This window comes from Dyadobacter sp. HNCC25DJ185, from assembly GCF_056895195.1.
The window spans coordinates 634,385-692,055 of sequence record NZ_JBXHAR010000004.1; the positions used below are offsets into that span (position 1 = coordinate 634,385).

Genomic DNA, 57,671 nt, shown 5'->3' on the forward strand with positions numbered 1-57,671 from the left:
GTTCAACTATGGGGACCCCGGTCCGCAGGGCATCCGGAACCTGATTTCGTGGCTTCATCGTTCCGGAAAATTGAAATTTGTGTTCTTAATCGGCAAGTCCGTTGACCCTCAAAAGGCGCGAAAACAAGCCGATGCAAGGGAAATGGATATGATACCTAATGCCGGATGGCCGGGATCCGATATTGCGTTGACCGTGAATCCCCGGGATTCCTCACAAACTCCGATTGTGCCGATCGGGCGGCTCAGTGCACTGACTTCCCAACATGTTTACGATTATCTGCTCAAAGTGAAGGCAATGGAATCCGAACCTGCTTCCGCACCGTGGCGTAAACATATCCTGCATTTGAGTGGAGGACGGTCCCGTGACGAGTTAGCGCTCTTTAAAGATTATATGGAGTCTTTCGGCCAAAAAATCGCGGGTTCCGCTTTGGGGGTTTCAATTCAAACCATATCAAAAGAAACCGACGATCCCGTGGAACAGGTTTTAGCCGACATCCCCATCAATGAAGGGGTTTCGCTCGTGACACTATTTGGCCATTCCAGCCTGGATGTGACGGATATAGACATGGGTTATGCCAGCGATCCAAAAAGAATGTACAACAACCATCCGCGTTACCCAGCTGTTATCGTGAATGGCTGTGCTTCGGGAAGTGTATTTTATTCCGATAAAACGCTTAGCGGCGATTGGGTATTCGCTCCTAAGAGTGGTGCTGTGCTCTTTTTGGCACATACCTTCAATGGGGTATCAACTTCGCTGAAACGCTACACCGATATTTTTTACGAAGTCATTTCCGATAGTTCATTCACAAGTCGGCCCTTTGGCAGCATTCAGCTGGAGGCTATCAAACGAAATATGCTGCGCGGTCCCAACATTTATGATCGCATGACGATGCAACAAATGAACCTGCATGGCGACCCGGCGATCCGGATTTTCCCTGCTAGACTTCCCGACTATCTGATCGATTCAACATCAATTGGTTTTTTTGACAAATCCGGAAAAGCCTTGACCCCAGCCAGCGACAGCATGCTGGTCAGGCTAAACCTGCTCAATAATGGCAGGTTTCGGAGAGAAAATTATCATTTCCGCATCAGGAGAATGCTGGATTCGGCCATTTTGGATCAACTTGATTCCATCTTAGCTGCGCCGACTATTGGAGATACCCTGGTTTTTGTTTTTCCAAATCAGCCGAAAGCGGATGACAGGGAAATCTGGAAATTTACGGTTGATCCGGATAACAAGCTGCCCGAGGAAAATGAGACGAACAACGAAGTATCCATACACATGTCCGATGCCCCAAACTCGCTGTTTGTCCCGGACTATGTCCCGCCTGTTTTACTGGTAACTTTGGATGGCAGGCAACTGGTCAACAATGACTTAGCTTCTGCCTGGCCTGTCATTGAAATTGATTTATTTGACGAAAACATGCTAGCAGGTGACACTTCTTCAATCATCATCTGGCTGAGGCAGCAGTGTCCCGGCTGTCACGAACGGAGAATTTACCTGAACAAAGCAGCCATTAAAAATCTGTCTTCCGGGCATGTAGTGATGTCTCTGGGTCTGCCTGCAAAACTTGAAAACGGTTCTTATCTGCTTAGTGTCCATGCCCGGGATTTGTCTGGAAACCATGCACCGGTATATCAAATTACTTTCAGGGTGAATGATCAAAATTTAATTACCCGTGCGGGCATTTCGCCTAACCCATCGGACAGCCGCTTTAAACTAACCATGCAACTGGACGGAGCGTTTCCTGTAGACCACGTGGGATTTTCCTTGTTTGATATTTCCGGCCGGGAAGTCTTCCGGGATACTTTCGAACTGCATCCGGGGCTGAATGAACGGACATGGAACCCAGGCACGTTACCTTCAGGAAGCTATTTGTACCGGATTTCGTTGCCGGCAAACGCCCCGCCCCTTGCTTCTGAGGTCGAAAAGGCTCTACAGGGAACATTAATATGGGTTCGGTGAAGATTTTCTTTCGGCAAAAACTTCTTATTTTTGTCAATTATATAAAATACATTCCCCTTGAAAGAATACGGTAGTAACGTACAAAAACTTGCTGAGCACATCGTAAAGATGGAGGACAAGGCAAAACGCAACCTCTACGCGCACATTCTGGTTGAGCTCATGCGGCAGATACATCCCAACATGAGGGATAATCAGGATTATACTAATAAACTGTGGGACGACCTGTACATTATTTCCGGATTTCAATTGGACGTGGACAGCCCATTCCCGCCCCCATCCAAAGAAGCACTGGGCAAAAAACCGCTTAAAGTAGGTTATAACCAGCAAAACCTGATGTACCGTCACTATGGCCGGAATATCGACTTGCTATTAGAAAAGGCCGTTCAAACTGAAAATAAGGAAGACAGGCTGGCGTTTGTTTCTTACATTTTCCGACTGATGCGCTCTTTCTTTAATGCCTGGAACAAGGATAATCCAGAGGACAGTGTACTACTGGGTCAGTTGGAACAATTGAGCAAAGGCGCATTAAAAGAAGAAATTGACTATATCCGTCAAAACGGCCCTGTGGATGCGGCACCTAAAGACCGTAACAACAACAGTAGCCAGGAACGCAGCCGTGGTAATCACGTTGGAGGAGGCGGCTTTAAGGCGCAATCCAGCCACAATGTTGAACGGCAGGGAAACAACAACCAGGGCAATCCTAACCGTAACAGGCCCAATAACAAATTCTCGGGCCGGAACAACAACGGCAATAACCGCAATAACCGTAAAAAACCTGGAGGAATGTAGTCCCGGTTTGTCCAGTCCAGTCAATTGCCCAAAACCCATATATGGCTTCATTTAAAATCACCGGGGACAAACGTCTCAAGGGAGAAATCGTACCACAAGGCGCTAAAAACGAAGCGTTACAAATTATCTGTGCGGTGCTTCTTACCAGAGAGCCTGTTACCATTCATAACATTCCGAATATCCGTGACGTCAATCAGCTGATCAATCTTTTGGGAGACCTGGGTGTACGCCGCACACGCTTAAGCGATACTTCAATCCGGTTCGAAGCCAGCGAAATCAATCTGGATTACCTGGAATCAGATTCTTTCAGGCAAAAGGCCGCCGCACTTCGCGGCTCTGTGATGTTGCTTGGGCCCATGCTGGCCCGTTTTCGAAAAGGCAGGATACCTCGTCCAGGCGGCGATAAAATTGGCCGGAGGAGACTTGACACCCATTTTCTCGGATTTGAGAAACTGGGAGCTACATTCAGTTATGATGAAGAAGACGGAGGTTTTTACAGAGTTGATGCAGCTAATCTGAAAGGCACCTACATGCTTTTGGATGAAGCTTCGGTTACCGGAACCGCTAATGTGTTAATGGCCGCCGTGATGGCCGAAGGAACTACTACCATTTACAATGCCGCCTGCGAACCATACCTCCAGCAATTATGCAAGATGCTGAACAGAATGGGCGCTAAAATTTCCGGAATCGCTTCCAATCTTCTGGTCGTAGAAGGGGTAAGCGAATTGCGGGGCACCGATCACACCATGCTTCCTGATATGATCGAGATCGGCAGTTTCATCGGTCTGGCCGCCATGACCCAATCCGAAATCACCATCAAAGATTGCCAGATACCCCAATTGGGTATTATTCCAGATGTTTTTCAAAGACTTGGCATCAAAATGGAATTTCGCGGGGATGATATTTTCATTCCCGCACAAGAACATTACCGGATCGAAAACTACCTCGACGGGTCCACGCTCTCCGTCGCTGATGCACCCTGGCCGGGTTTTACTCCTGATTTGCTCAGTATCATATTGGTAACCGCAACCCAGGCGCAGGGAACTGTTCTGGTACACCAGAAAATGTTCGAGAGCAGGTTATTTTTCGTTGATAAACTCATTGAAATGGGGGCGCAAATCATCCTTTGCGATCCGCATCGCGCTACCGTTATTGGACATAACCGCGAAACGCAACTTCGCGGTATCCGCATGACCTCACCTGATATCCGCGCGGGTGTTGCATTACTCATCGCAGCCATGTCGGCTCGTGGCGTGAGTATTATTGATAACATAGAACAGATCGACCGCGGCTATCAAAATATCGATACGCGTTTGAATGCCATCGGTGCGGAGATTGTTAGATTGTAGTTTTTAAAAATGGAGAGGGGGCGAAACGCAAATGCATTTCGCCCCCTCTCCATTTTTAAGCCCGGCTACTTCTTATAAACACACAAGCTATTATCTGCCTTCACAAAGTATGATTTATAGTTCGTCGCTTTGGTGTCCATGCAGCCTTTCAAATCGAGCAGTTCCACCTTTCTGAATTCCACAGGATGGCTTTCGCTTTGCAATGAAATGGAGCCGTGGTCAAGCAGCTTGCCTGCAATCATCATTGAAGGATCATTTCCACTCACATTTCCTCCGCCAAGCTGTGGTTGATTGTATTCCAAAACCATTTCTCCGTTCACGTAATGTTGAATCAGCGAGTCCCCGAGTACCAATACCTCGGCTTTCACCCATTGGTCCCCGTTATAAGTTTTGGATTTGGAGTTGATACAATGCTGGGTGATTAATTTCCCGTCCATTACCACATTGGTTCCAGGTGTGCAAAGGTTACAGGTCGTGCGCACTTTATCGTTCCCGCCTAACAATTGCACTTCAATGGAAGCTGGGAAATCCTGGTCTTTTCCCATTGTCGCGGCGGGCTGTCCATGGACCATGATTCCGCTGTTACGCCACGCCCAGCCCTCGCCTTTGGGGGCCTGCTCACCTACAAAGCGGTATTCCACAGAAATGCGGTAATATGAAAAGTCTCCTTTGTAAAAAATATGACCATATTTTTGCTTGAAATCATCGTATTTATCGTAACGGACCACCATCTTTCCATCTTCAACCCTGAACGTATTATTATAGTTATCATTCAGGTCATACCCCCGGATTTTGATATCCCATCCATCCAGGTTCTTTCCGTTAAAAAGCTGTTTCCATTCTTGCTTATCTGCATTTTTTTGTCCCATCACCGCCATGCAAACCAGGCTGAACAGGAGTACCAATTGTAATTTCATGGATTAAGGCTTCGTTTAATTTGTAAAATGTGGTCGGATTTTGGTGATTTACATCATCCAAATCAATATCAAAGTAAATATACGAACGCGCCTCATTCATGAGCTTAAAAACCAAAGAGAAAATCGCCATATTCTGGTTTAGACGGGATTTGAGATTGCACGATAATGCAGGATTATACTATGCATTACGTTCGGGCTATCCCGTTGTACCGCTTTTTATTTTTGATCGCAATATTCTGGAAGATCTCCAAAACAAAAAAGACGACAGAGTAACCTTCATTTTTAATACTATTGAAAATATCCGGAAGGAATTGAAGAAACTAAAGTCCGATATAATGGTGGAATATGGTTTCCCCGAAAAAATCTGGAAAAAGCTGAGTGACGAATACACAATAGCAGAAGTTTATACCAATACCGATTACGAGCCTTACGCCACCGAACGGGAGAAGAAGATTTATCGGATCGTCAAAGAGAAGGGTACTGTTTTCAAAAGTGTCAAAGACCAGGTCATTTTTGAGAAAAAGGAAATACTGACTGTTCAGGAGAGGCCTTATACCGTTTTTACACCATATAGCAGGGCCTGGAAAGAGAAACTCAACGACTTTTATTTATCATCTTACCCCACCCAGAAATATTTCAGAAATCTTTTAAAATGGGAAGGGCCGACAATTCCCTCATTGACAGAAATGGGTTTTGAACGTTCGGATTACGATTTCCCACCTGATACGGTGCAAACCGATATCCTGAAAAATTATCAAGACGAAAGGGATTTTCCTGCGCTTGAGGCTACCAGCCGGATAGGCGTTCATTTAAGATTTGGCACAACCAGCATCCGCGAACTTGCAAGGAAAGCAAAAGAGAACAGCGAGGTTTTTCTGAATGAGCTGATCTGGCGGGATTTTTACCAGCAGATTCTTTGGAACTTTCCTGAAGTTGGTCAAGGGAAAGCTTTTCGCAGCGCTTATGATAACATAAAATGGCGCTATGATAAGGATGATTTCAAAAAATGGTGTGAAGGCAAAACAGGTTATCCTCTGGTTGACGCCGGAATGCGGCAACTCAATGCCATTGGCTTTATGCATAACCGTGTAAGAATGGTCACGGCAAGCTTCTTATCTAAGCATTTGTTGATTGACTGGCGTTGGGGAGAAGCCTATTTCGCCGAAAAACTGCTGGATTACGATCTCGCCGCTAACAACGGCGGCTGGCAATGGGCGGCTGGCTCAGGCACGGACGCTGCGCCCTACTTCCGTATTTTTAACCCTATTGCCCAAGCAGAGCGATTCGATCCTCAACAGGAATATATTAAAAAGTGGGTCCCGGAATTGGGCACAAACGAATATCCAGAACCTATGATCGATCATAAAATGGCACGGGAACGATGCCTGAATGCTTACAAACAAGGATTGGATAAGGGCTGAAAGACTTACTTACCACCTGCGATCACTGTGGCCATGTCTTCTGGTTTCAGATACATATTGGCCATTGCCATGACATCCATACTTTTAACAGCGTGGATGTTATCGATGTAATGGTCATAAAAACCACCCGGAAGGCCGTCCAGTAAAAGTACTTTCTGACGGTCGGCGACCTCGAATGCCGTATTAAGTGACCCGGCAAACTCACCAGCCATGAAGTTTTTAACTGTTTTCAGCTCCTCTTCGCCAACAGGTTCGGTTTGGAGTTTATAAATTTCCTTTTTGATTTCGTCAATTGTCTGTTGGGTAAATTCCTTCTTCACATCCGTCCCGATCATAAAATAACCTTCGTTGCGAAGTGTCACGAGGTGTGAGGAAATCCCATAGGTAAGTCCTTTTTCCTCCCGGATATTTTTCATCAGCCTCGATCCGAAATATCCGCCCAGAATTTCATTGGTTACCAGCATTCTGAAATAATCAGGATGGTGTCGGTTGAACAGGATGCGACCCATACGAATGGAGGATTGTACAGCTTCGGGTTTTTCTACAACCGCTTCGGTGTTCTGATAAGCGGCAACAGGAATAAATGTTGCTTTGACCGAACCCGCGGTAAACTGATTTTTTCCAAGCGCGTCATTCACACTTTGAATATCCTGTTCTCCAACCTGCCCTGCCAGCACAATGGTGAACTTTCCGTTTTTTATAAATTGGTTATAATGATTCAGAATGGCCTCAATAGACAAATTGGAAATGTTTGCTTCATCCTGGCTTTGCCCGTATGGATGTTCGAGGCCAAACAGTTTAGCCCTGAATTCGGTAGTAGCCAGATACGCATTTTTCTCTCTGTTGACTTTCAGATTCTGGATGGTGATATTCCTCAGTTCCTCCAATTCCTTTTCAGGAAAAGTAGCACTCTGAATCAACTGACCTACCAGGGATAAAACTTCCGGTAAGAATCGGGAGAGGCAATAAACGACGATTCCTATACGATCCGAAGTATGCGTCATTTCAGTGAATGCACCCAGTCTGTCAAATGCCTCGCTTATTTCTTGTGAGGACATTTCCGCCGTTCCTTCGGACAACATTTTGATCGCAAAATAGGATGCCCCAATACGTTCTTCATACCAGCTTCCGGCTTCAAAAATACATTCAAGCCGGATAACAGGCTGCTCGCCGATATTAATAACGTGCAAGGCAATACCGTTATCGAGTTGGTAAGATTTAGGCTCAGGTAAATTGACAGAATGGATAACCTTGAAATCAGGTGCTATGGTACGGTCCAGTGACATGCGAAGTGCTAAGTATAAAAAAACGAATGACGTTGCAATAACGCCATTCGCTCCGAAAAAATAAATTTCTTGATTCAGTTAGTTTTCAGTATCACTAACATCCAGTTTTTCAGCTTTGTTTAAGCTCAGCGAAAGCGTGATCCGGAGTGTCTGGGCGATAGGGCTTCCCTGTGTTACCGGGAAGAGATAAGCGAAATCAACGGAATATTTATCCATAAACCTTGCTCCTGCACCGGCTGTAAAGAACCTGCGGTCGCCTTTGTTTTTGTTTTCACCATAGTAACCTGTTCTTAATGCGAAAATATTGTTATACCAGTATTCGAGACCGGCCGCAATAGCTACTTCCTGCATTTCCTCTTTAAATCCGTCGGGTGCGTCAGAGAACGATCCGAATACGCCTTTGAGATAGGGTTTCTGGTTAATATTGGTAACACCGTCTGGCGTTGGTACCATGAGCTTGTTGGCGTCAATAATGAAGTTAAAACGATTTCTGCCGTCTCCTGTAAACGATAAGCCAGCGCCTAGTTTCAGGTTGGTTGGTATAAAATTTTCGGTATCTGTTCCGGACCCGTAATTGATCTTACCTCCCAGATTTGAAAGTACAGCTCCGAGGGACCAAGTAAATTCGCCACCAGTCTCTTCGTTTTTGATCTGTTTGCGATAATAAGCACTGATGTCACCTGCGGCAACGCGTGCAGGGCTCAGCGAAACACCATTGATCACCGCAGTTCCTGCAAGATTGGACGAGATATATTTCAAAGTTAGCCCCATCGAAAAATTCCTTCCCAACTGGCGCGAGTAAGTTCCGTTTAATGCCAGCTCCCTCGAATTAAAATACCCCATCTGAGTTCCTACCGCATCCCGTAAGTCCAGCTCTCCGTTATTGAAGTAATTTGCCGAAAAAGCGACCGCCTGCTTATCCCCCAATTTTTTGTATGCAGTTAAATATCCCAGCCACATATCGTCCACCAGATTTCGCAGCCAGGGTGTGTAAGAGGCTGAAACACCAAAATCTCGGGTATTGTAAGGAAGCTTTGCAGCATTCCAATAGGTTGAGTTAGCATCCGGGCTTAATGCGACACCTGCTTCTCCCATCCCTGCACTGCGTGCATCAGGCGCAAACGTTAAAAAAGAAAGTGGTGAGGCTGGAATTCTGGGTGGTGTGCTCTGGGCCAAAAGTGTGCCTGAAGATAAGATAAATAGTGAGGATAATGTACCAAAAAAAAGTCTCATAGAAATTGGATTTGCGATAGGAAGTGCTTTGAATCAGCTTCTTTAAAGGGTCAAAAATACGATGAAAGATAGTTATTACTAAAAAAATGATAAGTTTTATTATATCAAGGAGAGCGTACCAGCTTTCCCGATTGTTGGTCAATACTATTATCCTTTAATGACCGGATTACCAATTGATATACAAGCATTGTATGCGGCAAGACCCAGTTTCTCAATTGCGCTGCACTGACAGATTCTCTCAGAGTAGCCTCACTGTTGTAATATTGCCAACGAAAATTTGCCAGGCGTTGACCGGTTGCAAGTGAAATATGAAGATCAACTTCTACATCCTCACTTACCCTGCTATGGCTGAGCTCAAAAGAAAGATCCTGGTCAAAAGGATTAGGGTAAACATTGAGCTTGTTAATAGCGATACCACTTGCTGCTTCCACTAGAAAACCGAACGCTATTTCTGAAAAGTTAGTATAAGTGTCCCATACTTTTACACGGACTATGTATTTACCGGTCGGTAGGTTCTCCAGTGGATATCTGATCATGCCGGACCGATAATCATCTGTGTTTGCCGTAAAATAATCGTTCAAAACGATGGTCAGCGTATCATTCAGTGTCATGGTGATGTCATGGCCGATGCCTGCATTGGATATATTTATCCCGTTTTCATCGCCGACCCGCACCCACAAAACCGGCGACGGTTCAACGGCATCACCATCTTTAAAAGACAGATCATTAAGATAACCCGCAATTTGGGGAGGCTTGTTATCCACAATTAACTCTCCGCTCCCGCCAATCGTCAGGTCCAGCTGAGCAGCGGCGTCAACGATACTATCGGATCTGATCGCAAAAATGCTCGCCCTGCCAATCCCCAGCCTGTAATCAATGTCCTTTGGCACCACAAATTCACAAGTCAATACCCCTTTTATAACAGATACGCTTCCATCGAACAACTTGCTGCGAAACTCTGCATAGCTAGCTGGATCTCCCTCATTTCCGAGCGTTTGAAATGGGGTTTGCTTATCGTAAACCGTGACCCTCGCATGGCCGTCAAACAAACTATCCCGAAGCCCGTTTTCACGGTCATAGAGCTCCGCTTGCAGACTCACTTTTTGCAATGCACGAAGCGTATCCGCACTTGTTTTCCAGCGGATACCCCTTTCGCCATTTCCCAGCTTCATCGACGGGTCACCCAAAAGCGTAAAATTACGGTTAAGGCTGCCGACCAATGCTTTATTCTTTGTTTCCCTAAAAAAATCTCCCATCCTCCTTCCTTCGCCTGGCTGGATCAGAGATTCATAAAATGCTTTGCTTAAAGTAAAGTTCGTGCTGGAATAAACAGGCCGCGTTGTACTGATTGCGCCAATTGCCGCGCCTTTTGGACTTAAAACCATGATCTCAGCTCCCGAGACCGTTCCTGGGTCATCGTACCGGCCAAAATCACAAGTAGCCGTGAACAATAACGGCAGGTTATCGATACCTCGTGCCGTTTGCATATCAGCCAATGTCAGTATCTGTTCCTCAGCCCAGCCACTGACGCCACCATGACCGGTGTAGTTAAGGATCAGGGTACCGTTATCAATCCCGCTTTTGATAGCCTTGTTCACCGCAGGCGCTTTTTGTCCTTCAGTGGTTGTTGTCTGAGTGAACGCATCCACGAAGATCCGGGAAGACAGAAAATTTGTCTGGACCAGTTTTGCCAGCTGATCCGCATGGCTTTGATGAATGTTCCCATCCCCGTCATCAGCGACAAATTTGATCGAATTCTTCCAGTTTCCCGTCGAACGGCTTGATTCGTAGCGTATCAGCTTGTCCACAATTGTTTCAGCCTCATAAACCGACTTGACGGGTAACCGGCCAACCCCGATATCCATGGTATGATCACCGGCAGTGGACTCTGCCCAGGTTCCCTCGTCTGTTTCCATAAAACCATAGTAATCATCCGAAGAATAGGTATAAACGGGATTCAGGGATTCCCGGCTTTCGTATACAGGAATCCAGTTATTACGCTGGCTTTGCCATTGATTTTTCAACCTGTTCCTGTAATCATAGGTAGCGTCGCCGAAGAGAAGAAGGTATTTAAGTTGCCCCGGATTCTTCTTATAAAGCATTCTTGTAAAATCCCGAATGGCCGTAACATCCGGTTTCCCGGAGGCAAATTCATTATAAACTTGCTCACTGGTTACGACCAATGTCTGCAGATGATCATGCGACTCCCTGAAAACCGCAAGCCTTCTGGCCTCCCCTTCCCAGGCCTGCGGCGTGACAATGAGAAGGTCGGGGGTATCCAGCGAGGTGATGTCCTGATTGGCTACCCGTTGCCAGGAAGTAAGCGCATAAGCCTGGTCAGTTCTGAACCCAATAAAAACACCTGTTCGCTTTGCCCCTATAGCTGTAATTGATAAGGTTCCGGAAGTATTTTGAGCATTGATCGCGACTGGTATGGCCGGCCTTGTAATGTCCCATAAATTCCATCCGTCGGCAGCATTCTTGAACTGATATCTTACAGTATCTGATGGATGCGGAAGAAAATGATAAATCTGCTGTTGCCCATAGAAGCGGAGGTCCCTTTTTACCTGTAATCCGATATAATTCAGATAAGCCTGTGCTGAACTTTGTCCATTCTTGTCATAATTGATATTGACCTTAAAACTGGAGGCCGAAGGAGCGCTGAACTTGTAAGTTGCTTCCGACCTTAAAGCCCTCACATCGTAAGTCCCGCCACTGACCGTCCCTATCCCGCCTTCGCCCACCGAAAGCCCGTTGACCTGCCAAATGAATTTGGTGGGTACCTGAGCTGACCCAATCGCCGAAGTCCGCAGTTTCATATCCGATGATGGTATTACACCCGGAATGTCCACGTCAATGTTTAAAGGTGAGCCGCCCAAATATTCGCCAAACCATTCCCTGCCCGATTTCAGAAGATTTGTATTTTCTGTCTCATGGTACCAATAATCATCAAACTGATCGATCAGGGGCGCATTGGCTGAAGAAATTACCGGCATATTACGAATCCTCAGTCCTTGCCCCTGCTCCAGGCCCAGAAAGTAGTAGCTTGTATCGGAATAGTAATTGATTTGATGCTGCAACTCAGACTTAATCGAATCGAAAACAATGACATGAGGATTTTCTGCATAAAAATAAATGGCGTCCGCATTGTCCAATTTACCATCCTCCTCACCCTGCACCCAGATAGCATTCTCGATAAGTCCGGTTGCAGGCTTTTCCATATTTGTCTGAGATAACATAGCACCGCCATTGCCATAAACCCGGATTTGATTCGGAGTAATCCTGGTTGGATCAATGCCCATTTTGCGAAGTGTAGCACCATCAATCTTATGAACGCCTGATTGCGTGATGGCTAGCTTGTACCATAAGCCTGTCGAGAGCACCGATTGAGCCTGTAAAGAAATACGAAGCATTATTCCCAAACAGGTCAGAGCTATTCGGTATTTCAATATCTGTAAGTCAGCACGCTTCAACCAGTGCATGGGCGGGAATTGTGTAAAGGCGTTGCGAAACCTGATCTGTGCACAGCACACGGGTCCGTCTCAATGTTCCGCGGGTGAAAGTCCGGTTTTGGAAAACAAAGCTTGAACCTTCATTCAACTGCACCAATGCAATTCTTCCCGCCTGTAAAGCCTGCTCATCGTACTTTCTGATTGCATTAAAAAGCAATTGGTCTCCTCCGGTAGATGCAGCAGGGTTTTGAGCATAACGAAGCAACGGGCCAAGAATATCTTCCGGAAAAATACTTTCTATCATAACCGGCGCAAGGAGTGTCCTGAACTCATGCTTCCACTCAGAACCGTGTGGGGCTACCCGCTTTCTGAACCTTCCTTTGTATTTGTAATGAACTACACAGTGCGCAACTTCGTGCAGATAGGTGATCAGGAAATTATAGGGGTTTAAATTAACATTAACCGTAATTCGCGGAGTGAAACCTGGCCTTACCGTAAAATCGCCGAGCCGGGTACGCCGGGGACGTGAAAGAAAGAATTCAAACTTGTAATTGCGATACAAATCTTCACAATATGAGCTTGCCAATTGGGGCACATGCAAGCCGAAGGATATGTTTTTCATCCATTAAATAAAAAAAGAAAAGCCCTATTTTCATAGGGCTTTTCAAGATTTTCGACTTGTACGTCTGAATTACTTCACTGTATCAGCAGCAGCTGTATCAGCAGCAGCTGTATCAACAGCAGTAGTATCAACTGCAGGAGTTTCAACAGTTACAGCAGTTGTGTCAGCAGATTCGTCAGCTGGTTTGCTAGTACAAGCAGCGAAAGCTACCATCCCGGCAACAAACGCAAATGCAAAGAATTTTTTCATTTCTTGGGTGTAATTAAGGTTCGTTGCAAAGGTAACACGATAGGATCGAATATTCCTAAATTTTGAGTTTGTATTTTTCCAAGAACTTAAAAATTCCTTAGAAAATATTCTAAACACTTCATTTAGTCCTATTATTTCTACTATGTTTTACTAAACCTGTTCCAAATTCCTGTTAAACGAGGTCACACAGGCTGCGATCTCGGGAAGAAGATCGGGATTTTGTTCAATTCCGTTACCAACAACGATCACATCCGCGCCGGCATTTAATGCATTTTCCGCCTTTTCATAGGAATCAATACCGCCGCCGACAATGATAGGTGTATCCACTGCCTGCCTCACGGCTTCAATGGTTTCAGCGGCCACAGGGAACTGTGCGCCACTGCCCGCGTCCAGAAATATGTTCTTTAACCCTAAATATTCTCCGGCCAATGCAGTACAGGCCACGATACCCGGCTTGTCCCTTGGAAGCGGAGTTGTGTTACTTATATAGGAAACGGTCGTAAGCCTTCCGCTTTCGATGAGGAGATAGCCTGTTGGCAAAACCTCAATCCCACTCCGTTTTAACAAAGGTGCGGCGATCACATGTTGCCCGATCAGTAATTCGGCATTTCGCCCGGAAATGAGGGAGAGCAAGAGAATAGCGTCCGCAGAAGGGTCGATATGCAAGCTGCTACCCGGAAACAGGATAGCAGGAATTCGGGTATACTCGTGGATTGCTGCGATCAGTTTGTCTATCGCATAGTTTGTGATCAGGCTACCACCAACAAAAAAGAAATCCACACCCTGCCGTTCCGCGTAAGTGAGGAATTCGGGAAAGGTGGAAAAGTTAACTTTATCAGGATCTAAGAGAACAGCAAACGATTTCCGTTTTTCTCTTCTTCGCGTAGAAAGGAGGTCTGCGATTTGATGATTCGCTGCTTTCATTCAGTTTTTCGTTCGTCTTCAATTAAATGCTTTAGCCTCTGGCGCGCCCATCCCACTGCTAATGTCCAGGCTAAACTTTGAACCGCTTTTCCAACCGAAAATTGGGCTTTCTTTTTAGGGATTTTGCTTTTCTCAACCAGCACCAGCTCTTCCGGCCTCTCTTCTTTCTCTTTCTTTTTTCCTTTTGGCAAAAAAGCATTCATTACTAAAAAAGAAGTTGCAACTACCCCTCCTATCACCAGGGCCTGCTTTCCGACACCGGTGGCCTGGGTTTTAAGATCACTCCATTGATGCTCGAGCTTGTCACGATAAACATCCGCATCCAGCAGCAAGTCCTGTTTGTCTTTATCCGTATCAGAAGAAAAGGGCCTTATTTTTACGGAAGAATCTATTGGCGAATTCATTTCATCCCTGTTTAATAGTGGTTTATGAAGCTTCCAAAAGGAATCCAAAAATAGCAATTCGGGTCAAAATATTTCCTAAAGTAACCATCTAAAGCGTTACCCCTCTTTGTCTTTGGTAAAACGAACGATGATGCCCCGGATCAAACGGACCCAGTTTTCTTTCCAAACAATCCAGACAACCAGTTTCAAAATAAAGACTCCCAACAGGATCAGGTATCCCATGTAATCACTGTCCAGCCATCTGTTAAGGAAAGTGCCTATCAGTATAACGACCAAGATCAGTATCGTAAGCGCTATACACAACAGCAATGCGGCATACAATGCCATGACCACTGCACGTTCAATTTTATCTCTGGTCTCAATTTTAAACAGATCGATCCGGGTCTCGAAATATTTAAAAAGGGTGTCTTTGATTTCCTCTAATTGACTTAGCATAAGCGGTAGTTGTCAAATCATGTGCATTCAATTATCGCCTGATACCAGGCCAACTGTACACTAATCCAAAAACATACCAAGAATGGCCGAAACGACCGAAACCACGAGACTAAATAACAATGCAGAGATGAAATTGCTGATCGCAAATCCGTCGACCAGATAGGTAGCCAGATAAATAACGAACACATTGACTACAAAATAAAACAGACCCAACGTGAGGATTGTAATCGGCAAGGCTAAAATCTGAAGGATGGGCTTCAGAAACGTATTCAGGATGCCCAACACGATCGCTGCTATGAATGCCGAACCGACACTGGTAACCACAACACCGGGTACTAAATAACCTGCTATCAATATAGCCAAAGTACTGATTACAAGACGTAGGAGTAATTTCATACAGTTTCCGATTTACTGGTGACGGCTACGAAGTACGTCAATTACCTCGTCTAAGTCAATGTTTTTCTGTTCCAGGAGGACCAAAAGATGGAACAGCAAATCCGAAACTTCATTTTTAAAAAGTTCGCTGTCATCATCTTTCGCTTCGATTACCACTTCCACTGCTTCCTCCCCAACCTTCTGCGCAATCTTATTGATTCCCTTTTTGAACAGACTGCTGGTATACGACGCTTCCGAAGGGTTTAATTTTCTTTCCCGGATAACTTTCTTCTGAAGGTAATTGAGAAATACCGCTTCCCCGATCCGCACAGCCTGGCTATTTTTTTCCCCAAAACATGTATCCGCACCTGTGTGACATACCGGACCGGCGGGGGTTGCCTTGATCAGCAGGGTATCGCCATCGCAATCGGCTGTTATCTCGTTCACAAAAAGAAAGTTCCCCGAAGTTTCGCCCTTTGTCCACAAGCGCTGTTTACTGCGGCTGAAAAAAGTGACGGTACCCTCTTTCTTTGTTTTTTCCAATGCTTCCAAATTCATGTAACCGAGCATCAGAACTTTATCCGTGTGCAGGTCCTGAATGATTGCCGGTACAAGCCCGTCGGCAGATTTTTCAAAGTCAATTGTTGAAAAGGATTCGCTCATTTGAGTCGTGAGTTTAATGACTACCGGGTCATTCTGATCGGCAAGTCTTTGTTTTTAAGATATTCCTTTAAATCCGGAATATCGATTTCCCGAAAGTGAAAAATACTTGCAGCCAGTCCGGCATCCGCTTTCCCTGCCGTAAATACGTCATAAAAATGTTCCATAGTTCCTGCTCCGCCGGAAGCGATTACCGGAATATTGGCACTTCCCGAAACAGTAGCAGTAAGTTCCAGTGCAAAGCCAGTCTTAGTACCGTCTGTGTCCATCGAAGTCAATAAGATCTCGCCTGCCCCACACTCCTCTACCTCCTTAGCCCAGGGGATCGTCCTGATCTCCGTCGGCTTCCTGCCGCCATGCGTATGAACGACATGTTCGTAACCATTTTCTGTTGCAATGTAACGTGTATCTATGGCGACGACAATGCATTGGCTGCCGAACTCCAGGGATAGTTCATTGATCAGGTCAGGATTTCGCACAGCAGCCGAATTGATCGAAACCTTATCGGCCCCTGCATAAAGCAAGGCAGATACATCGGCAACAGAGGAAATTCCGCCACCGACCGTAAAAGGGATATTAATGGTCTGCGCTACCCGGCGAACCAGATCAATGAAGGTTGAGCGACCATCAATTGTAGCCGTAATATCCAGGTAAACCAACTCGTCCGCTCCGTGGGCCGCGTACAATGCACCCAGTTCCACTGCATCCCCTGCGTCGCGCAGATTGACGAAATTAATTCCCTTTACTGTTCTGCCGTCTTTTACATCCAGGCAGGGGATAATCCGTTTAGTGAGCATAAGTCAAGCTGAAAAACGCTGTAATTCTGCAAGGCTGACCCTATTTTCATAAATCGCCTTGCCGATGATCACGCCATAAATTTTCATTTCCGCCAGCTTTTCCACATCCTCAATACCACTTATTCCGCCGCTGGCGATAATTTTCAGTTCAGGGCATTTGTCCTGAAGGTTTTTATAAAGATCAAAAGAAGGACCTTGCAACAATCCATCTTTCGCGACATCCGTACTGATCGTATATTTCACTCCTTTTTCGACATATTCTTCTACAAAGTCATAAACCCAGATCTGCGTACCTTCCTCCCAGCCGCTTACCGCAATTTTTTCATTTTTCGCATCTGCCCCGAGAATTATCTTTTCCCCTCCATAGACAGAAAGCCAGTTTTGGAAAACTTCCGGCTGTTTTACAGCAACGCTTCCGCCGGTGACCTGTTTTGCCCCGCTCTCGAAAACAGTCCGTAAATCGTCGTCAGACTGTACCCCGCCGCCGAAATCGATATATAGTGATGTTCTCGAAGCGATTTTCTCCAAAACTTTCCAGTTGACCACTTTTTTGACCCTTGCTCCGTCAAGATCCACCAGGTGCAGTCTTTTCAGTCCGGCATCCTCGAATTCCAATGCAACTTCAAGCGGATCTTCATTATAAATTATCTTCTTGCCATAATCTCCCTGGGTTAGCCTGACGCACTTTCCGTCGATCATGTCGATAGCCGGTATTATTTCTATCATTGCGGGTGGGTTTATCCTTTAAATATTCAAAAAGTTTTCAATGATCTTTTGCCCTATATCCCCGCTTATTTCACAGTGAAACTGGGCAGCATAAAAGTTATCTTTCTGCAACATGGCGCTGAAAGGCGTGACATATTCGCAGCTCGCAACAGTATAGTCGCATACAGGAGGTGCAAAACTATGTACAAAGTAAACAAACGCATTGTCGGGTATCCCGAAAGTGAGCGCCGACTTGTAATCGGATATATTGTTCCAACCCATATGGGGGACTTTTAATTCGGTATTTGTCGGGAACCGTTTGACATCCACATCAAAGATACCCATGCATTCGGTGTTGTTTTCCTCCGAAAAACGGCACATCAGCTGCATCCCGATACATGTTCCGAAAACCGGCTGCTTCAATGAGGGTATCACCTTATCCAGTCCTGTTTTCCGCAGATAATTCATGGTAGTACTGGCCTCGCCTACCCCCGGGAAAATGACTTTATCGGCCGATCCGATCTCCTCCACATCATCCGTATACAGGTAACCAGCACCGATGCGGTCGAGCGCATACATGACCGACTGCACATTTCCAGCGTTGTATTTAATTATGACGGTTTTCATTGAATTTTGATATTGAGGCCTAAATAAAAAAAGCCCGATTTACAAAAATCGGGCTTCTGGGATACTATGTATTCAACCTTATTACAACACTACTTGCAAAAACATATCATCCAAGACGTCCGAAAGCCTGATGGCTATGATGAAATTGATGATGTGTTTCAGCTTTGAACATGATGCAAATGTAAGCAAAATTTTAGAAACAGAGGACTGCCGTTCAGTAAATATTACATTAAAATTTGCTTAGAAAATTCTTGTACATTGCGATCGTAAACAGGCATTCAACTGCATGAGACCATTCATTTCACAACTATTCCTTTCAATTATTACCTTGACTACCATTGAATCACAGGCCCAAACCGAAGACATGGCACGCCGGCTTTTTGATAAACACGCTACCTACAAAGAAGCTTCCTTAACCCAGCGCCGTTTCAAACAAAAGGACATTCTCCCCTTGATTTCCAAGCGCCAGGGCCATCCGATTTATACCATTGAGAAAGTAGGCGAATCCTTTGAAGGCAGGCCTATTCAAATGATCAAAGCAGGTTCCGGAAAGAGAAAAGTGTTGCTGTGGAGTCAGATGCATGGCGACGAACCTACTGCAACGATGGCCAGTTTTGATATTTTCAATTTTCTGGAAGGGAAAAATGACGGATTCGACAATTTCCGCAAAGGCTTGCTCGAAAATACCACCTTGTATTTTGTTCCCATGCTCAACCCGGACGGGGCCGAACGTTACCAGCGCAGGACCGTTCAGGGTATCGATATGAACCGCGATGCGGCAGCAAGGCAAACCCCCGAAGCAGTAATATTGAAAAGCCTGGTAGACAACCTGAAACCGGATTTCGGCTTTAACCTGCACGACCAAAGCCCTCGCTACTCCGCTGGCCGCAGCCCCAAAGTTGCCACTATATCGTTCCTCGCCACTTCTTACGACTATGAGCTTTCGATCAACAAGGTACGTGAGCGTTCCATGCAGCTGATCGTAGGCATGAACAATATCCTTCAAAAGTACATTCCCGGCCAGGTTGCCCGCTACTCCGACGATCATGAACCGAGGGGGTTTGGTGATAACGTTCAGAAGTGGGGCACGACACTCGTTCTGATCGAGTCGGGAGGGTATGTCGGGGATCCTGAAAAACAGTATATACGCCAGCTTAATTTTGTCGCCATTTTGTCTGCACTGGCCAAGATCTCCGACAATTCATTAACAAAGGAAAATCACGAGGATTACTATAAAATCCCGGAAAACGGCAGGTGGCTATATGACCTCGTCGTACGCAATGCGACGGTCAGGCAGTCGGGCAAATCATTTACTGCCGATTTCGGGATCAACAGAAATGAAGTGAACTATTCCAATGCGACCAAATTCTTTTATCATAGTAAGATCGAAGATTTTGGCGACCTGCACCCGCAGTACGGCAGCCAGGAAGTCGACGCCAGCGGCCTCACAGTAGAGAAAGGAAAAGTTTACCCGATTGCTTATAAAAACGTCAGCGAGATCAGCAGACTCAGAGCTGTAAACCTCTTAAAAGAGGGATATACTTACGTTCGGCTGGCACCAGATAGCAACACGCGCGCACTCGGAGTTTATTTCACGACTTCCCCACTGCACATTCTCCGAAGCGGTCAATCGGTACCCTCCGGGACACCGGGGCTAGGGCATACGGCTACTTTTGTCCTTAAAAAAGCTGGTAAAATAAAGTACGCCGTAATCAACGGTTTTGTCCATGATTTGGACAATTTTGAGGCGGAGGATGGCCAGGGAATTATCGAGTAAATACCTGATTTTTAACAAAAACGGCTTTTTTTAAATAACTGAGTCATAATATAGCCTTAACATTGGGGTAACATTGGCGATCTACTTTTGTGTCGAAAATTTGACACCTAAGAATGAAAACCAAACTATTTACAATTCTCATTTCCCTCTCAGCTGTTCTTACAGCATTTGCAGGCCCCGGGTCCATTCGCGGATCCATCAAAGATGCTAAAACCAAAGAAGCGCTCATTGGAGCATCCGTTTTGATCGAAGGCACACAGATCGGAGCTGCCGCCGACGTGGACGGAAGTTTTGTCCTTTCCAATGTTCCGGCCGGTACTCACAAAGTCATCATCACTTTTGTTTCTTACCAAACCAAAGAAATTCCCAATGTAAGGGTCGAGTCTGGCAACACGACCGTCATAGATACCGAGCTGGATGAAGAAGGCACAGCCTTGCAGGAAGTTGTGGTAAGAGGTGCCCGTGCTACAAACACCGAAGTTGCGGTAATCAGTGAGATCAAGCAATTGAAGCCCATTGCGGTCGGAATCTCAGCACAGCAGATACAGAAATCACAGGATAGGGATGCTGCTGCAGCCATTCGCCGCGTACCAGGTGTGAGCATTGTCGACAACCGCTTTGTCATGATTCGTGGTTTAGGCTCGCGCTACAATGCCGTTCTAATCAATGATGTCATTACGCCTTCAAGCGAAGTCGATACCCGTTCATTCTCGTTTGACCTGGTACCGAGCAACATCATCGACCGGATGATTGTTTACAAATCCGGTTCAGCCGAATCGCCAGGTGATTTCGCAGGTGGTGTAATCAAGATTTATACCAAACGCCGGCCCGACCAAAACTTCACCGATGGGGCAGTTACCGTAGGTTATCGTGCCAATACCACATTTCAAAACGTTCAGACGCATACCCGTAGCGGCGCTAATATCCTGGGTTTATGGGGTGCAGACCAGACATTATCGAGCGCATTCCCAAAGCGATCAGCTGATTTCAATACGTTGAGCTCTCCTGAAAGGGCTGCATACGGAAAACTTCTTCCTAACTCGTGGGGCCTGAAAAACATCAATGTCTCTCCTGACCTGCGCCTTGCATTCAATATGGGCCGCCGCTTCGATATCGGCAACGTGGATGTAAGCAATATCACCAACATCAACTACTCCCTTACCAATCAATATTCGAACATTGCGCTTAAACTGTATCAAAATGGTTTGACAGCCAATGACGTTTTTGAAAAATATAACGATGCAAATTACTCCCGCCAGTCACGGATCGGGGTACTTCATAACTGGACTTTCCGCTTCTCCCCTGTTTTCAACCTGGAATGGAAGACTCTTTTCAACCAGTTGGGCAATACGGAGACAGTGGCTCGTGACGGACAGCGCGTGGTGGACGGTTATGACGTACGCAACTACTCGCAACGTTTTGAAAACAGAAGCATTGTTACAACCCAGGTATCCGGAGATCACAAGATCGGCGACCTGACCAAATTGAACTGGATTACCGGTTTCGGCTATACAGGCCGCTGGGAGCCAGACTGGAAAAGGATCCGTTTCCAGCGTGTAACCGGTCAAACTGGCGCTGATGGACAGCTAAGCCCGTTCCAGGCAGTAGCGCCTATCGATCCTAACCCGATTGACCTCGGCCGTTTCTACTCCAAATTGAACGAGCGCGTATTGACACTCGCTGTAAATGGCGAGCACGCTTTCGGTAATCCTACTGACCGTGAGCCTAACAAAATCCGCTTCGGGGTTTACGGCGAGCGTAAAGACCGCGATTACTCAGCCCGTTTTTATGGCTACACCAATGTAGGTAATGCTTCAAACATTCTCCGCGGAGATATAGGTACAATTTTCACTCCTCAAAATGTTACCGGCCTCGACGGTGGACTGACCATCAAAGACGGTACCAAAGACCTGGATTCTTACCAGGGTATCAATAACTACTACGCTGCGTATGTAAGCGGTGATCTCAATTTTGGTTCAAAAGCGATACTTACATTGGGTTTCCGTGGCGAATACAACAACCAACAGTTGCATTCAACGGTTGTAAATGTGAGAAAAGAGCTCGTCAACAACATCGTGTTCATCCCTCTGCCTTCTTTGAACTTCACTTATAAGCTGACAGAAAAGCAAAATTTGCGCCTTGCCTATTCTTCTACACTGAACAGGGCTGAATTCAGGGAATTGGCTCCATTTACATACTTCGACTTTAACCTGCTTGCGGATATCCGCGGAAATACGGCGCTTAAAACTGCTAAAATCCAGAATCTGGATGCGAAATGGGAGTTTTACCCTTCACAGAACGAGCTGATTTCGGTTACCGGTTTTTACAAACACTTCAAAAACCCGATCGAAACCTTCCTGATCCCTACCGGAAACGGATTGGCTTACACCTTCATCAATGCAGGTACCGCTCAGAGTTACGGAGCTGAATTGGAGATCCGCAAAGGGTTCCAGGAAGCAGCAAGCCAGTTTATGCAAAACATTACCCTTATCGCCAACGCGTCGATTATTAAAAGCAGCGTGAACCTGGGACAAGTTGTGGAAGGTCCGGATTTGAGCGGCACTATCCAGAAATATGACCTGACCGGTATCACCGACTCAAAACGTCCAATGGCCAACCAGTCGCCCTACCTGATCAATGGAGGTGTTTATTACGCCGAACCAAGCGGCTGGCAGTGGAATGTGCTTTACAACGTATTTGGGCAGCGGATTTTTGCAGTGGGTAACATGGACAACCCAACGGTTTACGAAATGCCACGCCACGTCGTCGATCTTAACGTCAGCAAGAAATTCAGAAACAATCTCGAAATCCGGTTAGGCATCCAGGACATCTTCAACCAACCGGTACGCTATTCCCAAGATTTCAATCACGACGGAAAAATCGGCAAAGACGTGACGTCTGCTAATGCAAGCGCTGATCAGGATATCCGCAAGTTCAAAAGAGGGAGCTACTTCTCATTGACTGCAGCCTACAACTTTGGCAAAAGGACTGTTATTCCCTAAACCTTTGACTTCAACCATTCATAACTATTATCTGTAAATCAACTTCAATTCACTATGATTATCAAAAAAAGTCGGTCGTATTTTCTACTTCTAATCGCCGGCCTGTTCATGGCAATGTCGGCCTGTAAAAATGACGACGAACCAGATCCGGTTCAGGAAGTTTTAACAGTTTCTTCGTTCGCGCCAACTACCGGGGCGGTCGGAACCAAAGTTGTGATCACAGGAACAAAGTTCAGCACAACCCCTGCAAGCAATACCGTTTTGTTTAATACTACTCCGGCGACAGTAACTGCGGCAACTGCTACTTCGCTCGAAGTAACCGTTCCAACTGGCGCTACTACCGGCGTTATATCCGTAACAGTTGGCGGCGTAACTGTTAAAAGCACATCTACCTTCACGGTTTCTGAAACGGTTCGTTCAGTTGTGGAAGTAACAGGTGAAATCAAAGCCGATACAAAATGGACGGCTGACAAAATTTATCTTTTGAAAGGTTTTGTATATGTTGCCTCCGGCGCGACGCTTACCATCGAGCCAGGTACGCTTATCAAAGGTGCTAACAAAGATGCCGATCCAACTGCATCCGGAAAAGGTGGCGCACTGATCATCGAAGCCGGCGCTAAATTAATGGCGGTAGGTACGGCTGATAAACCAATCGTTTTCACTTCCAATGCCGATCCAGGAAAACGCACATATGGTGACTGGGGTGGTGTTGTTTTAATTGGTAAAGCACCAAACAACCGTCCCGGAAGTACTGCTTTCGAAGGTGGTATCCGTGGTACGATCGGAACGGACAACATTGCTGCTGACAATTCGGGAACATTGCAATATGTACGTATCGAGTTTGGCGGTATCGCATTGAGCTCCACTGCAAATAGCGAGATCAACGGTCTTACATTGTACTCTGTAGGTTCTGGTACTACAATCGACCACATTCAGGTTTCTTACAGCGGTGACGATTCTTACGAATGGTTCGGTGGAACTGTAAACATGAAGTATCTGGTAGCTTACCGCGGTTTCGATGATGATTTCGATACAGACTGGGGTTTCACTGGAAAACTACAATACGGAGTTTCATTGCGTGACCCCGAGTATGCGGATCAGTCTGCCTCTAACGGCTTCGAATCTGATAACTACAACCCGGGCGAGCCAGCAACTGACGCTAATGCAGGTTTACCGTTGACTGCCCCTGTATTTGCCAACTTCAGTAATTTTGTTACTGCCGGCACTCCTTCTACTGCAACGGTGAAAGGAAGCGGTGGATACCAATCTGCCATGCACTTGCGCAGAAATACATCTATTAGCATCCTTAACTCGCTTTTTGTAGGATATCCTGAAGGTCTTCGTCTGGACGGAACTGCAACAGGTACTTATGCCAATGCAACTGCCGGCACGCTGGACCTACGAGGGCTGGTATTAGCTAACAACACCCTTCCGGTTACAGGAAAAGGCGCGATCACAGATGCACAGGCTACTGAATACTTCTCAGCAGCTGCTCGTAAAAACACGATCGTAACTGACCTTGCTTCTCTGGTATTGAATGCCGACAATTTCAAATTGGGTGCCCCAAGTTTCCTACCGGGAGCAACTTCACCATTACTGAAAGATGCGGTATGGGATGGCAAAGGTGCTGACGCTTTCTTCACAAAAGAAACATTCAGAGGTGCTTTTGGAACAACAGACTGGACTACTGGCTGGACCAACTGGGATCCACAAAATACGATCTACAAATAAGCTTATAAAAATCTTATATAATTGGTGTCAGAATTTAGAAAGGCCGGGAGCATATGCTTCCGGTCTTTTTCTTTCCATATTGCTTTACTCCGCTGAAAAGGATATATTCGGGTTCATTTATTTTGTCTTGACAATTATCTTGTCAGGATTTTTCATTTTACTTCCTTTTAATGTCCGAGTTTCAGGCTTACCTACAACTAGGTTTTAATCATATCACCGACTCCAAAGGTTATGATCACATCCTTTTTATTATGGCCCTTTGCACCATTTATACCCTGATCGATTGGAAAAAGGTAATTGTGCTGGTAACCGCGTTTACCATCGGGCATTCTATTACGCTCGCATTGGCGACAATGGGTTATGTCAGCATCCAATCCGAGTGGGTGGAATTGCTCATTCCCGGCACCATTATCATCACGGCATGCCTAAACTTCTTTTATAAAGTCCCCAAAAAGTCGTTCGGCAAGCAAGAGCAAAAATCCACGCTGAGGTATCCGCTGGCATTGGCGTTCGGACTGATCCATGGTTTGGGCTTTTCCAATTACCTGAGAGCGCTTTTGGGGAAAGAGGCCGAAATATTTAATCCGCTGCTTGGTTTTAATATCGGCTTGGAGTTGGGTCAGCTGATCATTGTGCTGATCATCCTATCTATTGCATTTGTCCTGATCGAGCTGCTGAGAATCCAAAGGATGAACTGGATCAACATATTGTCAGGAATTATAGTTGGAATGGCGTTATCGCTCATTCTCAATAACGAACTTTTCAGGACGCTCACCAGCTCCCCCACCAACTAAGAAAGAAGAATCAATATCTCAATGACCAACTAATCATGAAAAAAAGGCTGTTCCCAATCATTTTTCTGCTGATCCCTCTGGCTTCCATGGCCCAGCAGATCCCCGCTTCACCCAACTTCAAATACAACGACCGTTTCGAACAGCTTGGAACGGGATTACCTACCCCTAATTCCTTCCGTTCGGCATCTGGTGCACCAGGAAGAGAGTACTGGCAACAGCGTGCCGATTACGACATCAAAGCCGAACTGGACGATGATAACCGCCGGATTATCGGCTCAGAGACGATCACGTTTTTCAATAACTCTCCAGACGACCTGAAATACATCTGGCTGCAGCTGGATCAAAACCTTTTCAAAAAAGACGGGATCGGTGCAATGTCCAGAACGGGCACCATCAGCGACAAGGGAATGAGCACAACCCAGCTGGCCGCATTGAACAATGGCCGTGGCTCGAATCTTGATCCCAAAAAAGAATATGGCTACCAGATCTCCGCCGTCAGAGACAAATTGGGAAAAGCGTTGCCTTACACGATCAACGGTACCATGATGCGGATTGACCTTCCAATGGTCATGAAACCGGGTACCAGCATTGTTTTCGGAGTAGACTGGAGTTATTACATCACAGAGTACTATGGCCGAAGCGGTTATGAATATTTTCCAAAGGATGGAAATGCCAATTACTTTATCGCACACTGGTTTCCGCGTCTGGCCCCTTATGACGACGTCAACGGCTGGAATCACAAGCAGTTCCTCGGCCAGGGTGAGTTTGCTTTGATATTCGGAAACTACAAAGTAGCGATCACCGTCCCCGCCGACCACGTGGTAGCAGCCAGCGGCGAATGCCAGAATTATGCACAGGTATTGACGGCGACCCAAAAACAACGTCTGAAACAAGCGGAAACTTCCAAAACGCCGGTTATTATCGTTACGCAGACAGAAGCGGAAAAGGCAGAAAAACGGGAGAACAAAAATCCCGGAAAGAAAACCTGGATCTATAAGGCCGATAATGTAAGGGATTTCGCATTCGCCAGCAGCCGGAAATTCATTTGGGACGCCATGCAAAGCGATGTGTACAAAAGCGGGCGCAAGATCTGGTGTATGTCTATTTATCCAAAAGAAGGCAATCCGCTTTGGGAGCAGTACTCCACCCGAGCTGTCGCCCATACGTTGAAATCCTATGGAGCCCGCACTTTTGAATATCCATATCCAGTGGCCATTTCCTGCCACTCGGTTTCGGGTGGCGGTATGGAATATCCGATGATCAGCTTTAATGGTGGCCGCCCCGAGGAGGACGGTACTTACAGCGAGGCTGTGAAATATGGCATGATCGGTGTGATTATCCATGAGGTAGGTCATAACTTCTTCCCGATGATCGTGAATTCCGATGAGCGCCAATGGGCCTGGATGGACGAAGGGCTCAACACATTTTGCCAGTACCTGGCCGAAAAAGAATGGGATTACAACTTCCCTACCCGCCGCGGCGAACCCAATCAGATCACCGAATATATGTCGTCGGACAAGTCGGTATTGACGCCCATTATGGCTTCCGCTGAAAATGTGATCGGCTTGGGCCCCAATGCGTATGGCAAGCCGGCAACTGCGTTGAACATCCTGCGGGAAACTGTCATGGGCCGCGCATTATTCGACCATGCTTTTAAGGAATACGCAACCCGCTGGAGGTTCAAAAGCCCTACGCCTGCTGATTTTTTCCGTACCATGGAAGATGCTTCGGGCGTAGACCTGGATTGGTTCTGGAAGGGATGGTTTTATGGTACCGAGCCTGTAGACCAGGACCTGGTAAGTGTTGATTGGTTCAATATCAATACCCAAAACCCTGAAATCGAAAAAGAAATCGCCCGGAAAGAAGCTGCGAATAAACTGAACACCATGAGCAAAATACAGGATGCCAAAACAAAAGGTGAAACCGTAGTTGCCCAGGATTCGACCATGGCCGATTTCTATAACCGCTACGACCCATTTAAAGTGACGGAAGCAGATAAGCAGAAATATGAGCAATATCTGGCGACACTGACTGAAAATGAGCGCCAGCTTATCCAGGATAACCAGAATTTTTATACCGTTTCGGTTAAAAACAAGGGTGGGTTGCCAATGCCTGTCATTATCAAAATGGGCTTCGAAGACGGGACCGATTCCGTTGCTGTATACCCGGCTGAAATCTGGCGCTTCAATGATCAGCAGATCAACAAAGTGATCGTAACCAAGAAAAAAGTGGTGCAATGGACGCTGGATCCCTACATGCAGATTGCAGATATCGACACAGAGAACAATTCTTTCCCCCGCATTGCAAAACCAACCCGTTTCCAGATCTTCAAACAGGAGCAGGCCAAAAAGATGCCTAACCCAATGCAGATGCAGAGCCAAGGAGCAGGGAAGGTCAGTACCACCCCCAAAAATTAGCATTCCAACGCAATTGAATTTATATCCTTCTCAGGTCACCTTGGGAAGGATTTTTTATGCAATTCCAAAATAAAAGCTATGTAATTTCAAAATAAAATTCATGTAATTTCAAAATTCGAGTATATTTAGATCTAGTTATCAAATACTTATGAATTTTATACGACACCTGGAAGAAGCCATTCAAATACAAAAGAGAAGTATCCGGTAATAGCTATAACAGGTCCACGGCAATCCATCCGGGATACAAGACAGTTCAGGATATTTTTAGGATTATGTGCCGCCAGAGTTGGCCAACTGCTCAATCTTAATGCTCTGGCAAATGAATGTGGCATCTCTCAACCAACCGCAAAAGCCTGGCTATCCATTCTGGAAAGCAGCTATGTGATCTTTCAGCTGCAGCCATTTTATCAAAATTTCAACAAAAGGATTGTTAAAACCCCAAAGCTATATTTCTATGATACTGGCTTGTTATGTCATATTTTAGGAATGAGAACCCGCAAAATATTGCTCGAAAGCCCTTTGAGGGGCAACATTTTCGAAAACCTGATTGTATCTGAATTTTACAAAAAAAACGAACATCAATATCTTCATCGCGATTACTGGTTCTGGCGAGATTCCAATGGTCATGAAAATTGATCTGCTCTCCCAAAACGGCAATGTTTTCGATATTTTTGAAATTAAATCAACTCAGACCATCATCACCGCTCACTTCAAAGGAATGGATTATTTCAGCGACCTGGCCGAGAATAAAATCGGGACCAGGACTCTTATATATGGCGTGACCGATAATCAACCAAGAACCAAATACAACATCTTAGGCTGGAAAAACATTTAAATTCTGATCATTAACCATTTATGAACATCACAATCCTCGACGGCTATACTTTAAATCCTGGCGATCTTGACTGGGAGCCCATCCACAGACTTGGCAATGTAAAAATTTACGACAGATCGAATGCTGACGAAATTGTAGAACGGGCCGGCGACGCAGAAGTTCTTTTGGTAAACAAAGTGGTTTTGTCCGAAGCCACATTAAACCAGCTTCCCAAACTGAAATACATTGGTGTAATGGCTACGGGATTCAACAACATCGACATCGCAGCCGCCCGAAAAAATCATGTTATCGTGACCAACGTGAAAGCCTATGGACCCGCGTCAGTAGCACAGCAGACTTTCGCGTTGCTTTTATCATTGGTCAACCGTGCCGAAACGCATAGCCAAAGTGTTTTTGCGGGCGATTGGGCAGCATCGCAGGATTTTTGTTACTGGAAAACCCCGCTGACCGAATTGGCAGGGAAAACGATGGGCCTTATCGGGTTGGGCGACATCGGCTCGCAGGTTGCCAAAATAGCGCAGGCATTTGGAATGCAAGTCATTGCCTACCGGAAACATCCCGCCGAAGCGGACGAAGTGAAAATGGTAACGCTGGACGAAATATTTGAAAAAAGCGACGTCCTCAGCCTGCATTGCCCGCTGACCGACGATACCCGCGAAATGATCAATAAAAACACGCTTTCCAGGATGAAGTCCAATGCCATTTTGCTTAATACGGGTCGTGGGCCGCTGATCCGGGAAGCAGACCTCGCCGAAGCACTGGCAAACGGGACGATTGCCGGTGCAGGGCTGGACGTTTTGTCTGTAGAACCGCCAAGGCCCGATAACCCGCTGCTTGCCGCTCCCAATTGCGTTGTCACGCCACATGTAGCTTGGGCCACTTTCGAGGCGCGGAAACGATTGCTGCAAATGGTGGCCGACAACCTGGTAAGTTTCGTAAAGGGAGAGCCTGTTAACGTCGTCTCGTAGCGACTACTTCTTCTTCCCGCCCCAATCGTTCTTCATTCGTGAGTACGACTTCTTGCTTACTGTTTTCTTGCTCTTGGGGCGGGAAGTGCCTTTTTTCTTGCGGGCATTGATATTGTTGACCAATGAATTCTTAACGCCCAGTCTGTTCTTTTTCCTGCTATGACGCCTAGCCTTTGCCATACCGATGAAGTTTTAGCCGCGGCCTCAATTTTCATGCCGGAACTCCATGATCCTTTCCTTATGCTCATTGCCCCATTTGATCATCTCAAGAATAATGTCGCCGAATGACCGGCAATAATCTGTGGCAGTATATTCCACCGTTACTGGAGTGGTAGGCACTACGGTCCGCTGAATGAGCTGGTTGGCCTCCATTTCCCTCAGTTCGCGGGAGAGCATGCGTGTCGTGATCTTTGGAAGCAGTGACGCTTCCAGCTTCATCACAGGTGCCGAAATGATCATGGACGGCGGCATGAGCCTGAAGCATTAGTTGCTCCCAAAACTGTTTTTCGGCGAGTGCGCGCTGAAAATGAATCGTGTGAACAGTGGACAAGGCTATCTGAAAAGGTAGCCTTGTTTCATTTAAGCTGGAACCTTCGCTGTGATTGCGAGGGAAGAAAATAGTTTTACAGAAGATTTTTAAGGAAATTCAAGATTCTAATCCAATATGGCGGAATAAATTACCGGGTAAACAGGCTACATCAAAGGAATAAGATTCAACGATTATGAGCGAAAACATTGGAAAGGCAGAAACCAGCCTGCCTGAATTTGAACCGGTCAGAAGGTCCCACAGACGAAACCAACCTGTCTCTCCCGCTATACCGGTATCCCTTTTTTTAATCCTTTGCCTGGTCCTGATCGGGATGTTTGGTCTGTCGGCACTCTGGGTGGTGGGAATTGCCGCGATCCTGCTTTTCAAATTCCTTGATCAAGCCACCAGGTTTCCCAAGTGGATCTACCCCGCCCTTTTTCTGTTTCTTGGGCTAATGATCTGGAGTTTTTTCTCGAACGGTCCTATCATTTCTAATCCAATTGCAAACTGGGTATACAATCATTCCGGTTTTGACTCCATGCGGGCAGAGCCTACGGTAGTTGTTTCCGACGATGATTTCCTACCCCCGAGAGACTCGGCAACCCAGGTTCAGGCAGGGAGCCCGGCTAAGGAGCCTGAGAAGGACGAACAACCCCTGCCCCAGGTCAACTTACCCGAAAGCCAAAAGGATGCATCCATAAAGCCTGCAAAAGAAATGGCAGTTACACCTTCTGATCCGGATTCAAAAGCCTTTGACAACTTTTTAAACAAGGGCCTGAAAGCCGTTGAAGACGAGCAGTATGATGTAGCCAATCAGAATTTCAAAAACGCTTTCAAGGCAAATCCGAAAGATCCCCGGTTACAGCAACTTGCAGCCGAATTCAGGAAAACAGCGGACGAAAAATGCCAGGATTTTAAAAATGCCAATGCCAAAGAATTGAGCCATATCCCAAACAATTATTACCGATACGCAGCCTCACTCACTCAAACAGTTCCATTGAAATGCGATTAAATCTTTACCTGACTTTCCTATTGCTGTGTTTAAGCAACGCAATAGCCTGGTCTCAAGAACAATTCCCCAAAAAAGAGCTTTACTCAGTCTGGATGATTGCGGAGGAAAAGCTCGATGCTGGAAAGTTCAACGAAGCACTGGCATTGTATAAGTCTTACCCCAAAGATTCCAGCTTCATGCTGAGGACTAGGCAGATGAACGTAATCAACGAAATTGTAAAGGACGGAGAACGGCTCTATAAAAAGGATCAGTATGCCGAAGCGCTCGACAAATTCAAGGAGTACCGGAAATTAAGAAACATCGGGACGCTGCGGTTTTTTGAAGACAAAATCGAGGATTGCCTCAACCAGATCAACAAAGGAAATGTCACCGAATTAACGGCGCAGCAACGCGTCATTACCGGCTTCGAATTCGCCTACCGCGGACGTGAAAAGTTGAGCAAACTGGATACAGCAGGTGCAAAAAATGATTTCAACAATGCCAAAACCCTTGGAGGAAACAGAAACAACATTCTCAGAGAACAATATATAGAAGGATTGAGGATTACAGAGGAATTAACAAAATGGGGAAGCAGGCATTTAGGTAGTGCCCATAAAAACCTGTCTGCCTACGAAGAAGCGAAGGCGCTTGAAACCTACCGGAACATCCGTAACATTGATATTCCCGAGATTGAGACGAGGATCAAAGAATTGACAAGCGGCCTGGACGGAAAAACGTCTCTGTCGGACATTGCTAAGCTATGCGACATGGATCTGCTGATACGCTACGTCGAAACAAACAAATCTACCATCAAAACATACGATTTCCTGATCACAAGGCTGAGGGAATTCAAAAGCACCCGACAGAAGATCGATATTCTCAAACAGAATAAGACAAACGCCGAAACGGTCAGGAGCGCCTACACGAGCCTGATTTCCTGGACGGAAGACCTCCCGATCGAGATTCGGGGGGAAATGAAAGGCTGCATTCAAAATGAATATGCCGGCTATATAGCTACCTTACCGGCGCCTCCTAAGCCTCGCGGCACAAATTGCGATGGACTTGAGAGCTTTTCAAAAGGGATTACATTGGTCCGGAGAGAACTTGCCAGTTGTAACGTGGCCAGAGCGAGGCAGCTTTGGAGAGAAACGATTTCGTTCCTGCAAGGCTGCCCCAATGGGCCTGGATTACTCAAAGCCAACAGCAGCTTGAGAGACTCCATCAACGTTTTTGCGAAAAGCGACAGCCTGCTGGTCGTTTATCGGAACGAGATCGGGGACCTCAAAAAAACAGGCGAATGCCCCAAGACACTCAGAATATATGAGCAAATGAAGTCGCTCAAAACTTGTGATCATGCGGCACTCGACGCAGAAGTAAGCAACGGAATGGACGAAGCAAAGAAATGCCAGAAACTAAGCTGGTTCAAACCCCAAATCGTTGGCAGCATTGCCGCTGTGATGCCCAAATACACGATTGCTGATATCAAAAAGGATATGGCAACAGGCTGGATGGCCTCCGGCGGAATCGCCCTATCTTACACTGATCATAAGAACCTGGCAGAATTCCTGGCCGGGATCGAATACTTTAAAACAAGCTACTACTCCACAGTCGGCCCCTCCGGCTCTGTATTGGAGGATTTTACTATAAATGGCTTAAATGCGTTCCTGGGCATCAAGCTGCACCTTCCAAACACCAACCCAAAGAAATTACGTCCCTATTTCAGGTTCGGCCCGGAATTACAGATCCCGCTCTCCTATCAGTACGAAAATCACTCCACCTTCACTAAGAACGATAATCTGGACGAATTGCAAAAAACAGTACTGTTCTTGTCGGGCGGTATAGGTATTGAAATCCAAAAAGAGCGGTTTGGTGCATTCCTGGAAGCTTTTGGGGCTGCCGGATTGGGTAATATTTATAACTCCAAAGTCTCCCATCTTAACTTACCGCAACAAAAAGTGGATGCGGGATTCAACAAGGTAGGTGTCAAGATCGGGCTGCGTATTTGGTAGCATCCGGATAGGTACTTCGGGCCATCCTCTGATTAACGTACTACCGTCACTTTTAGGAATGTGGCGGCGATAGAGGTATTGCTCTTATCGGCACTTTGGTTTTGATTATCAAATAAAATTTCCAATTCCCGCTGCAAATCAGCATCCTTCCCGTTTTTTTCGGCCGTTTCAAATGCGTTCATCGTGGGACCGTAGTAGTTTTTGAATGTATCCACCAGCTCCGCCGATGGATAGGGCGCTTCAAATCTGAAAGTCTCTCTGGAGAACGAAACATTTTCCTCTGAAGCCCCGGCCTGCACAAAACGCTCCTTAACCTGGCTTTCCACACCCCACAACATGGGACTGATGAACCCCTCCGGCGGCGCGGGCGTATAGGCCGAACTTACCTTCAAAATCTGGGCTACCAATGTCGGGTCTCCCGGTATCCAGTTTCCCATGACAATCCTTCCGCCTGACCGTGTAACCCGGAACATCTCTTTCGCCACGTCAAATGGCTTTGGCGCAAACATAGCTCCGAAAATACTGACGACAAGATCAAATGTCTGGTCATTGATATCGTGCAGGTCCGTTGCGTCGCCTTCACGGAATGTGCAGTTCGTAAGCCCCTCCGCTTTCGCCCGGGCATTTCCTGCCTCCACGAGGTTCCTTGCTATGTCAACTCCCAGGACGTTTGCGCCAAGCCTGGCTTCGGGAATTGCGGTGGTCCCATCACCACAGCCCAGATCGAGAACATGCAGCCCTTTGGTAATGCCCAATTCTGCCACCAGCGCGGAACCGCTGTCCCGCATGGTTTCCGCAATTCTTGTAAAATCACCCTTTTCCCACAATGCTTTGTTTGGATTCATTTGCCTTTCAGTTTTAACGTAAAAAATATTTTACAATATTAGTCGCTGATCCAGGCTTGCCGATGACTCAAAAGTTCAATATTCTGACTTAAAAGGTCACCCATTCATTTAATTTCACCATTTATTGTCTACTTGGTCTTACCAGATAAACCGGATCGGATATGGTCAACTTTTTTGAGCGCGTCTTACAGCATCCCCAATATTATCGACAGTTTAATTGCGGCAAATCACTCATTACGGCTTTCAATTGTCCCATGGAAGCTCGTCTGATGAAAACCCGCTTTGCAGATTTGTGGACACAGTACAACTACCTTTTTTATGTAATTGACGGCGAAAAGATCTGGCATACCGCAAAAAATTGCTATCACATCCAAAAAGATAGTTGTGTCTTTGTCAGAAAAGGAGGATTTATCCTGGAACAATTGATGGATACCGGCTTTTGTGTCATGCTGTTCTTTATCCCCGATGATTTTATCTGTGATACCCTGCATTCGAAAACAACACCTCTACTCAAGTACGAGGACCGGCATGAACCTGTCATGTTGCTGGAATCAAACGGTACGCTGAAAGGTTTTTTTCTCTCGATGTCGACCTATTTTGCAGAAACACAGGCCCCCGACCCTTCGCTGCTTGAACTGAAATTCAAGGAACTGGTGCTCAACATCGCCGATAATGCCGTCAACACACAGCTTCTCTCTTATTTCTGCTCTCTATTACATCAGCCAAAGGAAATGTTACTAAAGGGAGTGATGGAAGACAATTTTTGCTATAACCTGAAACTGGACGAATATGCGGAACTAAGTAACCGCAGCTTATCGGCTTTCAAGAGGGATTTTGAAAAGCTATTTCATACCACCCCAGGCAGGTGGCTGTTGGAAAAACGGCTGCAACATGCCATGCACCTGATCTGTAACAGACATAAGACGGTGAGCGAAGCGGCTTTTGAAAGCGGCTTCGAAAATTCTTCCCATTTCAGCAGGGCGTTTAAAAAACGATTTGGCAAAGGCCCAACTGCCATGAAGAGCGATAATGCCGTTGTTCTGGTTTAACGGGGCCTGCCTCTATCTTATGCGCTCGTCAGCGAAACATAGCTGAACGCCTGTTCTTTGGAAGCGGGATGAAAACAGGGACACGTGAGGAGAGGTCTGACGCCAAATTATACAAATCCGGCGCTTGGGCGGGGTAACCGTTTTTCTAGGTAAGGTCATCATGGATAGAAATATAAAACGGCCTTGAAATCTGCATTTCAAGGCCGTTTTATATTAGCTCAGTTTCCAACTGGGCCTTTCAAAATGGCAAGTGTAGCCGCCAGGATGTTTTTGCAGATAATCCTGGTGTTCGGCTTCGGCATTCCAAAAGTCCGTTGCCGGAACAACCTCGGTAACAATCTTGCCTGGCCAGATGCCCGAGGCTTCCATCTCGGCAATCAGCTTGTTGGCCGTCTCATGCTGAGTTTCGTCCAGGTAAAAAATAGCGGAACGGTAAGAAGTTCCTATGTCGTTTCCTTGCCGGTTCCTTGTTGTTGGGTCATGGATCTGGAAGAAATATTCAAGCAGCGCGCGATAAGTTAATCTCGATGGATCGAAGACGATCTCTATACCCTCCGCATGCGTGCCATGGTTCCGGTATGTCGCATTGGGCACATCACCACCCGTGTATCCCACTACGGTTGAAATCACGCCTGGCTGGTGCCTGATCAGTTCTTCTACTCCCCAAAAGCACCCCCCTGCCAAAATGGCTTTTTCAGTAGTCATATTGTTCATTTTTAGATAACAGAGCAATATCGCAAATTCCATGCCCACCATTGGTGGCTGCACTAGCGCTGGCAGTAAGTCAGAAACCAATGGAGTGCCATCACGCCCGCTAATCCCATAACGGAAACCAATGTTTCCATGATAGACCAGGTTCTCAGGGTATCTTTCATTGAAAAATTAAAATATTCCCGGAAAAGCCAGAAGCCTGTATCGTTGACGTGGGAAAACATCATACTGCCTGCGCCGATGCTTAGTACCATAAGATTGGCGTCGACCCCTGTTGAAATAAGCAACGGGCTCATGAAACCCGCAGTAGTTATGCCGGATACAGTTGAAGAGCCCACAGAAACCCGGATCAGTGCCGCCATACCCCAGCCGAGTACATAGGGATGCATCGTCGAATGTCCCATCATATCTGCGATGGATTGGTTCACTCCGCCGTCCGTCAAAACCTGCTTAAAAGCACCTGCTCCACCAAAGATCAGGAAAAGCATCGCCACATCCTTGATGGCGTCAGTCAACAGATTGGTTACTTCCTGCATAGATTTCCCCTGCCTCAAACCTAGTGTAAAAGTTGCCAGGATGACCGCCAGAAACATGCTGATGATCGGTTCTCCTGTAAAGACCAAAGTTTTTCTGATCCATGACTCTGCCGGTAAAAACGGACTGATCACTGTGCTCATTCCAATTAAAATGAGTGGAAATAAGAGCGTAAAAAAGCTCGTAAATGCGGATGGTGCCTGCTCAAAATCCATATCGGGTGCAACAAAGGCTGGATTGGGGAGGTTGGTATACTTTTTCAATGTCGACCCAAACAGTGCCCCAGCTACTAATATGGTAGGAATGGCAATCAGTATTCCGTAAAAAAGCGTGGTACCCATAGAGGCATCGAACTGTTTCAGAATCGCCAGAGGTGCGGGATGGGGAGGCAGGAATCCCTGAGTAACGGAGAGAGAGGCCAGCATAGGCAGACCAATGTACAAGGCCGGCAATTTATAGCGATATGCCACGGTGATCACTACCGGGGTCAGCAACATGAACGCGACCGAATAGAACAAAGGCAAACCGACGATAAAACCTGTCAGCATGAATGCCCATCGTGCATTGGACGTGCCGACGAATTCCATCAATTTAAAAGCGATGCGCTCAGCAGCACCGCTTTGGGCCACCAGTTTGCCAAGCATGGCACCCAACGCAATAATGGCAGTAATGGAACCCAATGTGCCCCCTATCCCCTTTTGGATAGAATCAACAATGGTGAGGACCGGTAGCCCCAGCGCCAGGCCCACGCCTAAGGTTACAGCGAGAAACGCCAGGAAAGTATTTAGGCGGACGAAGGAAATAAGCGCAATCAATGCCAGAATACCAATCAGGGTAATCGCTAAGGACATTCGGTTGTTTGGTTTATTGAAAAATCAAATACCAGGCCCAGGGTTATCTACTTGTCGGCTGCTTCAGAAAAAGCACCCGGAATCGCCCCTGACTGTTGCCTTTATAAGCCTCGTGATGGATTCCTGCGAAGAGGATTACGCCCCTTCGCAGGTCTACAGGCCCTCGTCAAAAAGTTCGGGATTTATTCTTTAATCACTCTAAAAACATGATTTCCCCCAGCTTTCAATAGCAATATCCCCGCTGGCAATGCCGATATATCTACTTTTTGGGAAGCGGATGATCTTTTAACGGTCTTTAAAATCCTGCCGTTTGATCCAACAAAATCCACAAACGTCGCATCGGTCTTTTTCCAGTCGATCCAGAGTTCATTTTTAGCAGGAACAGGATAAGCGAGCATTGCGTCCGTCCCAGACAGGTTAACTGAAATGATTTGGCTATAAGCTGTTTTTCCGTCCAGCTCAATAACTTTTAAACGATAATAAGCATGGTCACCTGAGTGGGTAAGGGAGTCCGTAAAGCTGTAAGAGGTGTTTGCCAAGGTATTGGCAGCTATCTGCCCGATTTTGTTAAATGCTTTTACATTTTGGCTGTACTCGACATGATACATTTTTATGCCTTCCTGCTCCACGACCTCCCAATCGAGCCTGGTTTGTCGACTATCGGTGCTTTTTCCTTCAAAGCTCACCAGGCGAACAGGCAGAGGGTTCTGGCTGGCGGTGCCGCCAAAAAAGCCGCTGAACCCATCTACATTGAAACTCACTTCCCAGCGGTTCATACCAGCATTCCATACGATACCCTCGTCCTCGGGGTCGATCACTTTACGGGAACCTGCATAAGATGCCGGAGTTCCGCTTCCGTTGGAACTTGGTCCATGAAATTGGTAAATCCTTAGGTTGGCTATCCTGTCTTCCTCACCGTCCGGATCTCCTGTAGGCAAATAGGCCGTCTCCGATAATTTCAGGTTCAATGCATCAAATTCCGCCTGGGTAAAGTACAACACTACGCGCCCAAGTGATTCTTCGGCATGTTCGGACGGGGCAATGTCATAGTGCCTTTGCAGGTAAAATGCATCGCTGAATGAATTCACCTGGTCATCGACCCAAACTTTGGCAGTGACCGAACCACTCAGAACTTCCGGTCTCAGCGTCAGAAGGTCGGATTCACATTCATCTCCATCAACGGTGAAAGTATGAGGCTGGTTATTTTCGAAGACAAAAGAACTTTCTTGTCCATTCCCTGCCAATGCAGTCGCACTTGGCGGGCGAACACCCTGAAATTCCAAAGCGCCAATGTCCACCATGTCGTTAACGATCCTTGGGTTACCAGCCGCGTCTTGCAGGGAAAGCAACCCTACTTGATAATAAAAATCATTACCTGCATCGATTGCCGGGCTACATGGTATCAGCGAAAAATCATTGGTACTGCTATTGGTAAATCCCGGGTCTTCATCCAGGTTGCCGCCACCGTCTTCTATTTCGTTATCATCACTGTAGAGCTTCCAGTTATAGCTTCCTCCGCTGCCTCCAATAATGCTGGCCACAATTCCGCCATATGTAAGCTCCGCTTTGAAATCGGGCTCAGGATCATCCCCATTTTCATCCGGGCTGTTATCCGACAAGCGATTGTCGTAGAGGATGCTATTGAACAGAAGTACTTGGCCTTCTTTAATGCCCACCGCCGGTCCGCTTCCCAGGGACAAATTCCTTGTGACCGTGGTATTAAATAAGTTCAAAGAAGCACCATAGGATGGGATCACTGCTATTCCACTGCCAGCTTCCGTATCAATATTATTGTAAAAAAGAGAATTTGATACAAACAGCGGAGATGCGAGCAATGCCATACCACCGCCGCTAAAACCAATGTTGTTTTTGAGTACGACGTTTTCTATCAGGAGAAAAGACTCCACTGCAATGATTCCTGAGCCGTAATCAAAGGGCACATCTATTTCATTGATGGAAATCGAATTTCTCAGATTTCCATCTTTGTTATTGCCGTCCTCTATGGTGAAACCGTTTAACACTGAGCTAAAATTCTGCAGCCCGACTATAGTAACCACGCGGTAGGCATTGTCATTATATTTCAAATCGAAATCGTGGTTGGCAACAAATTCGTCAAAGTTGAAATCATCGTCCCCGTTGAAGTCTCCGCTTAAAGTACTCGCATTGGCTGATAGACTCAGGTCGCGTTCGTCTAGCGTCTCTTCATCTCCGGCAAAACCGCCAAATAAGCTCACGCCATCGACCATCAGAAAAGTATTGTATTGACCATTCGCAACTTTGGACAAATCATCGGGACGATAAAGCGGAGTATATTTCCCGCCTGAAACCCATATTTGATCAACATTGATGTCAATAGCAGCGGCATAAAGTGCATCGGCGACTTCGGCGGCGGCATTTTCCCAGCTGTCCCCGGTCATGGTACCAGAGCCATTTTTCTTAACAAACAGTATCCCATCCTCATTGGGGGTCAGGTCGGAAGCCAGGGTTCCGTATAGGCTTTCCAGTGCACCAATGTCTACTGTGCCCCCGGTAAACCTTGGCACACCTCTCTGATCCGTTACTAACGCTGACAAATCAGGCGTCTGCCCCGCCTGAAAGTACAGATTGTTGCCCGCGTTAATGCCGTGGCTGATGGGCTGCAAAGAAGGCAGACTGAACTGAAAGAATGGCTCTTCATCCAGGTTATGACCCTGGTCTGTTCCGAAATCAGGATTCCAGGCGGCACTTCCGCCACTTCCTCCGATGATGCTGTATGCAAATGATGCGGAAGCATCCGCGTCAATGAAAATGTCCGGATCATCATTCGCTTGATTTTCGTAGACAATGGTGTTCCTGATCTGAGCGGCAGTACCGGCTCCGTTAAAAGCAATCCCGCCTCCGCTATTTCCTGCGGTATTGCGCGTAAGGGTCGCGTTGGTGATGACTGGTGAAGATTTGTCAAGATATATGGTACCGTAATCGTTCGAATAATTAGACCCGAACAATGCATTGGTCAATATAAAATTGGATTCAGATCCGTAAATGGCACTACCTGAATTCGCTTGGTTAAATAAAAAAAAGAGATTGCTGAAGGAAGGGGACGAGTTAACAGCGGCAATTCCGGCACCGTAACCTCTCGAAATTTCCTGGCCATTTACGGTGATTGCGTCTGTGCCATCCGCATATCCATCAACAATGGTAAAACCGTCCAGACTGGCACTGCCTACTGCCCCTGCCGAAAGCACCACGTGATATGCATTGTTAGTGTTGTTACCTTCATCTTCGGGGTCGAAAACATCTCCGCTCAAAACAGTAGCGTAATCTTCTTCACCCTCTCCAAAGGAACTGGGAGTAATTTTCAGATTTCGCTCAGCAACCGATGTTTCGGTTCCTTTAAAGCCGCCATATATTTTGACGTCAGGTAGCATCATAAATACATTGTCCCGAAAATTGTAATCATCCCCCTCACTCAAATAGCGGTGATCGTAAAGCGGATAATAAACTCCATTGGCAACCCAGATCTGCTCGATCCCAGTCTTTTCTTTGGCGAAAAAAAGTGCATCTGCCAGTTCGTTGAATGCATTGTCCCAGCTGCTGCCATCTCCCGATCCGGTCGCCTTATAATTGACATACAGGATCGGCGGCACGTCCGCTGTTGCGGATGTTCTTGCACCCGATGAAAGTGATTGGGCTTTCGGGGTTCTTCTCTTCCTGGCGATAATCGCCTTCTTCAACCAGTTCTGTACCGAGTCTTTTGTCGCCGACTTTTTCCCATTTATTGCCGCGAGACGGTTCATGCGACCCGAAGGCCTGGTTAATCCAGGTAGTCCGGACTTGTTTTTGAAGAATTCAAAATTGGTGTTTGCGTGTTTGATCCCATCGCCTGCATTTTGCCTGGAAAACGTATGCGGTACCGCATACTGGGCCCGCGCGTGTGAAATGGTGAGCAGGGATAGGATGACGAATAAATAGAGAAGCGTAGAAGTTTTTAATCGCATAATGAACCTTGGATTTTAAAAGAAAAAGTTGAAAAGAACGAAGAAGTTAGTGAGCAAAGCGCGAACGGAATTCCTTTTACTTGCAGCCACAATCTCTTTGTAAATTATTATTTCTTAACGGCTTACGGAGATACAGGAGGTTGCAAAAACGGCACGGAAGCCAAATTCGCCTGAAAATGTCGTGATCACCTCTGAAAAAGGAAGAATCTCAGGTATACATTGAAAACAGTGGATTGTATTGAACGTATCCACAAAGGATGCTGCTAATATAAGCGGCCAAGTAAGTTGGATACGGTGATTTCGGTGCCAGAGGTGATGGCAAAACGGATGATAAAAACGTGATCGCCGGGCATACTCCCCATAAGGGTAAAAACCAGGTTCACAGCAAGCGAAGACAAATGCCTTGCCAACGTGCCAGCTTACTCCTTTACCTGTCCGGGCCGGAAAGGAACCTGGTTTTTTTTGCTGAAATCGGCTGTGGATCGAAAGAGACTCCTCATTTCGCGTTAAGTGCAAGATTTTAAGTAAAAAATTTGCGCAGTTGATCGACTGCATTTATATTTGCAGCCAATCAACTGCGCATAATATGAGACGAGACGTTTTCCAGGCCATCGCGGATCCTACCCGCAGGGCGATTTTGGGTCTGGTAGTAGCGGGGGCTATGACACCTAATGCAATTGCGGAGCATTTTGACAGTGCTCGACAGACCATTTCGAAGCACATCCAGATACTAACCGAATGTGAAGTACTGGTGCAGAAAAAGACCGGCAGGGAAATCTACTATCACTTTAACCCCAGGAAAATGAAAGAGATTGATATCTGGCTGGAGCGCTTTCGCCAGATGTGGGAAGACAGCTATAATCAGCTGGATGACGTATTAAAAGACCTCTAAACCAGATAGACTATGACAAACCATTTTGTATTCGAATCAGACCTTGCTGCTAAAACGATTCACATTGTCCGCGAATTTAACGCGCCGGTCGAAAAGGTATGGAGAGCCTTCACAGATGCTGACCTGCTTGAAAAATGGTTCGCACCCAAACCGTGGAAGGTGGAAACCAGGATCATGAATTTTACCGTCGGCGGAGTATGGCTATATGCCATGGTTGGCCCGGACGGCCAGAAACACTGGACCCAATATGAATTTACCGCAATAGAAAATGGCATCTCCTATTCAACAACAGGCATGTTTTCTGATGAAAACGGCAATACAGGTGTTGATGCGCCTAAATCATACCGGGATATCAAATTCTCGTCCGTTGGCAGCAACAGATCGAAGGTCGATACGCTGATTACCTTTACCGACGAAGCCACGGTTAAAATGTTCGTTGAAGGAGGAGGTTTCGAAAACGGCACCGCTACGACGCTTAACCAACTGGATGAGCTGCTGGCTTCGGTCAGGATTTGATTGGTGTTCAGCACAGCATCCCATTTCGCCAGATCGAGCACTGTCGATAGAAAAGCGACACTGGGCCGCAAGACACGATAAGCCAGTGCGCGCTGGAAATGATCCTGCGACCACAGGTAGCCATCTGCGCGATTCGGAATAACATTGCTCAGGAAAGTTGTTTGTGTGGAAGTCATACCGGCAGGAGTAAGCTTGCACAATGGCTTCGACACTATCCATGCGGATCTGCGACTTCGCACAGGGCGAGACCAGCAGGTAGGACACCAGCGACAGATAAAAAATTCGCAGAAGCATGTTGTGGGAGAACTAGGCTTTACAGCTTGACAGCATGATAATAATGATTTCCCCCCTCATCTTCAAATTCTTCCATAACAGAAAGTCCTGATGCAGAAAGTAATTCTTTGTAATTCTCCGCTCCAAGCGATCTCGATTCAACGGAAGTAATCGCATCCTTCCAATTCACTTGTTGAGATGGAGCCGTAAACAAGAGCTTTCCACCGGTATGCAAGGCATTTGCTGTTTTTTGCAGCACAATTTCCTGTGTTTTTTCTGTTAGAAGAAATAGTAGTCCCCAGGCAAGAATACCATCAAATTGGCGATTAAAAAATGAAGAATCTTCCGCGGCCTCACAGGCAACGGGATTATCGGGGAAGTTCTGCCGGAAGATTTGAACCATGGAAGGCGATGCATCCATCCCATATACAGCCAAACCTTCATCCATCAATACTTTGGAAATAGGTAAGCCTGTTCCGCATCCAAGGTCAAGCACAGCTGCATTGGAAGGCAATGCTTTTGCCCAAAGCCGAACAGAAGATGTACCGATGCCATTGGTACCCGTTCCGCGCCTGCTGATGAAGGCAGCCGCGTTTTCTTCGTAGCCGTTTGATTTATCCATGAACCGATATTTAAAATAGAAGTAAGATTGTTATCCGGCTTGACGACCAAATTGTCACTTTTCGTTACAACGCGAGTGGCCAAATATGTGTCTTCATTTTTTAACAGAAAAAAGCTATGACCAGGTTATTACTATTCATCTTATTTATACTTGCATTTACAGGGTGCAAGAAAGAAAATAATCTAATTCCATTGGAGGAGATCGCTTCGATTGTAGGGAAATGGCGAGCAGTCGAATACCATCAAGTTCGTGGCGATTCGACGACTACACAACAAGTACCAGAACAAAATTCCTGGGTTTACGAATTTCGGTATGATGGCGTGCTTCTGAACGAAAACGGATACGTCCCCTGCTGCCTTCCGGCACAGTATTATTTAAATGGAAACCTTTTCAAGCCCACGCCTGCTAAACCGGCCGAGCTAGACCCCATCTGCGCTTCCTCGCTGTGTGTAGCTTGCCCGGAAATGAAAATTTCACAGCCTTCACCTGATACGCTGGTCATCGAAACCTGCGAAGGCTACTTTACAACATTCGCCCGTGAAGATTAACAGAGTCTGTCTCTATATCGCAGAGCTGTGGCACGACCGTTGTGCAGGACTCGGTTTTTGAAGAGTACTTAGCGGAAACGGGAATAAGACAGCCTTCATAGGAATCTGATAGTGGTAATCACAGGTGCAAGAAGTTAGCAGCGATATGATATCGGATAGGCTATTTTTTGCCCTATTTTTCAGTCACGCCCCGGGGTTTAAAGCGGTTTAACCACAACATTCGACTGATTAGTCACTATTCTCACGGCGACGCGCTGTCATTGCCTAAATTTGCATAGGGAAATGACTGGGATTTTATGACTTTATCGGCTAAACTGCCATTTTTGCTCTTTTGCATTACAGGCCACTTTGTGCTGGCGCACCAGGGCACACTTAAAGGTCATGTTTACGATTTAACGACAAAAAAGCCGCTTGCCTCGGCCACGGTCCAGATCGCCGGGACCACCCTGTTCGCTGTAACCGACGAAGAGGGGGCCTTTAAGATCAAAAGTATAGATGCCGGCAGCTACCAGGCAAGTGCTTTTGCTTTGGGCTTTGAGAAAGAAACAAAGTCCTTCAAAATTTCCGATACAGAAACCACCTCTCTGGATTTTCATCTCCGGACCGGCGCTATTGAGCTTTCTGAACTTAAAGTGCAGGCACCCAACGCGCACAGTCAGCAGCTGATCAGCGCGATCGATATCCGGCTCCGTCCGGTGAATAATTCCCAGGAGGTGCTCAGAATGGTGCCGGGGCTATTTATCGGTCAGCATGCAGGCGGCGGCAAAGCAGAACAGATATTCCTACGGGGTTTTGACATTGATCATGGTACCGACATCAGTATCAGTGCCGATGGCATACCGGTGAACCTGGTCTCGCATGCCCACGGCCAGGGATATGCCGATCTGCATTTTATCATACCCGAACTGATTGAAAATGTAAGTTTTAAAAAGGGGCCCTACTCCGCTGAAAAAGGGAATTTCGCCACAGCCGGCTGGGTAGACTTTCAGACCAGGGATGTGCTCGACAGAAGTTTTCTCAAAGTGGAGGCCGGGCAGTTTGATACCTACCGGGGAACGGGAGGATTTGATTTGTTATCCGACCAGAAAAAGCAGCGGGGGGAGTCGGCCTATGTGGCAGGCGAGTATAGTTTCAGCAACAGCTATTTTGATTCGCCGCAACATTTTAAACGCATCAATGGTATCGCCAGATACAACAGGAAGATAGGAGAAAGTAACGATCTGAATGTTTCCGTATCCCACTTTTACTCCAAATGGAACCATTCAGGGCAGATTCCCGACCGTGCCGTAGCATCCGGGCTGATCTCGCACTTTGGGGCTATCGATGACCGGGAAGGGGGCGAAACTTCCAGGACAAACGCAAGCGTGAAATTAACGACCCAGTTAAAAAACGGCGGTTTGATCAAAAACCAGTTGTACTACTCGCATTACGACTTTACGCTGTATTCCAACTTCACATTCTTTCTCGTGGATTCCATTAACGGGGACCAGATCAGACAAAAAGAGAAACGGGATATCCTGGGCTACAACGGAAGTTACACAAGGGCAGGTTATCTGGGCAGCATGCCCACAGAAACGTCTTTCGGCGTGACCTACCGGCAGGACCTGACCGACAGTTCAGAACTTTCCAGGACTGTAAACCGGTCAGTAACAAACAGCAGGATAATGCTGGGCAATATCAATGAAACCAACCTGGGCGTATATGTCAGTGAGACGGTTACATTAAAACACAACCTGAGCCTGAATGCAAGCCTTCGTTATGATCAGTTTTTTAACCGCTATCAGGATCTGCTGACTTCAACAAGCAGTAAAGCAAAGGCAGGAATATTATCTCCAAAAGTCAACCTGTATTATACACCGTTCAATAACTTACAGTTGTATGTCAATGCCGGCAAAGGTTTTCATTCGAATGATACAAGAGTAGTAGTTGCTGAACGGGGCCGAGATATCCTGCCGCCGGCGTACGGAACAGACCTTGGACTGAACTGGAAACCCGCACCCAGGTTATTTCTCAATATCGCTGCCTGGTATTTACGGCTCAAACAGGAATTTGTCTATGTGGGCGACGAAGGGGTGGTAGAGGCCAGCGGGAGGACACGCAGAAAGGGGATTGACCTGACAGCCCGGTATCAAATCTCAAAGTACCTTTTTGTAGATACCGACGTGAACCTGGCCAAACCCCGCTCCATCGATGAAGAGAAAGGAAACGATTACATCCCTTTGGCGCCGGTTTTCACTTCTTCCGGAGGACTTACCTTCAAAAAACCAGCAGGCTGGAACGGCTCGCTCCGGTACCGCTATATGGCCGACCGCCCTGCCAACGAGGATTACAGCATCGTAGCAAAAGGCTATTTCATAGCAGATGCGCTCATTAATTACAGTCAAAAAAGATATAATGTGGGGCTCTCTGTGACGAATATTTTTAATACAAAGTGGAAGGAAACCCAATTTGCCACCAAAAGCAGGCTTAAAAACGAAGCTCAGCCTGTCGAGGAAATTCATTTTACGGCGGGTAGCCCGTTTTTTGCTAAACTTGCTTTTACCTTTTATTTAAAATAGGAACCGTGAAAAATCAGATCAGGACATACATCTATCATACCATTGGTTGCCTGGCCTTTGTGTTCCTTCCGCTGGTGATCTCACCACGCCCGCCCGAGGAAACCGGCGCTTTCTTTAACCGCCCGACTGTACGTGACCTGATCGCGAATGTATTGATGCTCTTGTTTTTTTACATGAATTATTACCTGGTAATCCCCAGGATCTACTTCAGGGAAAAGTACCTCAGCTATTTCATTGTGGTGGCAATCAGCTTTGTGCTGATCATTATCCTGCCTTCCTTGCTGACAGGCGAGGATTTTACAGCGAATACCCGGGGCCCCTCCCCGGCCAGTCAGATGATGCCGGACGGGATGCCCAGAAAACCGCAAAGCCCCTTCATCATGGAGGTGCGCCACCACATTTACCTATTTTGCGTGGTCATCCTTTTTTCTATTTTATTACAGGTCAACCGGCGTTTTCTCCAGTCCGAGCGGGATAGGGCCGAGGCCGAGCTGGCCAACCTGAAAGCGCAGATTCATCCGCATTTTCTCTTTAACACGCTCAACAGTATCTACGCGCTTTCTGTCACAGGAAGCGATAAAGCGCCCGACAGTATCGTGAAGCTATCCGAATTCATGCGGTACCTGCTGAAGGATGCCAGGGAAAACCAGGTGCAGCTGTCCAAAGAACTGGATTATATATCCAATTACCTGGATTTGCAGGCTTCACGGCTCAGGGATTCGGTTCAGATCCATTTTGAATTGTCCGGGGCACCCGGCGACAGCAGGATTGCGCCCCTTCTGCTGTTTGCATTTATAGAAAACGCTTTCAAGCATGGCGTAAATCCCGAGGAAGATTCTCAAATAGATATCCGCATTTCGATGTCGGAAGCAGCGGTTGAGCTGCTGGTACGCAACAACAAGGTCGAAATCAACAATAAAGAAAATTCTTTGGGGATCGGAGTTTCCAATTCCCGGGAGCGCCTTGCACGTCTTTATCCTCAAAAGCACAGATTAACAATCGAAAATAGGCCAGATTATTTTCAGGTAACCCTGTCCCTTCAACTGTCATGATCAAAGCCATAGCCATTGACGATGAGAGGCCCGCGCTGGAAATCCTTGGGGCCTTTTGTGGCAGGACAGATTTTATTGACCTGCAAAAGACCTTTACCAAAACCGGTCAGGCGCGTCAGTACCTGGAAGAAAACCCGGTCGACCTTATTTTTCTGGATATCAACATGCCGGTCGTTTCCGGGATCGATTTTTTTAAAAATATCCCGCATCCGGCTATGGTCATCTTTACGACCGCCTACGCCGAATATGCCGTGGAGAGTTATGAACTTAACGCGGTCGACTACCTTTTAAAGCCTTTTTCGCAGGACAGATTCCTTCGGGCTGCAAACAAGGCATTGGAACTCTATAAAGCAGCCAGACAGCTATCCGCGCCAGTCTCACCAGTGCTTTACTTTAGGGTTGATTATGGATTAGTCCCGATTGCTGTCAATGAGATCCTCTTTATAGAAGGGCTCGACAATTATCTTAAGATTCATCTTGTAGGTCAGAAGCCTGTGGTCGTAAGACTTACCATGAAAGCGATGATGGAAAAGCTGCCCGAACCTGACTTTGTCCGCGTGCACCGCTCCTACATCGTATCATTACAGAAAGTAAGCAGCTTTCGCAATAAAATGATCCAGATCGCCGACGAAGAGATCCCCGTCGGCACCAGCTATGAAGAGCATTTCAAAAGCATCTTCAAATCCTGATTCGCCACAACATTCGGCAAATTCGCCACTATTTTTTTCGGACCTGCCGGGAATGCGCGTTAAGCCCATTGAAATCAACTCACAATCGGTTCCTATTTAAACAAAACCACGAAGTGTATGAAACTAACAAGCCGTTACTCAATGATCATTTTGTCGCTTCTTTTATCGCTCCTTGGCGCATGTAATAAGGACGACGAACAGGTCACCTCCGAGGATGCCACCATAACAGCCCTTACATGCAGCGCTGCTACCTTCTCCACCGCTGCTATTAACGGGACAGCGTACAGCGGAACAGCTACGGTCCCTTACACGGGAGGAAACGCTGTGGCTTACAGTGCAGGCAGCGCCGTTTCGTCTACCGGGGTGACAGGACTTACAGCAACCTTGCAGGCAGGCACATTGGCAAGTGGTGCCGGCAACCTGGCTTTTACCATTGCCGGGACTCCTACCTCCGCAGGAACGGCCAGTTTTGCAATCACCTTTGGCAGCATCAGCTGTACGATGGCCCTGACCGTTTCAGCATCGTCGACCAGTACGGTTGATTGCAGTAGCGCCACCACCACTGTAGCTAAGGTCGTCTGCGCCGTTGAAGCGTTCAAGGCAACGCTTACGGCTACGCAGCTGGCCACCGTCCAACTTGACTTTACAAAGGCCAACGCGATCAAGTGGTCCAACTTGCCCGGAGGTGTAAGCATCCGAAACGGGCTTGAATTCAGTACCTTGACCGCAGCGCAGCTGGCAGCTGCCAAAGCCGTCATAGCTGCGGCCTCCGGAACAACGGCCAACGATGGTTATGATGAATTCTCGCAGATCAACGCAGCAGACGATGTGCTGGGGACCAAGGCCGGGAGCACCTACTCGTCCGGGGAATATATCATCGCCTTTTTAGGGACGCCAAGTGTAACAGGGACCTGGATGCTTCAGTTTGGCGGTCACCACTATGCCCAGAATATCACCTACAATGCTGGGGCCGTGGCAAGCGCCACCCCCTCTCACCAGGGTATCGAGCCCAAAACCTGGACATCAGGCACTACCACCTATGCGCCCATGGCATTGGAACATGATGCGATGGCCGCCATGCTGGCTTCACTGACAACCGCACAACTGGCATCGGCTAAATTGTCCACCACTTTCAGTGATGTGTCCCTCGGGCCCAATAAGGACGGCCAATTCCCGACCACCAAGCTGGGTGTTGCCGTCAGCACATTGAGTGACGCCCAAAAGCTTCTGGTTCTGGCTGCGATGAAGCCCTGGACCAATGATGTGGACGATGCTACCGGTACGGCCAATCTGAAACTGTATGAAAATGAGTTGGCGGGTACCTACATTTCTTATTCAGGAAATGCGACACTGACCAACAATGCCGACTATGTCCGAATCGATGGACCGAGCGTATGGATTGAGTTCGTGTGTCAATCCGGGGTCGTTTATCAGAATGAAATCCACTACCACGCTGTGTACCGCGATCATACGCGCGACTATAACGGACTATAAACCAAGTTCCATGGTTCATCCTATTTTTGTCAGCCGCCTTTTTGCGCGGCTGACGCTTTCAATCTTTCTGATCTGCGCGCTCCTGGTAAAGGGCCTTGCCCACCCGATGCCTAATTCGGTGGTATTGCTCGATATTCAATCCAAACAGGCGCGTATGGAATTGCAGCTCCCCTTAAATGAGCTGGAACTGGCGTTTGGCCACGATGTCAACAGAAATCCGCAGGGCCTCGTTGAGCGGCTTGGGCCGGAACTGTCACAGTATCTTTTAAGCCATGTCCGCCCTGTCAGCGACGATGGCGTGGCTTGGCGCGTGGAGTTAAGCCATTTGCAGGTGCAAAAGGTTCAGCAGAGCCCGAGCGGGCCGTATTACGAGCTGATCGCCAGCCTCATGCTTACGCCGCCGGAAGGCAGGAGCACGCGGGAGTTTGTGATGAACTATGACGTGATCCTGCATCAGGTGGCCACGCATTTTGCCCTGGTATCTGTCCGTCAGGACTGGGAGGGCGGGGTCTTTGCAAGTGAGCCGGTACGCCTGGGCGTGATCGACTGGGATATCCGTAATAATGTCATCCATCCGTTCAAGGTCAACCTTGGCGACGGCGGCGTGTGGCGGGGCTTCAAACAAATGATGGTCCTGGGCATGCACCATATCGCAGAGGGAACCGACCATTTGCTATTTCTGCTGGTACTTTTGCTGGTGGCTCCCCTGCTATCCAATGCCAGGCGGTGGACTGCGTATGGTGGTGTGCGTTACAGCCTGGCACGGCTGTTGAAAATAGTGACGGCATTCACGCTCGGGCACTCGGCCACCCTCGTTGTCGGCGCGCTGGGTTGGTTCCGCTTTCCGGGACAAATCGTGGAAGTGCTGATTGCATTGTCCATTTTAATATCAGCGGCCCACGCCATAAGACCTGTTTTCCCATCCAGAGAAACTTTTATAGCTGCCGGGTTCGGGCTGGTCCACGGCATGGCATTCGCAGGGACACTTGTTGATCTGAGCCTGGGTTCCTTCCAGCTTGGAATGAGCATACTGGGTTTCAACCTGGGCATCGAACTGATGCAGCTGCTGGTCATAGCCGTTGTTTTCCCCTGGCTGATGCTCCTCAGCCGCACCAACATGTACGCCCTGGTACGGGTAACCGGAGCCGTCCTGGCCGGAACTGCCGCAAGCGGGTGGGTAATTGAACGAGTGACCAGCAGACCCAACCTGATCACTTCGATGGCGGCGGAATTGGCCAGCAATGGGCCCTGGATCGTAGGTGCGCTTGCAGCCGTGGCTTTGGTGAGCCATTTTGCAAAGGGGAAAAACGTCCCTGCCAGCTAAGAGCGGTCCTTTATTTGCCTGATGCAATCATCAGGAATAACAAGATTTCAGAAAATTCAGAGAGTCAGTAAACAAGCAACAAAACTATCCGACTTATGCATCGTCTGCTGCTTAGGATCATTTTTGACCCGAATAATTTAGGGTCTGTCATCGATGCCTGCATCCAGGGAAATCGGTCCGCCCAACGGGAGCTGTTCAAAAAGTATTTCAGTTATGGCAAAAGCATTTGTCTGAGGTATACTGCCTCGGCCCAGGAAGCAGAAGAGGTGCTCAATGAAGGATTTTTAAAAGTATTCAATCACCTGGACAAATATAATCCCGAGCACTCGTTTAAGGCGTGGCTCCGGACGATCCTCGTACACACCGCAATCAGCTATTACCGTAAGATGCGAAAATACAACGAATTCAGGGTTTCAATCGACCATTTTTCTGATTATGGCATTGAAGACTATCACGATATGGTTTCCCAAATCTCCGCAGATGAAATATTAAAGGCAATTCAGCAGTTGAAGCCCATTCAAAAACAAGTATTCATGATGAATGCGGTAGATGGGTATGCGCTTACAGAAATTTCGGAGCTTTTACAAATTAACCCTGCCACAGTCAGGTCCCATTATTTCAGGGCCCGCCAGGAATTACAGATGCGCTTGTCCGGCGAGTACCCCCATTTGCTCGAGCGTATCGGCCAGATGCAGGGTTAACCCCTAAAACTCATAACGCCGACCCTCCCCGGCTGCGCTGCACCGCCCGTGCCCTCTTTGGGCTGCTCAGAGGGAAAATGTCAAGTTCTATTAAGGAGTGCCTGACATTTTGATTTTAATAAAAACAAACCAAAAGCAGCACTGTCCAATACGATAAAACGGTAAGACATTCCTATCAACAATTAAACCCTCGTGTTAGTACTTCGCCTCTCCGTTTTCGGGTGAGGCCGGGCGATGCACGATTATTTGGGAATTTGCAGGTTGATTTGTTTGCCATCGGCGTCGTAATCCAGGGACCTGGTTGGATTTCCTTCCGGGTCGTATTCCTGATAATGGCCGATATTCTTATGATTTTTATGATGCAGAACAGCCTTAACCTCCCCGTTATCATGGTAATAAACCGAAGTAAAATAGTTTTCATCGAGATGATGAATGTATTGCTGCTGTATTTTACCCCACCGCGAATATTCCCGAGAGAGGATGATTTTCCCGTCGTAATCGTAAAGCGCTTCCAGCCAAACCTGAATGCGGCTAAAAGTTTTACGGAGCGAATCTTCCGTATTATAAAAATCTCTGATGAGAAATTTTTTCTGCCGGTCCGTGACGGTGGTGTCGTGATAAACCCTCGACATATTGATTAAAATACCGTTCCGGTAAAATTTTTGATCATGCAACTGGCCCGATAGAAAGAACCATTCCGATTTTCCCTGCAGCGTATCGTTCACAAACATTTGCCTGCCCCAAATTTTTCCGTTCCGGTGGTATACCGTCCGGATACCATTTCTGAGACCATCCTGATACGTTTCCTCGATTTCAACTTTGCCATCGGGATAGTATTGGCGGCTGACACCGTCGCGCTGCCGCTTCTGGCCGCGTCCGTACAAAATCCTCAGATCTTCCAATTCCTCGATGCCGCGTTTGTAATGCCAGTCGCGAACGCCGTCCTTATCCCGGTACCGGATATTCCTGCTGCAGGCCGAGATTGATAGCTTGCCGTTGTAGGATGTTGCGAATAAAACCCATTCATCCCCCACATCGATACCCATATCACATGACGATTGCACGTCTTTTTCAATCAATTCGCGGATGTCTTTCCCCTTGAATTTCTCAACGATTTTCAACCCCAGCGTCGCGTCGCGAAAAGGAGTTGAATCTGAGGGAGGATTGATGGTTTCGGAGGTGACCTTTACTAATGCGACGAATTCGTAGGCATTTAGATCGTCGAAGGATTTGATTCGCTTGAAATCGTTGATGCACGAACAGGCCCACAGGCTCGGAACGGTGCATAGGAACAAGAGAATGAGCGATAAGTAGAAGGTTTTCAACATTGTCTTGATGGATTTACAGGCGACTGGAAAGCACAAATATATGCGAAAGTGAAGGGCCGCCTACACATATTATATATAATTTACTTAAATATAAAGTATTTAACCGCAAACCATGATGAAAGTGCAAATATGGGCCAATCTGGGCGTCGCAAATGTGGAGCGTACCAAAGCATTTTACACGCAACTCGGTTTCCAGAAAAATGTCGGCCACGAAAGCGATGAGCTGGCCAGCTTTATATTCGGCGACGAAGGTTTTGTGATCCACTTTTTCAAGGACGAAAGTCTGAAAAAAGCGATGGAAGGTGAACTGGCCGACCTCAGCAAAGGCAACGAAATCATGTTTTCTATCTCCGCCGAAACTGAGGAAGAAGTTCACGACTGGGCGGCGAAAGTGGAAGCAGCCGGTGGTGTGGTGTTCAGCCCGCCCAAGGCCTTTCATGGGTTATATGGCTGTGCGTTTACGGATCCGGATGGGCATAAGTTTAATATTTTGAAGTGGAAGTGAGGGAGTGGGTGTCAGCTATTTTGATAATGCGGAAAAAGGTTACTGTCGGCCGCAGGCAATTGTGGCAAGCTTTTTACAGGGACAGCACTATCCGCCGGTGAGCACAAAAAGGCTGCAACCCGCGCTGTTACCCATCAACAAACTGCATGAAGATTGCCGCATTGAGTGCTTTTGAGAGCCGTAATTACAAGTTATTTTTTGCAGGACAAACCATTTCACTGCTAGGTACCTGGATGCAGAAAACGGCCGTCAGCTGGGTGATTTACTCACTGACGCACTCCAAGTTTATGCTGGGCGTGAGCATTTTTGCAACCCTCTTTCCATCTGCCATGCTTACCCCGCTGGGTGGCGTCGTTTCGGACCGTTACAACCGGTACCGCGTGCTGCTGATCACCCAGGTGCTGTCCATGGCGCAGGCGCTTGCGCTGACGATGGTGGTGTTTTTCAAGCATTATGCGGTTTGGGAGATCATTGCGCTGAGCGTCGTGCTGGGCCTGATCAATGCATTCGATGTGCCGGCGCGGCAGTCGCTGGTGTATGAACTGGTGGACGATAAGAAGAACCTCCCCAATGCGCTGGCGCTGAATTCATCCATGGTCAATCTTTCCAAACTCCTCGGCCCGGCCATTGCCGGCGTGGCCATCGAACGGTTTGGCGAGGTGGTCTGCTTTGCTGCCAATACATTCAGCTTCATTGCCGTGATCAGTTCCCTGCTGCTGATCAGGCTGCCACAATTCCAGCCGGTAAAGCATACCAAAAACATCCTCAACGAACTCGCCGAAGGACTGACTTACATCAGGCAAACACCCGAGATCCGGTACATTATCGTCATGCTGGCCATGGTAAGCCTGCTGCTGCTCCCTTTCACCAGCCTGATGCCCATTTACGCGAAAGACATTTTCCGGGGCACCGCTTCCACATTCGGCCTGCTCGACAGTGCGATCGGCTTTGGCGCATTAAGCGGGGCGATTTTCCTGGCGACGCTGCCGCCCGGCACCAACCTCAGCAGGATACTGGCGATCAATACATTCGTTTTCGGCACGGGGCTGATCCTTTTTTCATACACGAGCCTGTATGCGCTGGCACTGCTCTTCATCGCGATCGGTGCATTTGGAATGATGTCGCAAACCACGATCAGCAACACGCTGATACAAACACTGGTGACGCCGACCATGCGCGGCCGGGTGATCAGCATTTTTGTGATGGCCTACTCCGGCGGCGTCCCCATTGGCAGCCTGATCGTCAGCTACCTTTCGCAACATATCGGCGTGCGGGCCACCGTGTTGGGCCAGGGATTTTTAGCATTGCTCATCGGGATCATGCACGTACGGTATCTGAAAAAGAACAAACCGAACCGGCGGGTCGCGACTACGAATAGTTTGAATGCGGAGATTCCGCAGGTGTGAAGGGGGTTAGCGGCAATCCTTTTTATTTCCCCATCGGTACCAGCACGCCCAGGTGGACCGATACGCCGCGGTTGTACGTTTTCAGGTCCTCAACCAAAGGCCGTAGGCCCAGGTGGTAACGCGCTTCTCCGAAAATCTTGAAGTATTGGGCAGGGTAAGCAATGCCCGCGCCGCCTGCCAGGCCATAATCAAATGCTCTTTGCCCGAAGCCTCCATCCAAATTGACCACGCCCGACTCGTCCTTTGACACGACACCTCCGTATGTGATTTTGGAAGTGTACTTCAACTTCATGTGGCCGAGGCGATAACGAAGCTCAGGCCCAAGGGATACAATGCCCTCAAATTTTCCAATCCGCGGCTTCCATTGCAGCAAAACCGGGAGCTCGATGAAGCTAGACCGAAATTTCCCTTTGTCTTCACTACTCAGGATAACGCCGTTCAAAGGGCCCTCCCCCGACGTCTCATATCGCGCGCCGCGCTGTGAAAAACCGGGTTCAATTTGAATGCTCAGGAAAGAATTGACGGGTTTGTTCAAAAGCAATGCGACGTTCGCCCCGACCCTGGTATCATAATCAAAAATGGTCCCGGGCTTAAAATTGGCAAAATTGACACCTCCACGAATGCCTACAAAGTATTGAGCCTGAGATTCAGCGGCGGAAATGAGGAGGAGCGCTGCAAGCAGCAAACAAAAGGGAGTAGCGTTTTTCATAGATGATACGTTGTAGAGATGAGTAGTGACTATATAACGCACGGTTACATCGAATCAATATTTGTCCCTGAAGATCGGTTTTAGTTGGAGAGCCTCCTACTTCGGCCCCCTGTAACCAAAACTGTTTTGTTATGATGGTTGCGTGTTTTGATGAGGCAAAATCAGTTCGGGTCCGGCGGCGAGGGTTTTGTGAAACGTTCCAAGATGTTTGGCGAGACGGTCATTGTAGGCACCTTACGAGCTTCACCCCTAGTTGCCAAATCGCATATTTGCAGCTATCTTGTCCGTTTGAAAAAGCAAATGGCCTACTACATCACCCTCTTCTCTCCCGACACCTACCAGGCATTCACCGAAACCGAGCGATCGATTTCCGGATTTCGTGAGTCGCAAAAAACGCCGAAAAGTGACATGCAAAGAGTCCTGGCCGTTTGGAAACCTGAAACCGACTCACTCCTTACCACGCTGCCATTGAATTATGATACCATCACGCTTCGAACCATTGAAAATATCGATGTACTCTGGATCAAAGGCCGGTCGATCGTTCGTGCTTTTGAAGTGGAACATACGACGTCAATCTATTCCGGCATCCTCCGAATGGCCGATCTGATGGCCCTGCAACCCAATCTTGACATCAGTGCCCACATCGTAGCCCCAGCCAAGCGGCGCGAAAAAGTGCTGCAAGAAATCTCCCGGCCCGTTTTTGCGCTTTTAGAGAAAAGGCCTTTGAAAGAGTCTTGCACTTTTATTTCTTATGAGGCGGTTACGGAATTGTCTTTGGAGAAGAGGCTTGAGTATATGAATGATAAGGTTCTGGATGAGTATGAGGAGCGGGCGGGGGATTTGGATTGATAGGCTTTGAGACGCTCTTTTAACACACTCGCATATCTTCTTACTGGTAGTTACTCGAAAATTTCGAATAACTGAAATTTGTTCCAATTCGCTATCTGCGAACACTTTTTTCAAGTGGTAGTTGACCGTGTGTGATTCAACATTGTAAAGTAGCCCCAACATTTTTTGACTAAGCCACACATTTTCGTCAGCATAGATCGCCTCTACGCCACCAGAGCCGCCAGCTGCGACAAAAGTTAAGTATTCGGCGGCCGACGATCGTATGATGGATTTTTCTTCGCTGACAGGCTTTTTTTTGCTCATATATAGACGTGTGTAGTTATTGACAACTGGGAATAGCGACTATGAACTTGTTTCGCATTGAACAAATATAGTTCACCAAGTAATGAAGAAGGACACATGCTTTTGGATTTTGAACTGATGAAGTTAAACATATCATTCCATCCACGCGAGGATAAGTAGAGAAGTTATTTGATGGCGTCGTAGAAGATTATCATGTTATACATTCTTTAAAATCAACATACCACTAAATAAAATCTTGAATATCAATAAGTAAAATTTATTAAATACTCACTTGTCGCGAGGTAGATGCCCTCAATCTCAGTATCATGACGACACCATTTTCTGCCGGCCCCCAAGCTCTCGGCTACCTATACCAAGTCCGCTATTCATTATTTTCTTTACTAACTGACGATCGAGAGGAGGCATCTCTGATTATAGAGGGCTTAGACGATATTTCGATTTCAGGAGATGGATTACTCACACTTGATCAATTAAAGCATCATGTTAAAGGTTCCGCAAATTTAACAAATTCAAGTCCAGAGATCTGGAAAACTCTCCGTGTGTGGGGACAATCTCTTTTAAATGGAGATTGGCAGCCAGAAGATGTTTCGCTTAATCTAATTACAACGGCGGAAGCTCCTATTAATACAGTTGCGGCGCTTTTGAGAAAAACTGGTGAAAGAAATGAAGAT

General features: G+C 47.0%; 51 protein-coding genes (2 of these 51 running past the window's edge). 28 read left to right on the plus strand and 23 right to left on the minus strand.

Annotated features, from left to right (window positions below; translation table 11 throughout):
* The 3 genes in view from porU2 to murA are tightly spaced (at most 57 nt apart) and all read left to right on the plus strand, a layout consistent with a single transcriptional unit that may run on beyond the window.
* Positions 1 to 1,966: the 3' portion of a putative type IX secretion system sortase PorU2 gene (gene porU2, locus AC1XUF_RS14540; RefSeq protein WP_483342523.1), read on the plus strand. The gene continues 1,160 nt to the left of window position 1, outside the view; the window shows 1,966 of its 3,126 coding nt (coding positions 1,161-3,126); the start codon falls outside the window, past its left edge; its stop codon occupies positions 1,964 to 1,966.
* 57 nt (positions 1,967 to 2,023) lie between these two features.
* Entirely contained in the window at positions 2,024 to 2,755 is a 732-nt protein-coding gene (locus AC1XUF_RS14545; RefSeq protein ID WP_483342524.1) for a DUF4290 domain-containing protein, read from the plus strand.
* A gap of 41 nt (positions 2,756 to 2,796) precedes the next feature.
* The gene (murA, locus tag AC1XUF_RS14550; RefSeq protein ID WP_483342525.1) at positions 2,797 to 4,104 is read left to right on the plus strand and encodes a UDP-N-acetylglucosamine 1-carboxyvinyltransferase; all 1,308 of its coding nucleotides are present in this window, start codon (positions 2,797 to 2,799) and stop codon (positions 4,102 to 4,104) included.
* 65 nt (positions 4,105 to 4,169) lie between these two features.
* Here murA and AC1XUF_RS14555 read toward each other — a convergent pair whose 3' ends face one another.
* Positions 4,170 to 5,021: a 3-keto-disaccharide hydrolase gene (locus AC1XUF_RS14555; RefSeq protein ID WP_483342526.1), complete on the minus strand. Its 852-nt coding sequence runs from the start codon at positions 5,019 to 5,021 to the stop codon at positions 4,170 to 4,172.
* A 98-nt stretch (positions 5,022 to 5,119) separates the two neighbouring features.
* On the opposite strand from AC1XUF_RS14555, the gene AC1XUF_RS14560 reads away from it, so the two are divergent.
* Entirely contained in the window at positions 5,120 to 6,442 is a 1,323-nt protein-coding gene (locus AC1XUF_RS14560; RefSeq protein WP_483342527.1) for a cryptochrome/photolyase family protein, read from the plus strand.
* Between the two features lie 5 nt (positions 6,443 to 6,447).
* Here AC1XUF_RS14560 and AC1XUF_RS14565 read toward each other — a convergent pair whose 3' ends face one another.
* The 13 genes from AC1XUF_RS14565 to hisH form a co-directional block, all read right to left on the minus strand.
* Entirely contained in the window at positions 6,448 to 7,728 is a 1,281-nt protein-coding gene (locus tag AC1XUF_RS14565; protein ID WP_483342528.1) for a M16 family metallopeptidase, read from the minus strand.
* Between the two features lie 78 nt (positions 7,729 to 7,806).
* Positions 7,807 to 8,961 carry a type IX secretion system outer membrane channel protein PorV gene (gene porV, locus AC1XUF_RS14570; RefSeq protein ID WP_483342529.1) on the minus strand — a complete coding sequence of 385 codons (1,155 nt, stop codon included), beginning with the start codon at positions 8,959 to 8,961 and terminating at the stop codon, positions 7,807 to 7,809.
* Between the two features lie 104 nt (positions 8,962 to 9,065).
* Positions 9,066 to 12,374: a type IX secretion system sortase PorU gene (porU, locus tag AC1XUF_RS14575; RefSeq protein WP_483342530.1), complete on the minus strand. Its 3,309-nt coding sequence runs from the start codon at positions 12,372 to 12,374 to the stop codon at positions 9,066 to 9,068.
* 46 nt (positions 12,375 to 12,420) lie between these two features.
* A complete protein-coding gene (locus AC1XUF_RS14580) occupies positions 12,421 to 13,035 on the minus strand; it encodes a hypothetical protein (RefSeq protein ID WP_483342531.1) in 615 nt (204 codons plus the stop codon).
* A 69-nt stretch (positions 13,036 to 13,104) separates the two neighbouring features.
* Complete coding sequence (locus AC1XUF_RS14585) at positions 13,105 to 13,284, minus strand: hypothetical protein (protein WP_483342532.1); 180 nt, start codon at positions 13,282 to 13,284, stop codon at positions 13,105 to 13,107.
* 150 nt (positions 13,285 to 13,434) lie between these two features.
* Positions 13,435 to 14,208: a phosphoglycerol geranylgeranyltransferase gene (locus tag AC1XUF_RS14590; RefSeq protein ID WP_483342533.1), complete on the minus strand. Its 774-nt coding sequence runs from the start codon at positions 14,206 to 14,208 to the stop codon at positions 13,435 to 13,437.
* Positions 14,205 to 14,612 carry a hypothetical protein gene (locus AC1XUF_RS14595; protein ID WP_483342534.1) on the minus strand — a complete coding sequence of 136 codons (408 nt, stop codon included), beginning with the start codon at positions 14,610 to 14,612 and terminating at the stop codon, positions 14,205 to 14,207. The genes AC1XUF_RS14590 and AC1XUF_RS14595 overlap by 4 nt, the downstream gene beginning before the upstream one ends.
* Before the next feature lie 96 nt (positions 14,613 to 14,708).
* Positions 14,709 to 15,047, minus strand: a complete 339-nt coding sequence (locus AC1XUF_RS14600; protein ID WP_483342535.1) for a phage holin family protein — start codon at positions 15,045 to 15,047, stop codon at positions 14,709 to 14,711.
* 60 nt (positions 15,048 to 15,107) lie between these two features.
* Positions 15,108 to 15,443 (minus strand): phage holin family protein, encoded by a 336-nt coding sequence (locus tag AC1XUF_RS14605; protein ID WP_483342536.1) that lies wholly within the window; start codon positions 15,441 to 15,443, stop codon positions 15,108 to 15,110.
* A gap of 12 nt (positions 15,444 to 15,455) precedes the next feature.
* The gene (hisIE, locus tag AC1XUF_RS14610; protein ID WP_483342537.1) at positions 15,456 to 16,085 is read right to left on the minus strand and encodes a bifunctional phosphoribosyl-AMP cyclohydrolase/phosphoribosyl-ATP diphosphatase HisIE; all 630 of its coding nucleotides are present in this window, start codon (positions 16,083 to 16,085) and stop codon (positions 15,456 to 15,458) included.
* Positions 16,086 to 16,105: 20 nt separating this feature from the next.
* Complete coding sequence (gene hisF, locus AC1XUF_RS14615; RefSeq protein WP_483342538.1) at positions 16,106 to 16,879, minus strand: imidazole glycerol phosphate synthase subunit HisF; 774 nt, start codon at positions 16,877 to 16,879, stop codon at positions 16,106 to 16,108.
* Between the two features lie 3 nt (positions 16,880 to 16,882).
* A complete protein-coding gene (gene hisA, locus AC1XUF_RS14620) occupies positions 16,883 to 17,605 on the minus strand; it encodes a 1-(5-phosphoribosyl)-5-[(5-phosphoribosylamino)methylideneamino]imidazole-4-carboxamide isomerase (protein WP_483342539.1) in 723 nt (240 codons plus the stop codon).
* Between the two features lie 18 nt (positions 17,606 to 17,623).
* A complete protein-coding gene (gene hisH / locus AC1XUF_RS14625; RefSeq protein ID WP_483342540.1) occupies positions 17,624 to 18,211 on the minus strand; it encodes an imidazole glycerol phosphate synthase subunit HisH in 588 nt (195 codons plus the stop codon).
* 286 nt (positions 18,212 to 18,497) lie between these two features.
* Between hisH and AC1XUF_RS14630 the strand changes: the two genes are divergently transcribed.
* The 8 genes from AC1XUF_RS14630 to AC1XUF_RS14665 all read left to right on the plus strand — a co-directional run bounded on the left by AC1XUF_RS14630 (position 18,498) and on the right by AC1XUF_RS14665 (position 29,735).
* Positions 18,498 to 19,988 (plus strand): M14 family zinc carboxypeptidase, encoded by a 1,491-nt coding sequence (locus tag AC1XUF_RS14630; RefSeq protein WP_483342541.1) that lies wholly within the window; start codon positions 18,498 to 18,500, stop codon positions 19,986 to 19,988.
* A 113-nt stretch (positions 19,989 to 20,101) separates the two neighbouring features.
* Positions 20,102 to 22,990, plus strand: coding sequence for a TonB-dependent receptor (locus tag AC1XUF_RS14635; protein ID WP_483342542.1), 2,889 nt, complete (start codon positions 20,102 to 20,104; stop codon positions 22,988 to 22,990).
* A 54-nt stretch (positions 22,991 to 23,044) separates the two neighbouring features.
* Entirely contained in the window at positions 23,045 to 24,721 is a 1,677-nt protein-coding gene (locus tag AC1XUF_RS14640; protein WP_483342543.1) for an IPT/TIG domain-containing protein, read from the plus strand.
* 170 nt (positions 24,722 to 24,891) lie between these two features.
* On the plus strand, positions 24,892 to 25,515 hold the full coding sequence (locus AC1XUF_RS14645; RefSeq protein WP_483342544.1) for a HupE/UreJ family protein: 624 nt from the start codon (positions 24,892 to 24,894) through the stop codon (positions 25,513 to 25,515).
* A gap of 35 nt (positions 25,516 to 25,550) precedes the next feature.
* The gene (locus tag AC1XUF_RS14650; RefSeq protein ID WP_483342545.1) at positions 25,551 to 27,932 is read left to right on the plus strand and encodes a M1 family metallopeptidase; all 2,382 of its coding nucleotides are present in this window, start codon (positions 25,551 to 25,553) and stop codon (positions 27,930 to 27,932) included.
* A gap of 258 nt (positions 27,933 to 28,190) precedes the next feature.
* Positions 28,191 to 28,568, plus strand: a complete 378-nt coding sequence (locus AC1XUF_RS14655; protein ID WP_483342612.1) for a DUF4143 domain-containing protein — start codon at positions 28,191 to 28,193, stop codon at positions 28,566 to 28,568.
* Positions 28,558 to 28,767, plus strand: coding sequence for a hypothetical protein (locus AC1XUF_RS14660; RefSeq protein ID WP_483342546.1), 210 nt, complete (start codon positions 28,558 to 28,560; stop codon positions 28,765 to 28,767). The genes AC1XUF_RS14655 and AC1XUF_RS14660 overlap by 11 nt, the downstream gene beginning before the upstream one ends.
* 20 nt (positions 28,768 to 28,787) lie before the next feature.
* Positions 28,788 to 29,735, plus strand: coding sequence for a D-2-hydroxyacid dehydrogenase (locus AC1XUF_RS14665; RefSeq protein WP_483342547.1), 948 nt, complete (start codon positions 28,788 to 28,790; stop codon positions 29,733 to 29,735).
* Positions 29,736 to 29,738: 3 nt separating this feature from the next.
* On the opposite strand, the gene AC1XUF_RS14670 is transcribed toward AC1XUF_RS14665, so the two are convergent.
* Positions 29,739 to 29,915: a hypothetical protein gene (locus AC1XUF_RS14670; protein WP_483342548.1), complete on the minus strand. Its 177-nt coding sequence runs from the start codon at positions 29,913 to 29,915 to the stop codon at positions 29,739 to 29,741.
* Positions 29,916 to 29,939: 24 nt separating this feature from the next.
* The gene (locus tag AC1XUF_RS14675; RefSeq protein WP_483342549.1) at positions 29,940 to 30,206 is read right to left on the minus strand and encodes a winged helix-turn-helix transcriptional regulator; all 267 of its coding nucleotides are present in this window, start codon (positions 30,204 to 30,206) and stop codon (positions 29,940 to 29,942) included.
* Between the two features lie 251 nt (positions 30,207 to 30,457).
* On the opposite strand from AC1XUF_RS14675, the gene AC1XUF_RS14680 reads away from it, so the two are divergent.
* Both AC1XUF_RS14680 and AC1XUF_RS14685 read left to right on the plus strand, forming a co-directional pair.
* Positions 30,458 to 31,276 carry a hypothetical protein gene (locus AC1XUF_RS14680; protein ID WP_483342550.1) on the plus strand — a complete coding sequence of 273 codons (819 nt, stop codon included), beginning with the start codon at positions 30,458 to 30,460 and terminating at the stop codon, positions 31,274 to 31,276.
* On the plus strand, positions 31,267 to 33,264 hold the full coding sequence (locus AC1XUF_RS14685) for a hypothetical protein (protein ID WP_483342551.1): 1,998 nt from the start codon (positions 31,267 to 31,269) through the stop codon (positions 33,262 to 33,264). The genes AC1XUF_RS14680 and AC1XUF_RS14685 overlap by 10 nt, the downstream gene beginning before the upstream one ends.
* Positions 33,265 to 33,296: 32 nt before the next feature.
* Here AC1XUF_RS14685 and AC1XUF_RS14690 read toward each other — a convergent pair whose 3' ends face one another.
* Positions 33,297 to 34,109 (minus strand): class I SAM-dependent methyltransferase, encoded by an 813-nt coding sequence (locus AC1XUF_RS14690; protein ID WP_483342552.1) that lies wholly within the window; start codon positions 34,107 to 34,109, stop codon positions 33,297 to 33,299.
* A 161-nt stretch (positions 34,110 to 34,270) separates the two neighbouring features.
* On the opposite strand from AC1XUF_RS14690, the gene AC1XUF_RS14695 reads away from it, so the two are divergent.
* Positions 34,271 to 35,158 (plus strand): helix-turn-helix domain-containing protein, encoded by an 888-nt coding sequence (locus AC1XUF_RS14695; RefSeq protein ID WP_483342553.1) that lies wholly within the window; start codon positions 34,271 to 34,273, stop codon positions 35,156 to 35,158.
* Positions 35,159 to 35,371: 213 nt separating this feature from the next.
* Here the strand turns inward: AC1XUF_RS14695 and msrA are convergent, their stop codons facing one another.
* From msrA to AC1XUF_RS14710, 3 genes are all read right to left on the minus strand, one after another.
* Complete coding sequence (gene msrA, locus AC1XUF_RS14700) at positions 35,372 to 35,863, minus strand: peptide-methionine (S)-S-oxide reductase MsrA (RefSeq protein ID WP_483342554.1); 492 nt, start codon at positions 35,861 to 35,863, stop codon at positions 35,372 to 35,374.
* 62 nt (positions 35,864 to 35,925) lie between these two features.
* A complete protein-coding gene (locus AC1XUF_RS14705) occupies positions 35,926 to 37,254 on the minus strand; it encodes a gluconate:H+ symporter (protein WP_483342555.1) in 1,329 nt (442 codons plus the stop codon).
* Between the two features lie 182 nt (positions 37,255 to 37,436).
* Positions 37,437 to 41,231, minus strand: coding sequence for a choice-of-anchor Q domain-containing protein (locus tag AC1XUF_RS14710; protein WP_483342556.1), 3,795 nt, complete (start codon positions 41,229 to 41,231; stop codon positions 37,437 to 37,439).
* A gap of 586 nt (positions 41,232 to 41,817) precedes the next feature.
* Here AC1XUF_RS14710 and AC1XUF_RS14715 point away from each other — a divergent pair.
* Together AC1XUF_RS14715 and AC1XUF_RS14720 are read left to right on the plus strand one after the other, a co-directional pair.
* A complete protein-coding gene (locus AC1XUF_RS14715; protein ID WP_483342557.1) occupies positions 41,818 to 42,123 on the plus strand; it encodes an ArsR/SmtB family transcription factor in 306 nt (101 codons plus the stop codon).
* A 12-nt stretch (positions 42,124 to 42,135) separates the two neighbouring features.
* Positions 42,136 to 42,639: an SRPBCC family protein gene (locus AC1XUF_RS14720; protein ID WP_483342558.1), complete on the plus strand. Its 504-nt coding sequence runs from the start codon at positions 42,136 to 42,138 to the stop codon at positions 42,637 to 42,639.
* Positions 42,640 to 42,952: 313 nt separating this feature from the next.
* On the opposite strand, the gene AC1XUF_RS14725 is transcribed toward AC1XUF_RS14720, so the two are convergent.
* The gene (locus tag AC1XUF_RS14725) at positions 42,953 to 43,534 is read right to left on the minus strand and encodes a class I SAM-dependent methyltransferase (RefSeq protein ID WP_483342559.1); all 582 of its coding nucleotides are present in this window, start codon (positions 43,532 to 43,534) and stop codon (positions 42,953 to 42,955) included.
* 116 nt (positions 43,535 to 43,650) lie between these two features.
* Between AC1XUF_RS14725 and AC1XUF_RS14730 the strand changes: the two genes are divergently transcribed.
* The 7 genes from AC1XUF_RS14730 to AC1XUF_RS14760 all read left to right on the plus strand — a co-directional run bounded on the left by AC1XUF_RS14730 (position 43,651) and on the right by AC1XUF_RS14760 (position 51,900).
* Positions 43,651 to 44,082 carry a hypothetical protein gene (locus tag AC1XUF_RS14730; protein WP_483342560.1) on the plus strand — a complete coding sequence of 144 codons (432 nt, stop codon included), beginning with the start codon at positions 43,651 to 43,653 and terminating at the stop codon, positions 44,080 to 44,082.
* Between the two features lie 296 nt (positions 44,083 to 44,378).
* Positions 44,379 to 46,640, plus strand: coding sequence for a TonB-dependent receptor (locus tag AC1XUF_RS14735; protein WP_483342561.1), 2,262 nt, complete (start codon positions 44,379 to 44,381; stop codon positions 46,638 to 46,640).
* A 5-nt stretch (positions 46,641 to 46,645) separates the two neighbouring features.
* The gene (locus AC1XUF_RS14740) at positions 46,646 to 47,692 is read left to right on the plus strand and encodes a sensor histidine kinase (protein ID WP_483342562.1); all 1,047 of its coding nucleotides are present in this window, start codon (positions 46,646 to 46,648) and stop codon (positions 47,690 to 47,692) included.
* Positions 47,689 to 48,381 (plus strand): LytR/AlgR family response regulator transcription factor, encoded by a 693-nt coding sequence (locus tag AC1XUF_RS14745; protein WP_483342563.1) that lies wholly within the window; start codon positions 47,689 to 47,691, stop codon positions 48,379 to 48,381. Before AC1XUF_RS14740 ends, AC1XUF_RS14745 begins: the two co-directional genes overlap by 4 nt.
* 117 nt (positions 48,382 to 48,498) lie before the next feature.
* Positions 48,499 to 49,875, plus strand: coding sequence for a DUF3500 domain-containing protein (locus AC1XUF_RS14750; protein WP_483342564.1), 1,377 nt, complete (start codon positions 48,499 to 48,501; stop codon positions 49,873 to 49,875).
* A 10-nt stretch (positions 49,876 to 49,885) separates the two neighbouring features.
* Positions 49,886 to 51,199, plus strand: a complete 1,314-nt coding sequence (locus AC1XUF_RS14755) for a HupE/UreJ family protein (protein WP_483342565.1) — start codon at positions 49,886 to 49,888, stop codon at positions 51,197 to 51,199.
* 95 nt (positions 51,200 to 51,294) lie between these two features.
* Positions 51,295 to 51,900: an RNA polymerase sigma factor gene (locus AC1XUF_RS14760; RefSeq protein WP_483342566.1), complete on the plus strand. Its 606-nt coding sequence runs from the start codon at positions 51,295 to 51,297 to the stop codon at positions 51,898 to 51,900.
* Between the two features lie 242 nt (positions 51,901 to 52,142).
* Here AC1XUF_RS14760 and AC1XUF_RS14765 read toward each other — a convergent pair whose 3' ends face one another.
* Entirely contained in the window at positions 52,143 to 53,228 is a 1,086-nt protein-coding gene (locus AC1XUF_RS14765; RefSeq protein ID WP_483342567.1) for a toxin-antitoxin system YwqK family antitoxin, read from the minus strand.
* 112 nt (positions 53,229 to 53,340) lie between these two features.
* Between AC1XUF_RS14765 and AC1XUF_RS14770 the strand changes: the two genes are divergently transcribed.
* Both AC1XUF_RS14770 and AC1XUF_RS14775 read left to right on the plus strand, forming a co-directional pair.
* Entirely contained in the window at positions 53,341 to 53,733 is a 393-nt protein-coding gene (locus tag AC1XUF_RS14770) for a VOC family protein (protein WP_483342568.1), read from the plus strand.
* Between the two features lie 146 nt (positions 53,734 to 53,879).
* Complete coding sequence (locus AC1XUF_RS14775; RefSeq protein WP_483342569.1) at positions 53,880 to 55,139, plus strand: MFS transporter; 1,260 nt, start codon at positions 53,880 to 53,882, stop codon at positions 55,137 to 55,139.
* 22 nt (positions 55,140 to 55,161) lie between these two features.
* Here AC1XUF_RS14775 and AC1XUF_RS14780 read toward each other — a convergent pair whose 3' ends face one another.
* Positions 55,162 to 55,848, minus strand: coding sequence for a porin family protein (locus AC1XUF_RS14780; RefSeq protein WP_483342570.1), 687 nt, complete (start codon positions 55,846 to 55,848; stop codon positions 55,162 to 55,164).
* Between the two features lie 150 nt (positions 55,849 to 55,998).
* On the opposite strand from AC1XUF_RS14780, the gene AC1XUF_RS14785 reads away from it, so the two are divergent.
* Both AC1XUF_RS14785 and AC1XUF_RS14790 read left to right on the plus strand, forming a co-directional pair.
* Positions 55,999 to 56,697: a hypothetical protein gene (locus tag AC1XUF_RS14785; protein WP_483342571.1), complete on the plus strand. Its 699-nt coding sequence runs from the start codon at positions 55,999 to 56,001 to the stop codon at positions 56,695 to 56,697.
* Between the two features lie 608 nt (positions 56,698 to 57,305).
* Positions 57,306 to 57,671, plus strand: the beginning of a protein-coding gene (locus AC1XUF_RS14790) for an ABC-three component system protein (RefSeq protein ID WP_483342572.1). It continues 825 nt past the right edge of the window; the window shows 366 of its 1,191 coding nt (coding positions 1-366); the start codon lies at positions 57,306 to 57,308; the stop codon falls past the right edge of the window.

Coding starts and splice junctions, on each gene's coding strand:
- AC1XUF_RS14710 (WP_483342556.1), bottom strand. CDS start 41,231: ATGCGATTAAAAACTTCTACGCTTCTCTATTTATTCGTCATCCTATCC.
- AC1XUF_RS14665 (WP_483342547.1), top strand. CDS start 28,788: ATGAACATCACAATCCTCGACGGCTATACTTTAAATCCTGGCGATCTT.
- AC1XUF_RS14675 (WP_483342549.1), bottom strand. CDS start 30,206: ATGCCGCCGTCCATGATCATTTCGGCACCTGTGATGAAGCTGGAAGCG.
- AC1XUF_RS14750 (WP_483342564.1), top strand. CDS start 48,499: ATGAAACTAACAAGCCGTTACTCAATGATCATTTTGTCGCTTCTTTTA.
- AC1XUF_RS14730 (WP_483342560.1), top strand. CDS start 43,651: ATGACCAGGTTATTACTATTCATCTTATTTATACTTGCATTTACAGGG.
- AC1XUF_RS14645 (WP_483342544.1), top strand. CDS start 24,892: ATGTCCGAGTTTCAGGCTTACCTACAACTAGGTTTTAATCATATCACC.
- AC1XUF_RS14660 (WP_483342546.1), top strand. CDS start 28,558: ATGAAAATTGATCTGCTCTCCCAAAACGGCAATGTTTTCGATATTTTT.
- AC1XUF_RS14720 (WP_483342558.1), top strand. CDS start 42,136: ATGACAAACCATTTTGTATTCGAATCAGACCTTGCTGCTAAAACGATT.
- murA (WP_483342525.1), top strand. CDS start 2,797: ATGGCTTCATTTAAAATCACCGGGGACAAACGTCTCAAGGGAGAAATC.
- AC1XUF_RS14650 (WP_483342545.1), top strand. CDS start 25,551: ATGAAAAAAAGGCTGTTCCCAATCATTTTTCTGCTGATCCCTCTGGCT.
- AC1XUF_RS14680 (WP_483342550.1), top strand. CDS start 30,458: ATGAGCGAAAACATTGGAAAGGCAGAAACCAGCCTGCCTGAATTTGAA.
- AC1XUF_RS14600 (WP_483342535.1), bottom strand. CDS start 15,047: ATGCTAAGTCAATTAGAGGAAATCAAAGACACCCTTTTTAAATATTTC.
- AC1XUF_RS14640 (WP_483342543.1), top strand. CDS start 23,045: ATGATTATCAAAAAAAGTCGGTCGTATTTTCTACTTCTAATCGCCGGC.
- AC1XUF_RS14555 (WP_483342526.1), bottom strand. CDS start 5,021: ATGAAATTACAATTGGTACTCCTGTTCAGCCTGGTTTGCATGGCGGTG.
- hisIE (WP_483342537.1), bottom strand. CDS start 16,085: ATGAGCGAATCCTTTTCAACAATTGACTTTGAAAAATCTGCCGACGGG.
- AC1XUF_RS14695 (WP_483342553.1), top strand. CDS start 34,271: ATGGTCAACTTTTTTGAGCGCGTCTTACAGCATCCCCAATATTATCGA.
- AC1XUF_RS14735 (WP_483342561.1), top strand. CDS start 44,379: ATGACTTTATCGGCTAAACTGCCATTTTTGCTCTTTTGCATTACAGGC.
- AC1XUF_RS14715 (WP_483342557.1), top strand. CDS start 41,818: ATGAGACGAGACGTTTTCCAGGCCATCGCGGATCCTACCCGCAGGGCG.
- AC1XUF_RS14760 (WP_483342566.1), top strand. CDS start 51,295: ATGCATCGTCTGCTGCTTAGGATCATTTTTGACCCGAATAATTTAGGG.
- AC1XUF_RS14630 (WP_483342541.1), top strand. CDS start 18,498: ATGAGACCATTCATTTCACAACTATTCCTTTCAATTATTACCTTGACT.
- AC1XUF_RS14765 (WP_483342567.1), bottom strand. CDS start 53,228: ATGTTGAAAACCTTCTACTTATCGCTCATTCTCTTGTTCCTATGCACC.
- AC1XUF_RS14605 (WP_483342536.1), bottom strand. CDS start 15,443: ATGAAATTACTCCTACGTCTTGTAATCAGTACTTTGGCTATATTGATA.
- AC1XUF_RS14725 (WP_483342559.1), bottom strand. CDS start 43,534: ATGGATAAATCAAACGGCTACGAAGAAAACGCGGCTGCCTTCATCAGC.
- hisA (WP_483342539.1), bottom strand. CDS start 17,605: ATGATAGAAATAATACCGGCTATCGACATGATCGACGGAAAGTGCGTC.
- hisH (WP_483342540.1), bottom strand. CDS start 18,211: ATGAAAACCGTCATAATTAAATACAACGCTGGAAATGTGCAGTCGGTC.
- porU (WP_483342530.1), bottom strand. CDS start 12,374: ATGCTTCGTATTTCTTTACAGGCTCAATCGGTGCTCTCGACAGGCTTA.
- AC1XUF_RS14785 (WP_483342571.1), top strand. CDS start 55,999: ATGAGGCAAAATCAGTTCGGGTCCGGCGGCGAGGGTTTTGTGAAACGT.
- msrA (WP_483342554.1), bottom strand. CDS start 35,863: ATGACTACTGAAAAAGCCATTTTGGCAGGGGGGTGCTTTTGGGGAGTA.
- AC1XUF_RS14585 (WP_483342532.1), bottom strand. CDS start 13,284: ATGAAAAAATTCTTTGCATTTGCGTTTGTTGCCGGGATGGTAGCTTTC.
- AC1XUF_RS14690 (WP_483342552.1), bottom strand. CDS start 34,109: ATGAATCCAAACAAAGCATTGTGGGAAAAGGGTGATTTTACAAGAATT.
- AC1XUF_RS14560 (WP_483342527.1), top strand. CDS start 5,120: ATGAGCTTAAAAACCAAAGAGAAAATCGCCATATTCTGGTTTAGACGG.
- AC1XUF_RS14780 (WP_483342570.1), bottom strand. CDS start 55,848: ATGAAAAACGCTACTCCCTTTTGTTTGCTGCTTGCAGCGCTCCTCCTC.
- AC1XUF_RS14745 (WP_483342563.1), top strand. CDS start 47,689: ATGATCAAAGCCATAGCCATTGACGATGAGAGGCCCGCGCTGGAAATC.
- hisF (WP_483342538.1), bottom strand. CDS start 16,879: ATGCTCACTAAACGGATTATCCCCTGCCTGGATGTAAAAGACGGCAGA.
- AC1XUF_RS14670 (WP_483342548.1), bottom strand. CDS start 29,915: ATGGCAAAGGCTAGGCGTCATAGCAGGAAAAAGAACAGACTGGGCGTT.
- AC1XUF_RS14775 (WP_483342569.1), top strand. CDS start 53,880: ATGAAGATTGCCGCATTGAGTGCTTTTGAGAGCCGTAATTACAAGTTA.
- AC1XUF_RS14565 (WP_483342528.1), bottom strand. CDS start 7,728: ATGTCACTGGACCGTACCATAGCACCTGATTTCAAGGTTATCCATTCT.
- AC1XUF_RS14580 (WP_483342531.1), bottom strand. CDS start 13,035: ATGAAAAACATATCCTTCGGCTTGCATGTGCCCCAATTGGCAAGCTCA.
- AC1XUF_RS14685 (WP_483342551.1), top strand. CDS start 31,267: ATGCGATTAAATCTTTACCTGACTTTCCTATTGCTGTGTTTAAGCAAC.
- AC1XUF_RS14705 (WP_483342555.1), bottom strand. CDS start 37,254: ATGTCCTTAGCGATTACCCTGATTGGTATTCTGGCATTGATTGCGCTT.
- AC1XUF_RS14590 (WP_483342533.1), bottom strand. CDS start 14,208: ATGAAAGCAGCGAATCATCAAATCGCAGACCTCCTTTCTACGCGAAGA.
- AC1XUF_RS14770 (WP_483342568.1), top strand. CDS start 53,341: ATGATGAAAGTGCAAATATGGGCCAATCTGGGCGTCGCAAATGTGGAG.
- porV (WP_483342529.1), bottom strand. CDS start 8,961: ATGAGACTTTTTTTTGGTACATTATCCTCACTATTTATCTTATCTTCA.
- AC1XUF_RS14635 (WP_483342542.1), top strand. CDS start 20,102: ATGAAAACCAAACTATTTACAATTCTCATTTCCCTCTCAGCTGTTCTT.
- AC1XUF_RS14595 (WP_483342534.1), bottom strand. CDS start 14,612: ATGAATTCGCCAATAGATTCTTCCGTAAAAATAAGGCCCTTTTCTTCT.
- AC1XUF_RS14755 (WP_483342565.1), top strand. CDS start 49,886: ATGGTTCATCCTATTTTTGTCAGCCGCCTTTTTGCGCGGCTGACGCTT.